This is a genomic window from Williamsia soli (assembly GCF_017377795.1).
Taxonomy (GTDB): domain Bacteria; phylum Actinomycetota; class Actinomycetes; order Mycobacteriales; family Mycobacteriaceae; genus Williamsia; species Williamsia soli.
The window spans coordinates 1-57,160 of record NZ_JAFRDR010000017.1; the positions used below are offsets into that span (position 1 = coordinate 1).

Consider the following 57,160-nt stretch of genomic DNA (forward strand, 5'->3'; position numbering starts at 1 on the left):
GATGATCCGGATCGGTGCCGATCCGCGGTGGGATGGGCCCAAGGTGTGGGCGCCGGATGATCCGCGTGGTGTCGATGAATGGGGTTCGAGTGTTCCTGAGGCGTGGATGGGAAAGCGAACCGCAGTGGCCACTCCTTCGACCTTGGTGAGCAAAGCATGAACACACAGAACGCAGTGACCGACCGGATCGACGTACACAGCCACTACATGGGTGAGGTCGGATACCGATTTCTCCGTGAAGCTCGCCTGATCCCGGAGAACTTCCCCGTGAAACTGTGGACTCCGGAGACATCCCTGGAGTTCATGGACGCGAATGGCATCGCGACCCAGATCCTGTCGTTGCCATTCAGTCTCCGAGGCAACTCCGCAGATCCAGACTTCCCTGCTCCTTCGGTCCGGCAACTCAACGAGGCTCTGGCCGAGGTGATCAAGGATCGTCCAGATCGATTCGGTGCCTTCGCAACTATCCCGTTCAACACCGTGGACGCGGCCTTGAACGAGATCGAGTACTCGCTGGATGTGTTGAAGCTGGACGGCGTAGCGGTCACCTCGAATGTCGACGGCACCTACTTCGGACAGCCATATCTGGAGCCTGTCCTGGAGGAGCTCGGGCGTCGACGGGTGCCGGTTTTCGTGCACCCCATGGACTGCGCACACGGAGCCGAACTCAACTTGGGCAGGGTGGGATCTTTCATCGAGTTCCCGATGGACACCACGCGCAACATTACCAATGCAATCTTGACCGGGGTATTCAAGCGGTATCCTGGCCTGAACCTGATACTTGCGCACTGCGGCGGAGTACTGCCGACATTGGCCAGGCGGATAATCGGGCACCTCGGACTAGGTCAAGGCCCCGGGGACGCCACCGACGTCGACGCCCAGCACGTCATCGACGTCCTCCGCAGTTTCTACTACGAGACGGCTCTGTCCGCCAGCCCGAACTCGCTTCTCCCGACATTGGAAGTCACCGACTACAGCCATGTCGTATTCGGAACGGACTTCGGCGCCGCTCCGGAATCGGTCATCAAGAGCAATATCGACGATCTCGCAGGATCCGCAGCACTGGACGACTCCCAGCGACGAGCCGTGGACCGCTTCAATGCCGAGACGCTCTTCCCGCGACTGAAGAGTTCGTAGAACCTCTGTCCCGATGCGCTCTGAGCCATCAGGACGCCACCCACCCTCTGGCGACTCGAATTCGACCACGCCAGAGGGCGGGTGAGTCTGTAAGTCAGTAATTAAGGAGTACAAAATGTCAGTATCCGGAACAAATCAGTCAGCCACCGGATCGTTCGCCTCCGCGGACAGAATCACCTGCGATGTTGCCGTTGTCGGTTACGGACCTGTAGGTATCACGTTTGCTGCACTGCTCGCGAAGGCCGGCCGCAGTGTTGTTGTCGTCGAGCGGTTTCCACAGCGGTACGACAAGCCTCGCGCTGGTCACTTCGACGGCGAGACCATGCGGACCTTCCAGCACCTCGGTATCGCCCGCGAAGTCGAGTTGCTTGTTCGGAAGATGAACTCCTATCAGGCTGTTTCGTCCACCAACGAGGTCCTCTCAGCACTGAAAGACGGCGACGCCGGCTCGGGCTGGCACAAGAGCTATCTCTTCCACCAGCCTGAAGTCGAAGACCGTATCGACGAACGGGGTCGTGCGCTCGGCGTGCAGGTTTTCATGAACACCACAGCTGTCAAGATCGAGCAATCGGAAGACGGCGCCAGGCTGCTCGTTCGCGACAGCGACGATGTCGACGGCCCGGTGCGGACCATCGAAGCTTCCTACATTGTCGGCGCCGATGGTTCGAACAGCTTCGTCCGGAAGACAATCGAGGTAGCTGCAAAGGATTTGGGCTTTCCGATTCTGGACGACCTTGCGATCGACTTCGAATACAACGATTCGGACATCGAGGTGCCACTCGGCGAGTCGGGACACATGATGGACGGCGACAACATCATCACGTTCGGACGCTGGACCGGCGGTCGTATCTCGCGCGTCGAGGTCTGCAAGCTAGGGGACGAAACACGGGAGTACTTGGAGAGGGAGGAAACCGCCTGGGAGTTCCTTGGAAAGTTCGGTCTGACGCCGGATATGGGTCGTATTGCCCGCAACTCGGTCTATACCTTCCGGTGTAGCGTGTCCGAGCAGTGGCGCAAGGGCCGAGTGTTCTTGATGGGCGATGCCGCTCACACCACGGTTCCGTTCATGGGACAGGGCGTCTGCGCTGGTATTCGCGACGCGTTCAACCTCTCGTGGAAGCTGGACGCCGTCCTGGCGGGCAAAGCGGATCCTTCGCTTCTCGACACCTATGAAAGCGAACGTTCCCCGCAGGCCACCGGGGTGATCGGCATGGCGATGGGAATGGGCGCCTTGGTGATGCCATCAGCGATTGATCCCGACAAGCTGGCGGTGACGGCGGTTCACGATGCCGGATCAGCATTTCCGCGGCTCGGCGAGGGCATTGTCCGCTCTGGTGGCGACACCAACTCGCTACCGGCGGAGGGCAGGCCGGCGCTGCAGGCCCGCGTTGGTTGGCAGGGACGGGTCGATCTGCTGGACGAGTTCCTCGAGCCGGGTTGGACGCTGATCACCCGGCATCCGCTGTCTCAGGCAGGGCTCAACGAGGAGCAGCAGGCCTTGATCGACGACTTGTCTGTGCAGGTGGCCCACGTGTCGCGAGCAGCTGGGACCGAGCATTTCATGGACATCGACGGAGATTACGACATCTGGTTCCAGGCTACGGGGCAGAGGGCCTTCCTGGTACGCCCGGACCACTATGTGTTCGGCGCTGCAGAATCGATGAAAGACATACCTGCTCTGCTGGATTCGCTGAAGCAGAAGCTGTCGAACCACGGTTGGGCCTTCGGTCGCGACCGCGAGATGAGCCGGTGAAGAGCAAGACGAGCTGAAGGAGACATCTATGAGTACCAACGCGAGCAGTGCCACGACTGGGTCCTGGGTAGCCACGTGGGCAGGCCCGATCGCACGACACCCTGAGCCGCGAGAGCCCATCGGAAATCAGACGGTCCGTCTGCGGGTCGAGGCCAGCGTAGGAGGCCGCGCAGTTCGCGTGGTCCTGACGAACGAGTACGGCACCAAAGTTCTGTACGTCGGCGCCGCATCGGTCACAACAGTCGACGAGCAGGGCGTCGAGGGAGAGCCGAAGACGCTGACGTTCGGCGGGCAGAAGGATATCGAAATCGCTGTCGGTGCAATCGCCCTCAGTGATCACGTCGAGGTGGATGTCGCACCCGGCCAGACGCTGTTCGTCAAGTTGTTCCTGCCTCGTGAGACGGTCCCCGAAAGCGCAGTCCTTCTCCAGGGGGGACTACCTGAGACGCATCCTCTGTACTTTGCTCAACCGGAATGGTCGCGAGTTGACGTTTCTGCCGAGGGAGACCACACCGGATCGTCGGGGCTGCCCGGCGCAGTTCCCCTCACCCACATGCCGTTCCTGTCCCGGGTTGATGTCCTGGCGCAGCCAAACGTGGGTGCGGTTGCGGTGTTGGGCACCACCTACACGGACGGGCTCGGCGTGTGGCCGGACTACCTTTCTCGTCGGTTGAACACAGAAAAGGGGAAAGAGTCGCACGCGATCATCAACCTGTCGGCACGAGGCGGCAGCCTCTCCAGAGGCCATGCCCCGTCAGGCAGGGAAGGGGTCGTGACCCTGTTCGATCGAGAGGTTCTGACTCTCCCCGGCCTGACCCATGTGATCGTGTCCGAAGCACGCCAGGACATCGCCACCTCCGGAACCCGATCACTCAACGCGGACGGCTCGGTCGCGGAAGCGGACGCGGATCCCACGGGTGCCTCTCCGGTGACCGCCGAGATCCTCAAAGCTGCTTATCGGCAACTGATTGCGCGGGGCCACGCGAACGGTGTCAAAGTGCTCGCGGCGACAATGCCCCCGTTCAGGGGGGTACCCGCGCCTGGCTACTACAACGAGGACAAGGAAGCGACGCGCGAAGAGTTGAACCGATGGATCCTCGATAGCGGCGAATTCGATGGTGTCATCGATATCGACGGTATCGTGCGCGACCCAGCGGATACCCATCAGTATCGCGAGGAGTTCAGAAGCCTCAACCTCTTCGGTCCGAGTCCGGCGGGCCACGCCGCCATCGCGGATTCCATCGACACCGCGATCTTCGGATAGCAAGTCTGAAGTAGATGGCCTTTCGTGGGTTGTGTTCGTCCGATCATGACTACGCTGAGGCGCATTGATCCGACCCGGGGTTCGGCGCCCACCGCGAGGGTGGGTGCCGAACTGTTTTGTGGCGACGGGTGTTGAAACCAGTGGGTGGAGTGTGACAACCCACACATTCGACATTATAGTAATATCAGCCTAGGCGCTGTGTTCTAGGGTGAGGCTTTGCACCAAGATCGAATTCAACTCAATGGCAGAGGTTTTGAAGGTATGACTGTTTCCCCGGTTCGCAACGGCTCGGGTTCGCCGGATCCTGTCTGGGTTCCGGATGCGGGTGATGTTGCGGAAACCCGGATTGCGGAGTTCGGCAGGTTTGTGAGTGAGCGTACGGGCCGGGAGATGGGTTCTTATGCGGATCTGTGGGAATTTTCGGTTGAGTGTGTTGATGAGTTCTGGTTGGCGGTGCGTGATTTCTTTGATGTGATCGCTGAGGGTGGTCGGGAGACGGTGCTCGCCGGTGAGGTGATGCCGGGGGCACGGTGGTTTCCTGGGGCGAGGGTGAATTACGCGGAGAATGCGTTGCGGCATCGGGGTCTGGGTGTCGCTGTGGTGTCGGTGGGCGAGGATGGTTCGGCGTCTGAGTTGAGTTGGGATGAGTTGCGGGCGCAGGTGGGGGCTGTGGCTGGGTGGTTGCGGGCGCAGGGTGTGGGTCGTGGTGATCGGGTGGTGGGTTATCTGCCGAACACGGTGCATGCGGTCGTGGCTTTCTTGGCGTCGGCGAGTGTGGGTGCTGTGTGGTCGGCGTGTGGTCAGGATTATGGCGCCGCGGGTGCGGCGGCGCGTTTTGCTCAGTTGGAGCCGGTGGTGGTGTTTGCTGCTGATGGTTATCGGTGGAACGGGCGGGTGCATGATCGCCGGGCTGAGGTGTCGGCGTTGGTTGATCTGTTGCCGTCGGTACGGGCGGTGGTGCATGTGCCGGTAGTGGGCGTCGGGCCGGGTGGGTCGGGTAGTCATCTGTGGGAGGAGGTGGTGGCCGGTTCCGCGGAGGTGGAGTTCGAGCGGGTGGGTTTCGATGATCCCTTGTGGGTCTTGTATTCGTCGGGGACCACAGGTGTGCCCAAGGGGATTGTTCATGGTCACGGTGGTGTTGTTGTCGATCATTACAAGTTGTTGGGGTTGCATCATGATCTGGGGGTCGGTGATCGGTTTTTCTGGTACACCACGACGAACTGGATGATGTGGAATCTGGTGGTTTCGGGGTTGTTGGTGGGCTCGACGATTGTGTTGTATGACGGTAGTCCGAGTTGCCCTGGGCCGCAACGGTTGTGGGAGATCGCTGCGGAGTATCGGGTGAAGGTTGTAGGGGTCAGTCCCGGGTATTTGCTGGGGTGTGCCAAGGCTGGTGTGGAGCCGGGGCGTGATCTGGATTTGTCGGCGTTGCGGTTGGTGGGGTCGACAGGGGCGCCGTTGCCGGAGCAGTCGTATCGGTGGGTGGCCGATCATGTGGGGCCGCGGGTGCAGGTGGGTTCGGTCAGTGGTGGCACGGATGTGGTCAGTGGTTTTGCTGGTAGTGCGCCCAATACTGCGGTGTGGGCGGGGGAGATCTCGGCACCGATGTTGGGGGTTGCGTTGCAGGCGTGGGATGGCAACGGTGAGTCGGTGGTCGGTGAGGTGGGTGAATTGGTCGTGACACGGCCGATGCCGTCGATGCCGATCTTCTTCTGGAATGATCCTGATGGTTCTCGGTATCGGGAGGCGTATTTCGACACCTATCCCGGGGTGTGGCGTCATGGTGATTGGGTGACGGTGACCGAGCGTGGGAGTGTGCTGATTTCGGGGCGTTCTGATGCGACGTTGAATCGTCAGGGTGTGCGTTTGGGTAGTGCTGACATCTACGAGGTCGTGGAGAACATGGCTGAGATCGATGAGGCGATGGTCATCGGTGTGGAGTTGGCCGATGGTGGGTACTGGATGCCGTTGTTCGTGGTGGTGGCTGCTGGTGCTGAACTCGATGATCAGTTGCGAGCGCGGATCGTTGAGGCTATTCGTACTCAGGCCTCGCCGCGTCATGTGCCGGATGAGATCATCGCGGTGCTTGCCATTCCGCACACCCGTACCGGTAAGAAGATGGAAGTGCCAGTCAAGCGAGTTCTGCAGGGCGCGCCGGTGGAGAAGATCATCGGCTCGGACACTGTCGATGATGTCGAGGCATTGCGCTATTTCACCAGGTACCAGCCGACACCGCCGACGCGGTAGTCGCACGCCGTTCACCACTCTGCCTGACGAAACTTCAAGGGAATCATGATGTTCAAGAAAGTTCTTGTTGCCAACCGTGGTGAGATCGCGATCCGGGCGTTTCGTGCGGCGTATGAGTTGGGTGCGGGCACGGTGGCGGTGTTTCCGTATGAGGATCGTAATTCTGTTCATCGGTTGAAAGCTGATGAGGCGTATCAGATCGGTGAGCCTGGTCATCCGGTGCGGGCGTATTTGTCGGTGCCGGAGATCATCGCGGCGGCGCAGCGTGCGGGTGCGGATGCGATCTATCCGGGGTACGGGTTTTTGTCGGAGAACCCGGATCTGGCGGCGGCGTGCGCGGAGGCGGGGATCACCTTCGTCGGTCCCAGCTCGGACATCTTGGAGTTGACGGGCAACAAGGCTAGGGCGATCGCCGCGGCCCGCGAGGCCGGTCTACCGGTACTCGCCTCCAGTGAAGCGTCGGCCGATGTGGATGCGTTGATGGCTGCGGCGGAGTCGATGACGTTCCCGGTGTTCGTCAAGGCGATCGCCGGTGGCGGTGGCCGCGGGATGCGGCGGGTGGAGACGATCGAGGGTCTGCGCGAGGCGATCGAGGCCGCCGCGCGGGAGGCCGATTCGGCGTTCGGTGATCCGTCGGTGTTCCTCGAACAAGCCGTCATCGAACCCCGTCACATCGAAGTGCAGATCCTGGCCGACCAACACGGCAACGTGATGCATCTGTTCGAACGCGACTGTTCGGTGCAGCGCCGCCATCAGAAGGTCATCGAGTTGGCGCCGGCGCCGAATCTGCCGCCGGGGTTGCGGGAGAAGATCTGCGCTGATGCGGTCGCGTTCGCGCGCAAGATCGGTTACACGTGTGCCGGGACGGTCGAGTTCCTCGTCGACCGTGAGGGCCGGCATGTGTTCATCGAGATGAACCCGCGGATTCAGGTGGAGCACACCGTGACCGAGGAGATCACCGATGTGGATTTGGTGCAGTCGCAGATGCGGATCGCCTCCGGAGAATCACTCTCGGATTTGGGTTTGTCGCAGGAGGCGGTGCAGATTCGGGGTGCGGCGTTGCAGTGCCGCATCACCACCGAAGACCCCACCAACGGGTTCCGCCCCGATACCGGGCGGATCACTGCCTACCGCACCCCGGGTGGTGCGGGGGTGCGCCTTGATGGTGGCGCCACGTTGGGTGCGGAGGTGTCGGCGCATTTCGATTCGATGCTCGTCAAACTCACCTGTCGTGGCCGCGATTTCGAGACGGCGGTCGCGCGGGCGAGGCGGGCGGTGGCCGAGTTCCGGATCCGTGGGGTCGCCACCAACATCCCGTTCCTGCAAGCAGTCCTGGATGATCCCGATTTCCGCGAAGGCCGGGTCACCACCTCGTTCATCGAAGAACGACCCCAACTACTCACCTCGCGGGTGTCGGCGGACCGCGGCACCCGGATCCTCAACTATTTGGCTGATGTGACGGTGAACAAACCGCACGGGGAACGCCCGGCCACGGTGTATCCACAGGAGAAGCTGCCGCCCACAGATCTGTCAGTGCCGCCGCCGGCAGGGTCACGCAACCGGTTACAAGACCTGGGGCCCGATGCCTTCGCCCGATCACTCCGGGAGCAATCAGCCCTCGCAGTTACCGACACCACCTTTCGCGACGCCCACCAATCTCTACTCGCCACCCGCGTCCGCACGTCTGGTCTGGTCTATGTCGCCCCACACGTAGCCCGCCTGACCCCGCAGTTGCTGTCGGTGGAGTGTTGGGGCGGCGCGACCTATGATGTGGCGCTGCGGTTCCTGAAGGAAGACCCGTGGGAGCGGCTCGCCGAACTGCGTGAGGCGATGCCGAACATCAACCTGCAGATGCTGCTCCGCGGCCGGAACACCGTCGGGTACACCCCGTATCCGGAATCGGTGACGACCGCGTTCGTCAAGGAAGCTGCCGCGACGGGCATCGATATCTTCCGGATCTTCGATGCGCTGAACAATGTCGATCAGATGCGGCCGGCGATCGATGCGGTCCGTGAGACCGGCACCACGATCGCCGAAGTGGCACTGAGTTATACGGGGGACCTGTCGAACCCGGCTGAGGACCTGTACACGCTGGATTACTACCTGCGGTTGGCTGAGCAGATCGTGGAGGCGGGGGCGCATATCCTGGCGATCAAAGACATGGCCGGGCTGTTGCGGCCGCAGGCGGCGTCGATTCTTGTGTCGGCGTTGCGCAGTCGGTTTGATCTGCCGGTGCATGTGCACACCCATGACACTCCCGGCGGGCAGCTCGCCACGTATTTGGCGGCGTGGCAGGCCGGTGCTGATGCGGTCGACGGCGCCTCGGCGGCGATGGCCGGCACCACCAGCCAGCCGGCGTTGTCGGCGATTGTGGCGGCGACCGCGCACACCGAGTTCGACACCGGTCTGGATTTGGCGGCGGTGTGCGATATCGAGCCGTACTGGGAGGCGTTGCGGAAGGTGTACGCGCCGTTCGAGTCCGGCCTCCCGGCGCCGACGGGTCGGGTGTACACCCACGAGATCCCCGGTGGGCAGCTGTCGAATCTGCGGCAGCAGGCCATCGGGTTGGGGTTGGGGGACCGGTTCGAGGACGTCGAAGGCGCCTACGCCGATGCCGACCATATGCTGGGCCGGTTGATCAAGGTCACCCCGTCCTCCAAGGTGGTCGGCGATTTGGCGCTCACGCTGGTTGGGCGAGGGATCTCGGCGGACGAGTTCGCCACCGACCCCACCGCCTATGACATTCCTGATTCGGTGATCGGGTTCCTGCGCGGGGAGCTCGGCGATCCGGCAGGTGGCTGGCCCGAACCCCTGCGCACCCGGGCCCTGGAAGGCCGCGCCGAGCCCAAACCGGTGGTGGCGCTGTCGGATGAGGACACCGAACAGTTGGAGTCGCCTGAGGAGAGGGTGCGGCGGGCGGCGTTGAACCGGTTGTTGTTCCCCGGACCCACCCGTGAGTACGAGGAGCACCAGAAGGCGTACGGCGATACCTCGAGGTTGTCGGCGAACCAGTTCTTCTACGGTCTGCGGTACGGCGATGAGCATCGCGTGGAACTCGAACCCGGTGTGGAGTTGTTGATCGGGTTGGAGGCGATCAGTGAACCCGACAAGCGGGGGATGCGGACGGTCATGTGCATCCTCAACGGACAACTGCGCCCGGTGCAGGTCCGGGACCGTTCGCTCGATGCCGTCGAGGCGGTGGCCGAGAAGGCCGAGGCGGGTAATCCCAAGCACATCGCTGCACCGTTTGGGGGCGTGGTGACCATCGTTGTCGAACCCGGGGAACAACTTGCCGCCGGCGCTGCGATCGGGTCCATCGAAGCGATGAAGATGGAAGCCGCGATCACCGCCCCGGCCGGTGGCACCGTCAAACGTGTTGCCATCTCCTCGGTCTCGAGCGTTGAGGGCGGCGACCTCCTCATCGAACTCGAGTAGCCCAAGTAACGCATGTGACTCTCACGCTTCACAGGATTGGATCGGACAATGATGGGCCAAACAGTTGGGGCCGTCGACATTCTCGACGTTGCGCGTGAGCAGGTGGCCGAACGCGGTGAGGGTTTGAGCCAGGAGCAGACGCTGCAGATTCTGCAGTTGTCCGATGATCGGCTGACGGACCTGCTGCAGCTTGCTCACGATGTGCGGATGAAGCACTGCGGACCTGAGGTCGAGGTGGAAGGCATCATCTCCCTCAAGACCGGTGGTTGTCCCGAGGATTGCCATTTCTGTTCGCAGTCGGGTCTGTTTGCCTCTCCGGTGCGTAGTGCGTGGATCGACATTCCTGCGCTGGTGGAGGCGGCCAAGCAGACTGCCAAGTCGGGTGCGACGGAGTTCTGCATCGTCGCTGCGGTGCGTGGCCCGGACAAGCGTCTGATGGCGCAGGTCGCTGCGGGTATCGAGGCCATTCGCGCCGAGGTCGACATCCAGATCGCGTGCAGCCTGGGAATGTTGACCCAGGAGCAGGTCGATGAGCTCAAAGCGATGGGGGTGCACCGGTACAACCACAATCTGGAGACCGCGCGCTCGCATTTCCCGAACGTGGTCACCACGCACAGCTGGGAAGAGCGTTTCGGGACGCTGAAGATGATTCGCGAGGCCGGCATGGAGGTTTGCTGCGGCGGCATCCTGGGTATGGGTGAGACGCTCGAGCAGCGCGCCGAGTTCGCCGCCGATCTCGCTGCACTTGATCCCGACGAGGTTCCGCTGAACTTTCTGAACCCGCGTCCGGGTACCCCGTTCGGGGACCTCGACGTGCTGCCGGCCGCCGAGGCGCTCAAGGCTGTGGCGGCGTTCCGGTTGGCGTTGCCGCGCACCATCTTGCGGTTCGCCGGTGGCCGCGAGATCACCCTGGGTGATCTCGGTGCCAAGCAGGGCATCCTCGGTGGCATCAATGCGGTGATCGTGGGTAATTACCTGACGACCCTGGGCCGTCCGGCCGAGACTGATCTGGATCTGCTCGAAGAGTTGCAGATGCCGATCAAGGCACTCAACGACTCGATCTGAGCCCGGTCGTTCGACGATGGCCAAGAACAAGACTATCGACGCGGCCGTATCGCGTTACAGGACGCAGACGCCGAACTTGCCGGCACCTTTGATCTCGCAGTGGGATTGGCAACGGAGCGCCAGTTGCCGCGCGGTGGATGTAGCTGTCTTCTACCCTCCGAACAGCTCCCGAGGCGACGATCGCGAAACACGAGAAGCTCGCGCTAAAAAGATATGCAATGCGTGCCCTGTGCAACAGGAGTGCAGAACCTATGCCCTTGCCGCCCGTGAACCGTACGGCATCTGGGGCGGAACGACCGCGAAAGAACGAGCGTTGCTGACGATTCAATCTTGATCTTTTTCATGTGGTACTGAAGCAACATCGACGAGAAATATCCGCATTATTGATCGGCTGAGGCGATCAATGGTCGACGGGTCGCGCCTGCGGGCCCGACGGCGTGGTCTTCATACCCGGCGGCGATGAATAATGGTCGGGTCAACCGCAGGGTGTTGGTGGTGGGCCGGCCACGCGGTGAGCGCTCGGCGGCATTGGCTACTCTTTCATCTCGCGGTGCAACGCAGGAGGTGACCAAGTTTCACCAATCCGCGTCTGGTTACGAAATACCCTGCGAAGCCCAAGGTTACGACGGAGTTCGTAGGTCCAGAATGGCCCATAGAGTAATGCGGGCCTACCGGTCTGGGTCGTATCGGACCGTGAAAGGCCGTTCGTGCGCGCGAGCCGGCGCCTAGGCGGCGTCGTTCAGCCAGGCCGCCTGCTGCGCCTTGAGGTCGCGCACCAGATCGGGGCGGTCGATCCCGGGCAACTCGGGGTCCACCGTGACGCCCGACTGCTCAAGCATGTATGCCAGCCAGCGATAGGGTCGGTCGATAAGTGGCCCGAGGCTGTCGGTCGACGGGGCCGTGTGGTTCGGAAAGACGGGAATCAGGATCTCGGACATGTAAACCGGTTCGTACGCGACCACGTGCCACGCCGAGGAGGTCTTTGAGCGCTCGACGCGGGCGTAAATGCGGTTGTGCGAGACGATGTCGACATCAAGGCCTCCGAATCGACCGCGCGCGATGATCGTCATGGGCGCCTCGGCCAGACCGCGGTTGCCGTTGATCGTCACCGCGATGTTGCCGATCTCATGAAAGTTGGTCGGCTCGCCGGCACCACGGCGCCTCTTGGATGCCTCGACGAACTCGTCCCCGGTGCCCTCGAACCAGCTGGCCGTGATCCGGGAGTCGGGTCCAAAGCACTCGGCCATCTCGTCCCAGAGGCCCAAGTCGCGAGCGGCACGCTCCTTGTTGAGCAGGGACCTGATCCTGTCGGAATCTGTTGCGTCAGTCATGAAATGGGACTTTTTCATAGGAACCGCTAACCGTCAAGCGTTCAATCGGGACATTGCCTGACAACGTCGCCGTCTTGGATCGGATTGTCAGCACTATTCAAGATAATCGAGTACGAGGGACGACGCATATTTGAAGTCTCGTATCGGCTGACCGGACCGGGTCCCTTCTCGGCGGCTTGGCGTGAAATCAGCTCTGCGGGTGAGACCTTCGCTCATACGGTCAACCTACGCCTCGACGTGGCAGTGATCACTGGACTGGACGGGCTCGCCAGATCAGACGGTGATCAACGTCTGGCGCTACTCAGTTGGCATATCGGGCATTGTCCACAGGAAGATAGGGGTGAAAACTTTGGAAGGGGTGGGCGAGGGGGTGAAAGCGGTTTCGTATCGGTCTGACCTGAGGAGGCGGGCGTAACCTCAATTGATTCCTTCTGGTGCTTGGGCCGTTTCAACTCGCACTCACGCGCAGACGTCGTTCAGGATCTGAGGTGGGCGAGCACGGCAAGGACCCGCCGATGGCCGGTGTCAGACGTGGCCAGCCCGAGCTTGGCGAAGATGTTGCCGATGTGCTTGCTCACGGCTGTGTCGCTGACCACCAGTTTGCGAGCGATGTCGGCGTTGCCGAGTCCTTCGGCCATCAGCCGTAACACCTCCGATTCGCGTGGAGTCAACGACCGGATGGGATCGTCGGCTCGGCGTCGGCTCATCAACTGCGACACCACTTCCGGGTCCATCACGGTACCGCCCGCCACCACTCGTTCGAGTGCATCGACGAACTCTTCGACCTTGCCCACTCTCTCCTTGAGGAGGTACCCGACGCCAGCGGCACTGCCTGCCAAGAGTTCTCCGGCGTATCGGTCCTCCACATAGGCCGACAGGACCAGTACCGGGAAGTTCGGGATGCGCCGGCGCGCCTCGATGGCCGCTTTGAGTCCTTCGTTGGTGTAGGTCGGTGGCATGCGTACGTCGAGAACCGCACCGTCGGGCGGGTCGGCATCGAACGACGTCAGGAATTGCTCGGCGTCGGCGACCGCGCCCGTCACCTCGATGCCGACGCTGCGCAGCAGCAGCGCCAGGCCCTCACGCAGCAGGGCGTCGTCCTCGGCGATCAGAATCCGCACGGTAGCTCCACTTCGAGTGTCGTCGGCCCGCCAAGTGGGCTTTCCAGGGTCATCGTCCCCTCGAATGCTGCCACCCGCCGGCGGATACCCCTCACGCCACTGCCCGCCGATTCGTCGGCTCCTCCGCGGCCATCGTCGACGACCTCGATGATCATCGTGCTGCCCGTCTGCCCGCTGCGCGTGCTGATGGTCAGGTGCACGGTGTCCGCACCACTGTGTTTGACCACATTCGTCAAGGCCTCGGCCACCACGAAATACGCGGCGGCCTCGACTGCGGCGGGCGCCCGATGCAGGTTGCGCACGTCGAGGATGCAGGTCACGGTGGAGCGTCCGGCCAGGGCGGCGACTGCGCCTTCGAGACCGAGTTCATCGAGGATCGGCGGATAGATGTCGTGCACCAGGGTGCGCAACTCCGACAAGGCATCGGATGCGGCATCCTGGGCCCGAAGGAGCTGGGGCAGCGCCTGATCCGGATCCACCCGCAGGGATCTCTCGGCCAGTCCCAACATCATCACCACGGCCACCAATCGGTTCTGGGCACCGTCATGCAGATCGCGCTCGATTCGCCGTAACTCCGCCGAGTGGGCATCGAGCGCGGCTGCCCGGCTCGCCGTCAGCGCCGAAACCCGCTGCGACAACTCCGTTTCACGTGTCGGAGCCAACAGTGTGGTCGCCAGGGCCGCGATGGCGCGGGCCATCGCGGGGATCAACCACCACGCGATGCCCGCGTACGCCGCAGCGATCAGCGGCATCGTCGCGGCCAGCGGCCATGACGTGACGAGGTAGATGTTGCCGACCGGCTCGTCCTCCGGCATGGCCCACCAATATGCCGGGATCACCAACGAATTGACCGCGGCCAGCGGAAGGACCACCGCCACGAACCCCGCAATGAGGGCCGCGAAGCCGTGAACAGTGACCCAGGCGAAGTCGCGGCGGACCGACCGCGACGCCAGCAACGTCCGCACATCGGCGAAACCCGGCTGGTCGGCCAACGGCGGATAGCGGTCAGCGATCACCGCACGCGTATAGGTCCCGGTGCGTCGGCGTGCCTCGCCGGCCCAGAACCGCAGCATTCGCACATAGGGCGGGACCAGCAACCATCCGACGACCAGGATGAGCAGTGCAGCAATGATCAGCCCGGCGAAGACGAAAGCCAACGACACGAACGCGGCTGCACCTTCGACCATCAAGAAACGGCACGCCCGCCACCATGTCGCGACCCGCGCGCTGCGTTTCATCACACCAGGATGCCGCAACGTTGCCGCGTTGACGGTATAGCTGGCTACACCTTTGGTCCGGTGGTCAGCGGGATGGTCCGCACGTCCGGCAATTCATAGCGTTGCTCTCATGACTTCCTTCGCTCCAGTGCATCCTCCTCAAGCCCCGGTCTCGCGACCGGCGCTCCGTCTCGACAACGTCACGAAGTCCTATGGGTCGGGGAGTGCTCGGGTCACCGCGCTCGACGCCGTCAGTCTCGCCCTTCCGGCGCAGGGCTTCACCGCGATCATGGGTCCCTCCGGCTCAGGAAAAAGCACCTTCCTGCACTGTGCTGCCGGGCTCGACCAACCCACGAGCGGTTCGGTGTGGATGGGCGACACGGAGATCAGCGCACTCAAGCCGAAGGCGCGGACGATGTTTCGGCGCGACCACGTGGGGTTTGTCTTCCAGGCCTACAACCTGATGTCGTCACTGACGGTCGAGCAGAACGTGACGCTGCCCCTGCTGCTGGCCGGGCGCACAGCCGATCGCGGTCACGTCGGGCAGATCCTCGAGTCGGTGGGCCTGTCACGCATGAACCGGCGCCGGCCCGCGGAACTCTCTGGCGGACAGCAACAACGCGTTGCCATCGCTCGAGCACTGGTCACCCGCCCCGGTGTCATCTTCGCCGACGAACCGACCGGTGCGCTCGACAGCCGGACCGGCCAGCAGATCCTCCTTCTCCTGCGCGACGCCTCGAGGGAGCTCGGACAGACCGTCGTGATGGTGACGCACGATCCGACGGCTGCCGCCCGGGCCGACCGCGTCTTGTTCCTGGCCGGCGGACGCTTTGCCGGTCACCTGGACGCTCCCACCACCGGGGCCATCGAGAAGTCGCTGACCGACCTCGGGCAGTGGTGACCACAATGAAATCTGCCATGGGCGGCATCGCTGTCGCAAACCTCCGCAGCCATCGCAACGGCTTCACAGCAGTGTTCGTCACCGTGTTCTCCGCCGCGGTGCTCGTCTGCGCGCTCGGAGTGCTCTTCGAATCAGGCATCCGCGGCGGTGCCGCACCCCATCGTCTCGCCGGCGCCGACGTCGTGGTCGGCGGGCCGCAGTCGCTCGCAGTACCCGAAGATCTGGACCAGCCGTACGGCGAACGAGTGCGTCTGCCCGCGTCCACGGTCGGGGAGTTGGCTGCACTCCCGGACGTGGAGTCGGCCGTCGGCGACATCAACGTCCCGCTCAGCGACGACAGCGGACGCGTGTTCGATGCTCACGGCTGGTCGTCGGCCTCACTTGCGCCCTACCGCATCGTCGGGGGCAACGCACCCACACGGGCGGATGAGGTGGTGACGACCGACCCTCGGATGCTCGGCGAGCAGGTGATGCTTCGGCACGGAGGCGTGGGGAACTCGTACACCGTGGTCGGTCTGGCCGCCACCTCGACGGCAGAGCCCAGCGGGCGTCCCACCACCATTTTCATGACCGACGAACGCGCGCAGGAACTCTGGCCGCATTCGGACACCGTGGCAGCCGTCGGCCTCATCGCCCGCGAAGACGTGGACCCTGCGGCGCTGGCCTCGCAGGTCGGGACTCAGCTGCGCGGCCTCGACGTCGACACCTACACGGGCGCCGCTCGCGCCGACGCCGAGTACGTGGACATCGGGGCCGCCCGCGGCGAACTGGCTGCGCTGTCTGCCGCGGTCGCCGGCGTCGCCCTGATGATCGCTGTATTCGTGGTGTCGAGCACACTGTCGTCGTCCATCCAGCAGCGACGCCGCGATTTTGCGCTCCTGCGATCCATGGGCGCGACACCGAGGCAGGTTCATCGGCTGATCGGCGCCGAAGTGTGGGTGGTCTCGGGCGTGGCTGCTCTGCTGGGGGTCGCGCCCGGCTATGCCCTGGCGGCCGTCCTGCGCCACCAATTCGCCGAAGCCGGGATACTGCCCCCGGACTTCTCCCTCGCCATGGGGCCTGTTCCCGCCCTCGTCGCTGTCGTCGCGGCAGTCGTGACGGCCAGGATGGCCGCTGCCATCTCCGCCCGCCGACCGGCGCGCCTTGATCCGGTCGATGCGCTGCGTGAAGCCGCAGTCGAGGCGGCGGCACTCGGCCGAACACGCATCGTGGCGGGTGTGCTCACCGGTGTCGGTGGGTTGATCGCCTCCCTGTTGCCGGCTTTCGTCCCCGGACCGGCCGCCATCGCGGGGGCCGGCAGTTCGGCCATCCTGTTGATCATCGCGGCAGCGCTTCTCGGACCCGTCCTGGTGTCCGGTGCGATGCGCGCGTTCTCCGGACGTATGGCCCGCAGTGGTTCCGCGAGTGCGGTGCTCGCGGCAGCCAACCTCAGCGCCCACCGCCGCCGCCTGGCATCGGCGATCATGCCGCTGGCGTTGGCGATCGCCTTCGGATCGGTGCAATTGTTCAGTCAGAGCACCCTGCTCGCCGCGGCCGAAGACCAAACGGAGCGCGGAACTCTCGCTGATCTCGTGGTGACCGGACCTGCCGGTGTCGACCCGCAACTGGCCGCAACCATCGCGGCGATGGATTCGGTGAGCGCAGCTAATCCGATCACCCGCGGCCAGGCCTTGTACACCCGGGACGTGGCCGACGCGCCCACTACCGAGGTCTATTCGGTACAGGGCATCGACCCCGGGGCCGCTGCATCCACCCTGGACCTCGATGTGCGCGAGGGCGATCTGGGTGAGCTCTCCGTCGGGTCGGTGGCGCTGAGCCGCGACGCTGCGACAGCGATGAGCGCCGACCTGGGCGGCACCATCAGCGTGCGGCTGGGCGACGGTGCCGTGGTGTCGGCGACTGTGATCGCCACCTACAACCGCGGATTCGGGTTCGGGGACATCACGCTGCCCGGCACCCAGGTACGCGAGCACACCACCAGCGGACTCGTGGACCACGTACTGGTGTCGGCGGCATCGGGACGTATGGATGACGTCCGGCGCGCCATCGAAGCAACAGGTGGCGTAACAGCCCTGAGCAGCAACGAATTTGCGTCTGCCGTCGATCAAGAGCAGCGAGAGCAGGATTCGGTCACCCTCGTCGTGCTGGCGGTGTTACTCGGGTTCCTTGGTATCGCGGTGGTCAACACCATGGTGCTGATGACCACCGACCGTCGTCGCGAGTTCGCCTTGTTGCAGCTCGTCGGAGCGAGCACCCGGCAGGTGCGCGCGATGATGCGCAAAGAGTCGTTGGCAGCGGTGGCCTTGGCGGCGACGATCGGCACCCTGATCGCCTACCCGCCCTTGGCTGGAATCGCGATCGCCGTGTCGGGTGCGCCTTTCCCAACTGTCTCGGTCTGGACGTACGCCGTGCTCGTCGGCGCCGCCACTCTGGTGGGATTTGTGGCGATCACCGGCACGGCGCGACGGGTCGCCCACCGCGATCGCGATGCCCTCGGCATGGGTGCCTGATAAACGGGAGACGAGTCAGCGCCAGAGGCGCAAACGAGGAGACCCCGATCCGGTTGCCCGGATCGGGGTCTCACTGCTTGTGTCTCAACCAACACAGTCGGGGTGGCGGGATTCGAACCCACGACCTCTTCGTCCCGAACGAAGCACGCTACCAAGCTGCGCCACACCCCGTGATCTATCAGCCTGGAGAAGCTTACCGCAGTCCGCGAAAGGGATTAAATCGCCTGGTCAGAGACCTCAATTGGCCTCGGCATTGACCGGTGGCAGCGAGTCTTCGTGGTCGTACTCGGCGTCGCCGTTCTTCACCGGGGTCAAGGTCAGCAGAGTCGCCTCGGGCCGGCAGCAGAAGCGGGCAGGCGCGTACGGCGAGGTACCGAGTCCGGCGCTCACATGAAGCTTCATGGACGCACCCCATGCGGATGGCCCCTTGACCCGCGAGCGGTCGAGCTGGCAGTTCGTCACCAGGGCCCCGAAGAACGGCAGGCACAGCTGGCCTCCGTGGGTATGGCCGGCCATCACGAGGTCGTATCCGTCGTCGGCGAACTTGTCGAGAACACGGGGCTCGGGGGAGTGCGTCAGGCCCAGACGCAGATGGGCAAGCGGATTGGGGCGGCCCTCGATGGTCTCGTAGCGGTCTCTGCCGATGTGCGGATCGTCGACGCCCGCAGCGGCCACCCGGACCCCGGCGACCTCGAGTTCACGCACCGAATGCGTCGCGTCGAGCCAGCCTCGTTCGGTGAAGGCCGCCCGCAGGTCCTGCCAGGGAAGTGTCTCACCGTGGGTGCGCTGGTGATTCTTCTTGAAGTACTTGAACGGGTTCTTCGGTTTCGGTCCGAAGTAGTCGTTGGAGCCGAACACGAACAATCCGGGCACGGCCAACAGACCGCCGAGCGCCTGGACCACCGCGGGTACGGCCTGCGGATGAGCGAGGTTGTCACCGGTGTTGATGACCAGGTCGGGTTGCAGGCCGGCCAGCTCCTGCACCCAGGCCTGCTTGAGTCGCTGGCCGGGCATCATGTGCAGGTCGCTGATGTGCAGGACACGCAGCGGGGTGGCGCCGGGTTCGAGAATTGACAGGGTCTGATGCCGCAGCGCAAAGGCGTTGCGTTCCACCAGCGTTGCGTACGCGATGCCGGCCACACCAGCTGCCGCGACACCGGCTAGTGCATGCGATGGGGTCGGCGCCGCGATCTGCGTCGCGGCCCGAGGAGCGCTTTTCCGTGCCTGAGCCATTGCAACAGAATACGCTCGCGCCCAATAAACCGGTGCAGAGTAGGCGGCGCACCGGCGTAACTTGAGCTACATGCCAACAATCAAGGAGCAGATCCGCGCCGATCTGACGACGTCCATGAAAGCCCGGGACACCGCCGTCACCGGGACCCTGCGGATGATCCTGGCGGCCATCCAGGCCGAAGAGGTCTCCGGCAAAGAAGCGAAAGAGCTGACTGACAGCGACGTGCTGAAAGTACTTGCCCGCGAGAGCAAGAAGCGCGCCGAGGCTGCAACGGTCTTCGCCGAGAACGATCGCGAGGAACTGGCGGTCAAAGAGCGCGCCGAAGGCGAGATCATCGCGCGTTATCTGCCCAGCCAGCTGAGCGATGACGAGCTCGACGCGCTCGTCGACAAGGCCTACAAGGCGGTTGCGGAGCACAACGGCGAGGCGCCGACCATGAAACAGATGGGCCAGATCATGAATCAGGCCACTGCGCTGGCAGCCGGCGGTGCCGACGGCAAGCGACTCTCGTCAGCAGTCCGCGCCAAGCTCCAGGCGTAGCCCGGTATTGGTGGGTTGTGGCGAACCCCACCTGGGGAAATGCTCGCCAGAACCCACCAACATCGGATCAGGGGACGGGGATGACGATCGGCCCGACCCCGGGCACGGTGATCGTCGTCGGGGGTGACGGCGCTCTGGTGCGGGTCGGCAGCTGGGTCTGACCGGTACTGACATAGATGGTGACCGTGCTGCCGGGGATCGCGGTGTCCTCGGGCGCGGTGAAGACCACCGTGCCTGCGGACTGGCCGCTGTCGGTGTCGAGCCTGCTGACCTTGAATCCTTCGCCTTCGAGCCGTCGCGTCGCCTCGTCGGCGCTCATGCCTGCGACGCTCGGAACGGCCTTGCCACCGACGCCATTGACGTAGGTCGGATCATTCGGTGGTAGTGCTGTCGGCCCGAAGTTGTTGGCGATGGGCAGTATTGCGTTGAACCAGGTCCGGGCGGGTTCGTAACCGCCGTACAGGTTGCCGTACCCACACTGCGTCAACGGGCTCGAGCACAGTTCCGACGGGGTCGGTGAGTCGTTGTAGACGTAGGTGGCGGCGGCCAGGTTGTTCGTGAAGCCCAGGAACGCCGACGAGCGGTGCGCCTCGGTGGTGCCCGTCTTGCTGGCGAGCGGCAGGCTCCAGCCGGACGAGCTGGCCGCTCCGGCTGCGGTACCGGCGCCGCGGTCGTCCTGGCTCATCGCGTTGGCGAGGGTATCGGCCAAGCCGGGTTCGACGGCCTTCTCGCACTTCGGCCGCTCGAACGCGACTTCCTGCACAGCCGGCTTGCCGTCGGGTGCGAGCACCTGGTTGCCGTAACTGTCGCGCTTGGGCTGGGTGATCGACGCGATCGGGTTGGGCGGGCACCACACGCCGTGCGAGGCGAGTGTGGCCGACACATTCGAGAGTTCGAGCGCGTTGACCGCCGTGGGCCCGAGCGTGAACGACCCCAGGTTGTTCTGCTTGAAGTAGTCCGCGAGGCTCAGGTCGCCCTCACCGGACGTGCCCGGATTGGTGTACGAGCGGAGGCCGAGTCGAACCGCGATGTCCACGGCCGACGACACGCCGACGTCCTGCAGCAACTTCACGAACGCGGTGTTGGGTGACTGCGCCAGGGCGTTCGTCACCGACATCGTCGCCGGATACTTGCCGTCGTTCTTCACGCAGTAGGTGTTGGCGGGACAGCCGTTGACGCCACCACTGCTACCCATGCCTTGCGCCTGGAAGGTCGCGGGCACCTGCAAGGACGAACCCGCTCCGAGGCCCTTCTCCATCGCGGCGGCCACGGTGAAGATCTTGAAGATCGACCCGGCACCGTCACCGACCATGGAGAACGGTTGGGGTTGGACGGTCTGATTGGCGTTCTGGTCGAGGCCGTAGACGCGGCTGGACGCCATGGACATGATGTCGTGTGATTCGGTGCCCGGTTTGATCACGCTCATCACCGTCGCGACACCCTCGAGATTGGGATCGGTGATGTCCTGGACGCCGGTGACCGTCGAGCGCTGCACGGAAGGATCGAGGGTGGTGCGGATGGTGTACCCGCCGCGGGCGATGGTGTCGCGGCTCAGCCCGTTCTCGGCCAGGAACTGCAGCGCGTAGTCACAGAAGAACCCGGCGTCGTTGGCGGAGATGCAGCCGTTGGACAGCGAGCCGGGAGATGGGAGCACGCCGAGCGGGGTGTCCACCGCGGCCCGATACTCCGCGGCGCGATTGGGGAAGTTCGCGATCATGGTCTCGAGCACCAGGTTGCGGCGCTCGGTCACACCCTCGGGATTCGTGTACGGGTCGAGTGCCGAACTCGACTGCACCATGCCGGCGAGCATTGCCGACTCCGGGATGGTCAGTTCTTTGGCCGACTTGTTGAAGTAGGTCCGCGCCGCCGCCTCGATGCCGTACGCGCCGTTTCCGAACGGCACCACATTGAGGTAGCGGGTGACGATCTCCTTCTTCGCTTCTTGTTTGGCCTGCTCGTCGGAGAGGTTCTTGTCCCGCTTGGCCTGTTCGGTCAGGGTGTCCTCGAGCGTGAGCGCCATCCGGACTTCTTTGAGCTTGCGCGCGGGAGTGGTCTCGGTGGCGGCGCGGCGATCGGCGTCGGTGCGGGCCAGGACGAGCAGCTGGTAGTTCTTCACATACTGCTGGTCGATGGTCGAGGCGCCCTGCTGGACTTCACCGGATGACGAGTTCTTCAGGAAGGCGCGAATCGTGCCTTTCCAGTCGACGCCGTCGTGGTCGAGGAACCGTTTGTCCTCGATGGAGATGATCGCCCGGATCATCTCCGGAGAGATGTCGTTGTAGCCGACCTGCGTGCGCCGCTGGTCGTAGAGGAACGCGATGGGCTTCCCGTTGACGTCCGTCATGGTCGTCACCTCGGGGACGGTGCCCTCGAGCAGCTCGGAGGAGACGTTCTGCACGGTGTCGGCGGCGCGGTTGGAGACCAGCCCCAATCCTCCGGCGACCGGGAACAGCAATCCTGCGACCAGCACACCGGCGAGAATGCAGCAGCCGGCGAGCATGGACAGCGATTTCGACTTTGGCACGCCCGCAAGGATACGTGCCTGATGCAACTCCGCCGCGTATCGAGTTGCTCGCGTGATCAGTTTGATGTGGGGGTTTGCACGTAAGTGCCACTTTTTTCGTTTCAGGTCTTGACGATGGCTAACCGGGGTCCATAGATTGGGTTCTACTCGAATGTGACTCACGTAACATTCGGCCTCAAATGTGGCGGCAGACGTCAGTATTGTGCTTCAGACAGGGGATCGTAATGGCAAAAGCGGCAGCTGCGACCGTAGAAAACGAAGCAAGACTGGCATGGGTGGCCAGGGCCCGATGCCGGGAAGTAGATCCGGACCAGCTGTTCGTGCGGGGGGCAGCGCAGCGTAAGGCGGCAACGATCTGTCGGCATTGCCCTGTTCAGCTCGAATGCGGCGCGGATGCCCTCGACAATCGTGTCGAGTTCGGAGTCTGGGGAGGGATGACCGAACGCCAGCGTCGGGCGCTGCTGCGCCAGCATCCGGAGGTCACCTCGTGGAGTGACTTCTTCGAGACCCAGCGTCGTCGGCAGACCATCAGCGTCGGCTGAGACAACAGACGAAAGAACCGCCCTCCGATCTCTCGGGGGGCGGTTCTTTCGTGTTCTGGGGTGTCGGGGTTCAGCCCTTGCTGGTGATCTGTTCGGCCACTGCGCGCAGGGCCGTCATGTCAGCCACCTCGAACGGCAGGGACGGGACCCCGACGATCGGGACCGTCGGGTGCGACGAGGTGAAGCTCTGCAGCAGGTGCAGCTCACGCTTGCCGGTGGTTGCGCGCTCGGAATGGATCGTGAGCACGGCCTTCGTCAGCGGATCGTCGACCGCATTGGCGGCTGCTTCGGCGGCACTGCCGCTGATGGACGTCAGATTCGGATGCGTTCGGTTCAGGATCAGCCCCGCGAGCGGCATCTTCTCCTCCGAGAGCCGGTCGACGAAGAACGCCGCCTCACGCAGCGCGTCGGGTTCGGCCGCTGATACGACGGCGAACTGGGTGCCCGGCTGCTTCAGCAACAGATAGGTCTTGTTCGCTCGTTCGCGGAAGCTGCCGAACATCGAATCCAGAGACTGCACGAAGACGGATACGTCGCGCAGCGTCTCGCCGCCGATGATCGTCGAGATGCCCTTCATGGCCAGCCCGACGACGCCCGTGACGACCCGGCCCACGCCGCGGCCGCCTCCGACCAGCATCTTCATGAGCCGGCCCTCGAGGAACGACCCGAGTCGCTGGGGTGCGTCGAGGAAGTCGAGTGCATTGCGCGACGGTGGGGTGTCCACCACCACCAGATCCCAATCGTCCTGCGCCAGAAGCTGTCCCAGCTTCTCCATTGCCATGTACTCCTGTGTGCCGGAGAACGAGCTGGCGACCGTCTGATAGAAGGAGTTGTTCATGATGGCCTCGGCCCGATCGGGCGGGGAGTACTGCGTGACCATCTCGTCGAAGGTGCGTCGCATGTCGAGCATCATGGCGTCGAGGGTGCCGTCGCCGTCGATCTTCACCGGCTGCGGACTGTTCGTCAGTTCGCTCATCCCGAGTGACTGTGCGAGCCGTTTGGCGGGGTCGATGGTCAGCACGACGACCTTACGGCCCCGCTCCGCTGCATAGACTGCCATCGCGGCAGCCGTGGTGGTCTTACCGACTCCGCCAGCGCCACAACAGATCACAACCTTGGTGCCCTTGTCGGCAAGAATCTTGCCCATTTTGAGATCGATGGGCATCAGGCACCAGCCTTCTGGAGGGTCTCCGAGAGTTCATAGAGTCCGCCGAGATCGACGCCGTCGTCGAAGTTGGGCAGCACCAGCTTGTCCTTGTGCATCGAGTCCAGGTCGGCTCCCGCCTCGACCTGCGCCTGCACCCGGCTTGCATGCTCGATGGTCTCGGTGAGCAACCCCTCGAAATCGGCTTCGGTGATGGTCAGCCCCGAGGTGTCGAGGTGGCGTCGTAGCTCTGCGGCGTCGATGACCCCGTTGGCGATGTCGGCGATCGAATCGGCAGGCAGATGCTGCGGCGAGACGCGGTTGATGATGAGTGAGCCGATGGTCAGGTCCTTGCTCTCCAACTCCGCCACCGCCTCGATGGTCTCCTGGATCGGCATCGCCTCGAGCAGGGTCACCAGATGGACGACCGTGTCGGGTGAGTGGAGCAGCTTGACGACGCCATCACTCTGATTGCGCAGCGGACCGGTCTTGGTCAGATCCGCCATGGCCTTGGTGACATCGAGGAAGTTGCCGATCCGCCCGGTCGGTGGTGCGTCGACGACAACCGCGTCGTAGACCCGCTTGCCCTTCTTGTCGACGCGTACCACGGTCTCCTTGATCTTCCCCGTCACCAGAACGTCGCGAAGCCCCGGCGCGACGGTCGTGACGAAGTCGATCGCACCGATACGGCGCATGGCCCGGCCGGCGAATCCGAGGTTGTAGAACATGTCGAGGTACTCCAGCAGGGCGTGCTCGATATCGATGGCGAGCGCCGACACCTGACCGCCACCCTCGGCCGTGGCCACCTTGGTCTCTGTCGGGGCCAGCGGGGGGACGTCGAAGATCTGGGCGATGCCCTGGCGACCTTCGCACTCGACGAGAAGGACTTTCTTCCCGTCGGCGGCGAGCGCAAGCGCCAGCGCAGCAGCGACCGTGGTTTTCCCGGTCCCACCCTTGCCGGACACGAAATGCAAACGTGCTTTTTTGGCCGCGTCGGGCCAGGTATAGCCCGGAGGCTCGTCTTGGGTCACACCGCTCACCATATCCACCGGATTCGACCTGTAGACCTCAGACGGCATTGTTGCTTCGGTCACCTCTGGCGTGCGGATACGTAGCGGTTAGGCTACTGACATGAGTGAGACAACCGCTTGGGAGTACGTCACCGTTCCGCTGCTTACGCACGCCACCAAACAGATCCTCGATCAGTGGGGTGCCGACGGCTGGGAGCTGGTGAGTGTGCTTCCGGGCCCCACCGGCGAACAGCACGTCGCCTACCTCAAACGCGCAAAGGGCTGATCGAACCATGACGTGGTCGGAGCGACTGACCGAACTGAACATCGTGCTCCCCAAGGTGGTGGCACCGCTGGCGTCGTATGTGCCGGCTGTGCAGACCGGCAATCTGGTCTACACCTCGGGACAGCTGCCGATCCTCGGTGGCGAGCTGACCGTGCACGGCAAGGTGTCCGAGGGCGCTGAAGGTGTGGTCCGTCCTGACGAGGCCACCGAGGCGGCCCGGATCGCCGCCCTCAACGCGCTGGCCGCGATCGACGGACTGGTCGGGATCGACTCGGTCAAGCGCATCGTCAAGGTCGTCGGCTACGTGGCGTCGGCTCCGGGTTTCACCGGGCAGCCGCAGGTCATCAACGGTGCGTCGAACCTGCTGGGTGAGATCTTCGGTGAAGCAGGCAACCATGCCAGGGCTGCCGTCGGCGTCGCCGAACTGCCGCTGGGTGCACCGGTCGAGGTCGAATTGATCGTCGAGGTCTAGACCCGACGTTCCTCCCCCACCCGTTTTCGCGCGACCCACCGGAAATTGCCGGTGGGGGACGCAAAAACGGGTGGGTGGTCAGCGGGTGAGGAGCCCGCTGAGCCAGCGGTACCACTGGTCGAGTCCCTCACCGGTCTTGGCGCTGACCGGGATCACCCGCGCCGCCGGGTTGGTCTGGGCGATGTTGTCGAGGAAATCCTGCATCTCCACGTCCAGGTGGGGGAGTAGGTCGATCTTGTTGAGCAGCACCACATGCACCCGGCCGAACATCAGCGGGTACTTCAGCGGTTTGTCCTCGCCCTCGGTCACCGAGTAAACCATCACCCGGGCGTGTTCTCCCACATCGAACTCCGCTGGACACACCAGGTTTCCGACGTTCTCGATGATCACCAGGTCGAGCTCGGACAGCTCGAGATCCTGCAGGGCCCGGTTGACCATCGGCGCATCGAGGTGGCACTCGCCGCCGAAACCCTGATCGGTGTTGATCAGAGAGACCTGAGCGCCCTTGTCGGCCAATCGAACCGCATCGAGGTCGGTGGCGATGTCGCCTTCGATGACCCCGACGCGTACCGAATCCCGCAACGCGTCGAGGGTCTTCGAGAGGATCGCCGTCTTCCCGGACCCGGGCGAACTCATCAGATTCACCGCCTGCACCCCCGCACCCGCGAATGCGGTGCGGTTGAGGTCGGCGCGGACATCGTTCTCGGTGAAGATGGCTTCGAGTACATCGGCCCGCTCGGCGCCGGTGTCGTAACCGCTGTGGTCACCGTGATCGTGGGTGTGACCGTGTGTGGACCCATCGGCGTGGGTGTGCGGCTCGTCGTGACGATGGAATCGGCCCATACCGAATGGTAAGCACTGTGTGCCTATGGTGGACCGGGATGAACATTCGAGGAGGAGCCGTGTGCCGACCGGCCCTGCGGGCGATGCGATGACTGAGCCGGCGAGGCGATGGGCCGAGAGCGGCTTGGCCCACCTGACGGGGGAACCCGACGGCCCGCCTGACTTCTCGCGTTCGCGGATCCTGGAGCGTGCCGACCGGGCTGCCGCACCGTTCGGGGTCGACGCGGCACTGCTCCTCGCAGGTCGGGCGGGATTGACCGGCACTTCGCGCGCAGGCCGGACATCGGTCGGCGGCAGCACCCGCCTGATGCGGTGCCGAGACACCTGGTGCGTGTTCACGCTCGCGCGGCCGAGCGATCTCGAGGTCATCGGCGCGTTGCTCGAGACGGGTGAACCGATCGACGACCCGTGGCAGGTGCTCGCCCACGCGGCCGCGGACCACGACGCCGCCGAACTCGTCGAACGCGGACGCCTGCTGGGGATGCCGTGCGCCGTCTTGGACTCGCACGCCGGAGAACCTGTTGTCTCGCAGCGGCTCTGGTCCACGCGTGCACCCCAGCCAATTGATTCCGGGCTCCTGGTGGTCGACCTGTCCGCGATGTGGGCAGGACCGCTGTGCGGGCAGTTGCTGCGCGGCCTCGGCGCCACCGTCATCAAGGTGGAGAGCCCCGATCGCCCCGATGGCGCGCGGTTCGGGAACGCAGACTTCTTCGAGTGGATGAACGGCGGCAAGCTGCAGTTCTCTGCGCCGGTGTCGAGCGAATCCCCGGTGCTCGCGGCGTTGCTCGATGTCGCGGATGTGGTGATCGAGGCATCGCGACCCCGCGCGCTCGAGCAGGCGGGTCTGGCCGCTGTCACCCGCGCGCCACGGCCCGGCCGGGTCTGGGTGCGGATCACGGGCTATGGCGCTGGGCACAGCGTGCGCGACCGCGTCGCTTTCGGGGACGACGCCGCAGCGGCGGGCGGTTTGGTGGGGGCCGGTGCGCATGGCCCGATCTTCTGCGGCGACGCCATCGCCGATCCGTTGACCGGACTCGAGGCAGCTCACGCCGTCGTCGAGTCGCTGGGTCGAGGCGGCGGTGAGGTGCTCGACGTCGCGATGGCAGGCGTGGCCGCGCGTTACGCAGCGATCCCACTCGCGCCGGTGGGGTCGGACACCGCGGTCAGTGCGCCGCCGGATCCGGCAATCGTTCGACTGCCGGTGGAAAAGGTTGATGCGGAACGGGTTCGGCAAATGATCGATGAGCGGTCCGGCTCGTGCTGATCAAGAACGCCAGGGCGATCACCGGCGAGACCGTCGCGATTCGTACCGAGCGCGATGCGATCAGGGACGTCGGCGCCCATCTGGAAGCCCGCAGCGGGGAGGATGTCATCGACCTTGCGGGCGGCACCGTGATCCCCGGATTACATGATCACCATGTGCACCTGCGGGCGGTGGCCGCTGCCGCCGCGTCGGTGTCGGTCGGCCCGCCCTCCGTCGCCGACGCGGATGCGTTGCGACGCGTGCTGCGGGCCGCCCAGCCCCGGCGCGACGGCTGGATCAGGGCGGTCGGCTACCACGACAGTGTTGCCGGTGACCTCGACAGGCATTACCTGGATGACGTGATTTCCATTGTGCCACTGCGTGTTCAGCACCGTAGTGGGGCGATGTGGATAGTGAACTCGGCCGGACTCGTCGAGCTCGGTCGGCCGGACCATCCGACGGGCCGACTCTTCCGCGAAGATGCGGAGATGGCTGCTTCGACGGTGCCCGAACCGATCGATTTCGCGTCCGTCAGTGCCCGGCTGAGCGCCTACGGGGTGGTCGGGGTGACCGAAGCGACGCCCGATCTCACTGCAACGGAGCTTGATTCGTTCGACGCGGCGGTGCGCAGCGGCCGACTGCGACAACAGGTGCTCGTGCTGTCGCAGGACACGGGTCACGAGGCGTTGGAGTTCGGCCCCATCAAACGCATCCTGGACGACGACACCCTCGACCTCGACGCCATCACCGCGTGGATCGAACGCTGCCACGGCAGCGGGGTCGCGGTGGCGATGCACTGCGTGACGGTGGTCCAACTGGTGGTGGCGGTGGCGGCCCTGCGCGCTGCAGGATCCGTGGTGGGGGATCGGATCGAGCACGCTGCAATGGTTCCCGACGAGATGATCGACGATCTGGTGGACCTCGGGGTCACGGTGGTCACCCAACCCAACTTCGTCGCTGAACGCGGCGAGCAGTACCTGCAGGACATCCCGGCCGCCGACCTCCCGCAACTGTGGCGGCTGGCGAGTCTTCAGCGTGCGGGGGTTGCGGTGGCCGGAGGCACCGACGCCCCCTTCGGCGATCTCGACCCCTGGGCCTGCATGCGGGCGGCCCGCGATCGTCTCTGCGCCTCCGGAGCTGGATTGTCGCTGCCGGAACGGGTTTCGTCTCGAACTGCGCTGGGCCTGTTCCTCGGTGAACCCCTCACCCCCGCCCGCCCTCGGGTCCTGGCACCCGGTGCGCGTGCCGACCTCACCCTGCTGTCCGAGCCACCGGCCGTCGTTCTCGGTGAACTGACCGCAGAAGTGGTCGCAGGCACCGTGATCGGCGGCATCTTGTTCCCGAACGACTGATCGCGCCGCTCAGTCTTCGATCGAATCGACCAGACCCCAATCGAGCGCAGTGTTCGCGTCGACCCGCCGACCGCTCAGCACCAGGAAAGCCGTGCGCCAACGACCGATTCGGCGCGGGATGCTGACGGTGCCGCCCGCGCCGGGGAGCAAACCCAACTGGAGTTCGGGTAGTCCGAAGATGGTGTCGGGATGCGCGCTCACGTGAGGGCAGAAGGACGCCATCTCCAGCCCACTCCCGAGCACTGCTCCGTGCACTCGGGCCCGGAAGTTCGGTCCGAGTCGTTCCGCTACGGCGTCGAGGAGCAACCCCGGGCTGTATCGGGTCCGTGCGAGATGCGAGTTCGCGGGATCGGTGAACGTTCCGAACTCGGTGAGATCGCCACCGCTGCAGAAGGATCGACCCTGCCCGCTCAGCGTCACCGTGTCGAGGGTTGGGTCGGCGAGTGCCACAGTCAGCGCGTCGATCAGCCCTGCGCGCAACGCATTGCTGAACGCGTTGTGCCTCGCAGGCCGGTTGAAGCTGATCGTGAGCGACGATCCGCCTCGATCGAGCAGTACGGGATCATCTTGGATGTGTGTCTCACGGGGACCCTGCCCGGCGAGCCATTGTGCGAATTCCGGTCCGGCCTGCAACGTCGAATAGGCCAGCGATTCGGTGATCAGGCCGCTCAGGGTCCCGGCGCGGGCGGAGGCGGCACGCAGCACGTCATCGCAGACCGCCGCCGCCACCGGTCGGCTGCCGACGTTCGCGGTGATGGCTGCGACGGCCGAATCGATCGAGTCGACCAGGACCACCCGCGGGTCCGCGGTGGGCTCTTCGCTCAGCGTGAAGGTCGCGTGGTCGAGCCACGGCGCCGCCGAGTCCGGTGGCTTACCGCGGCTGAGAGCAACGACCACCCCGGGGAGCACATCCTGGGGAGGCGCTTGGAGCGCGGGGTCTGCGAGGTCGACGAACACAGGTGTCGCCGGAGAGCCTGACATGCTGCTCACGCTAGCCTGAGGGGCATGAATGCACCGCAGCATCCTGCCTATGGCGTGGTTCGGCCAGTCACCGATTTTGCATCTGTGTTGCTCTGCCACAACCCGGGGATGATGACCCTCGACGGCACCAACACCTGGATTCTGCGGGCTCCGGGACAGGACGATTGCGTCGTCGTCGACCCTGGGCCCAAGGGTAAGAAGAAGCACGTCAAAGCGGTTGCAGCGCAAGGAAACGTGGTCCTCGGGCTGATCACCCACCGCCACTACGACCACACGGGCGCGATCAAGTACTTCCGAGAGCAGACCGGTGCCCCGGTCCGGGCGCGGGCCGAGAAGTACACCAAAGGTGCCGCGACGCTGAAAGACCGCGAGGTCATCGAAGCTGCCGGACTGCGGATCACCGTGCTCCACACCCCCGGTCACACGGGCGATTCGGTGAGCTTTCTCGTCGAACACGAGGGCCGGAAGGTGATGCTGACGGGGGACACGATCCTCGGCGGCGGGACCACAGTGCTCGATCCGAAGGACGGCACACTCCGTGACTACATGAACTCGCTCAACCGCCTCATCGTCGAAGGCGAAGGTGCCGCGCTGCTACCGGGTCATGGTCCCGACCACCCGGATCTGATCCCGCTGGCACGGTTCTACAAGAAGCACCGCGAAGATCGCATCGACCAGGTGCGCGCGGCACTCGAGGAACTCGGGGAGTCACCGGCGACGGTCAAACCGCGAAAAGTGGTCAAGAAGGTCTACGCGGACGTCGACAAAAAGCTGTGGCCCGCGGCCAAGATGTCGGTGAAGACCCAGTTGGCCTACCTGTCGGACGAATAGCCGCAAAACACAAAACCACCCGTTCCGGTCAAACCAGGTGTCTGCAACAGGTGGCTTTGACCGGAACGGGTGGTTTTGTGAAATCTAGCGAGCTCGGCGAGCCAGACGCTCGGAGTCCGCGATCAGCACGCTCTTGCCTTCGAGTCGCAACCAGCCACGCTGGGCGAAATCGGCCAGGGCTTTGTTGACGGTTTCACGTGAAGCACCGACAAGCTGAGCGATCTCTTCCTGCGTGAGGTCGTGGGTGACGCGAAGCGCGCCGGCCTCCTGCGTTCCGAAGCGCTGAGCCAGCTGCAGGAGCTGCTTGGCCACACGTCCTGGAACGTCGGTGAAGATCAGGTCGGCGAGGTTGTTGTTGGTGCGGCGGAGGCGACGGGCCAGCACGCGCAGCAGCTGCTCGGCGATCTCGGGGCGGTCGGCGATCCAGGACCGGAGAGCTTCACGATCCATCGACACCGCGCGAACTTCGGTGACCGTTGTCGCCGACGAGGTGCGGGGACCGGGATCGAAGATGGACAGCTCACCGAACATGTCGGACGGGCCCATGATGGTCAGCAGATTCTCACGACCGTCAACCGACTTGCGGCCGACCTTCACCTTGCCCGACAGAATGATGTAGAGCCGATCTCCGGGCTCGCCCTCGTTGAAGATGACGTGTCCGCGTGGAAAATCAACCGGCTGAAGCTGATTGGTCAGTGCCGCGACGGCGGTGGGCTCAACTCCCTGGAATATGCCCGCCCGCGCCAGTACTTCTTCCACTTACGCCCCTTTCTAAGGGTCCAGCCAGACCGCGTTCACTCGCGGGTGTACGAACGATCAAAGTGTTGTGTTTGTCACCCGCGGCCAAGTCTACGGGTATTCATTCCGAAAGATTGTGTTTACCCCCATCGGCGCGTGGAGACGGAGCGGAGCGGAGCTCGACCGGCGTGTGGAGACGGAGCGGAGCGGAGCTCGACCCGGGTGTGGAGACGGAGCTCGACCCCGGCGAAACTGATCAGCTTGCGCGGATGGATTCGCCGGGTTCGATGTTGGTGGGCATCCGGCGGTCGCGGAATTCGTCGAGCGCGGCGGGAAAGCCCTGCCTGGCCAGAGTGTCCATCTGCTCCGGCTCGGCGGACTCGAGGAACTCTTCGACGTGGTCGACCCGCACGTTGAGGCGTTCGAGCTGGTTCTCCACACGCTCCATCGCCAGGGCGAAGAGCATGAGAACCGCGGGGAACAGAAGTACGGCGAGTCCGTGCATGGGGAGTAGTAAACACAACCCAGGTCTCAGAAGAGACACGATCGTCTGGCCGACTACGTCACGCCCTGCCGATATCGACGCGGCAGCCGGCCGACATGCGGAGTGGATGACAGCCGATATGTCTACCGGTGGCGGCTCGCCGTACTCTGAATTGGTGAGTTCGAAGGCAGGTGCCAAGCGCGCCAGGACTGCGGCGCAGCGCGGTGTCGAGACCCGCACCGGCCTTGTCCGCCGGGCACGGCGGATGGACCGCACGTTGCAGACGGCATTTCCGCACGTCTACTGCGAACTCGACTTCACCAATCCGCTGGAGTTGTCGGTGGCCACGATCCTGTCGGCCCAGTGCACAGACGTTCGCGTGAACCAGACGACCCCGGCCCTGTTCCGGCGCTATCGCAGCGCCGAGGACTACGCGGGCGCTGATCGCACCGAGCTCGAGGAGATGATCCGGTCGACCGGTTTCTACCGGAACAAGGCCAATTCGATCATGGGTCTGGGGCAGGCGTTGGTCGAACGATTCGACGGCGAGGTACCGAACAATCTGCGCGATCTCGTCTCGCTACCGGGCTTCGGCCGGAAGACCGCCAACGTCGTACTCGGTAACGCCTTCGGTGTGCCCGGAATCACTGTCGACACGCACTTCGGTCGGCTGGTGCAGCGCTGGAAGTGGACGGACGAGACCGATCCGGTGAAGATCGAGCACGCCGTAGGCGAGTTGATCGAACGCAAGAATTGGACGGACCTCTCGCACCGAGTGATCTTCCATGGGCGTCGGGTGTGCCATTCGCGGAAGCCGGCCTGCGGAGTCTGCGTGCTGGCGACCGACTGCCCGTCCTACGGGTTGGGGCCGGTTGAGAAATCGGAGGCCGCGAAGCTGGTGAAGGGTCCCGAGACCGACCATCTGCTGGCATTGGCGGGTTTGTAGGCCGTGCCCGATCTGGAAGAGATGAACAGACCTGCGCCGAACCCGCCTGGACGCTCACGGTTTCACCTGTCGGTGTCTGCACGGTGGACCATTGCTGTCCTCGTCGTCGTGATCGCTCTGATCGTCGCCATCTGGCCGCGGCAGACGAACACCCCGGCGCCGGCGCCGAACGGCATCTCGCAGAGCGGCAGCACTGCTGTGCCAGGCCTGCAGGCGAACGTCTCGGACGAGGACATGGCCAATGCCCGACTGCAGGCAGCCCTGGAGCCGTGCCCGGTGCCGGTCGGGCCGACGCCGGCGGGGTCGAAGCTGGCAGGGGTGACGGTGCCCTGTCTGGCCGACGGATCGCCTGTGGACCTCGGAGCAGCGACGGCGGGGACGCCGATGCTGGTGAACATCTGGGCGCACTGGTGTGGGCCGTGCCGTGCGGAACTGCCGGTGATCGACGAGTACGCCAAGCAGGTCGGCGATCGGGTGCGGGTGCTGACGGTGCAGGGCAAGGAGGGGTCGGAGAACCCGTTCCTGTCCCTGAACCTGCTCTCCGAGATCGGGGTCCGGTTGCCCACCGTCGTCGATACCGACTCGAAGATCGCGGCCGCGCTGGGTGTGCCGCGCGTCTACCCGGCCACGGTTCTGGTCCGCGCCGACGGCACGGTTGCGGCCGTGCTCCCCACCGTCTTCGACTCCACCGACGAGGTGGCCGAGGCAGTGGACAAGTACCTGGGCGTCGCCGCATGACCCAGGTCCTGGTGCCGACGACGTCGGTACCGCCATGGATGCGAGGGCTCGTCGCCAATCTTGACGGGGTGACCCGCTCGGTCGAAGACCGCGGCGGCGTCACCGAGCGACTGATGCGGGCGATGATGCGCAGTCCCCGGCCTGCTGCGGTGCTCGTGCTGTTCAGCGGCGACTGGAACGGGGACGCCACCCACCACGGCGGGCTTCCGGCGGACGCCGAGGTGTTGTTGACGCAGCGCGCCGCGACCCTGCGCAACCACAGCGGGCAGGTCGCATTCCCCGGAGGTGCCCGGGACCCGGGCGACGATTTTCCGGTGGGCACCGCGATCCGAGAGGCGGTCGAGGAGACCGGACTCGATCCGGCAGGTGTCAGCGAGCTGGCCGTTCTCGACATGTTTCCCGTCCCCCCGTCGGGCTTCGAGGTCTCGCCCGTGCTCGCGTACTGGCCGCAGCCGTCCGAGGTCGGCGTCGTCGATGTGGGGGAGACCGCGCGGGTGACCCGGGTGTCCGTGCGGGATCTGGTGAACCCCCACAACAGGTTCCAGGTCCAACGCACCATCGGCGGCGGCCGGGTCTATCAGGGACCCGCGTTTGCGGTGGAGAACATGCTGGTCTGGGGTTTCACGGGGGGAATGCTCGCGGCGATCATCGAGGCCGCCGGCTGGGAGATCCCATGGGACAAATCCGACAGCCGCGACCTGGCCGGTGAACTCGAGAAGGTGGGCCAGGAGTGAGCGGAGCCGCCTGGGTCGACATCCTGGTGATCGGGATCGCGGTGCTCGCGGCCGCGTCCGGATATCGGCAGGGCGCGGTCTCGTCTGCGATGGCCTTCATCGGGGTCCTGCTCGGCGCCGCCGCCGGAGTGTTGCTGGCACCGCATCTGATCCGCAACATCGAGGATCAGCGCTGGCGGCTGGTCGCCGGGGTGTTGCTGCTTGTCGCGTTGGTGATCGTCGGTGAGATATCCGGCATGGTCCTCGGCCGGGCAGCTCGCAGCGGTATCCGGACGTTGTCGGTGCGCCGCGCCGACTCGGTGGTCGGTTCGCTGCTGCAGGCCGTGGCGGTGTTGCTCGCGGCGTGGGTGCTCGCCACCCCGATCAGCACGTCGGCGCAGCCCGAGATCGCGAGCGCGGTCCGGGAGTCGCGGGTCATCGAGGAGATCAATTCGATCGCCCCGGAATGGATGCAGCGGCTTCCGCGCGAGTTCTGGGACATGTTCGACAGCTCCGGCCTCAAAGAGGCCATCGGGCCGTTCGGGCGAACGCCGATCACCAGCGTCGAGCCCCCGAATCAGGACCTGCTCGACCAGCCGATCGTCGATCAGGTGCGCCCCAGCGTCGTCAAGATTGAGGGCATCGCGCCCAGCTGCAACCAGGCCCTCGAAGGCAGCGGTTTCGTCGTCTCGCCCGAACGGGTCATGACCAACGCCCACGTGGTGGCCGGGACGACCACGCTGCACGTGGTCGCCTCCGACGATCAATTCGACGCCACCGTGGTCTATTTCGACCCGGCGACCGACATCGCCGTGCTCGACGTCCCCGGGTTGCAGGCACCCGCGATGCGGTTCGCCGACAAGTTGGCCAAGACCGGTGAGGACGCGATCGCTCTCGGCTACCCCGAGGCCGGACCGTTCAACGCCAGTGCCGAGAGGGTTCGTGAGGTGATCCAGCTCAGGGGCCCGGGCATCTATCCGAACACCTCCGTCACCCGCGAGGTGTACACCGTGCGCGGATCGATCCGGCAGGGCAACTCGGGCGGACCACTGATCAATTCACGCGGCGAAGTGCTCGGTGTCGTGTTCGGCGCGGCCGAGGACCCGGCCAGCGAGACCGGGTTCGTGCTGACCGCGGATCAGGTCAAGCCTGGGTTGGCGGAGTCCGAACGCCTCAGCACCGCCGTCGACACCCAGACCTGCGTCCATTCCTGACCGGTCAGCGGCCTGCGAACTCGATCAACCGGCGGTTGACCTCATCGGGCGACTCCTGATGGGCGTAGTGGCCGCTGTCTGCGATCTCGGTGAGGTCGAGGTGGGCTGCCCATTTGGCGCTGGCCGCGAGGGTCGGACGACGGATGTAGGTGTCGAGTTCGCCCCGGACCGCCAGCACCGGGATCTGTAGGCGCTTGTCCATCAGTTCCAGGAAGCGGCTGCCGTCCGGACGGAACTGTGATCGGAAGGCCCAGCGCCGGTACTCCAGGCTGCTGTGTGCGACGCCGGCGATCTGAATCGCCGACCGGTTACGGGCTGCGGTGTCGGCGAAATCGTCGGTCGTCGGCCAACGCAGTCCGGCATTCTTGCGCATCATCTCTTCGATCATGGCGCCGTCGTCGCGGATCAGGTCGCGTTCGGCTGTCCGCGGGATCTGGGCCCGGAGAAATCCGGCCAGGAACGCCTTGCGTTGAGCGGGATCGCGCAGGCTGGCGTCCTTGAGTGCCTGCGGATGGGGCGAGGCGATGACGACCATGGAGCGCACCGACCGCGGATGCAGGGTTGCAGTCGCCCAGCCGACGAGCCCGCCGTCGGCGTGACCGACGATCGTGGCGTCGGCGTGGCCCAGCGCACGGATCAGCCCGTCGGTGTCACCGGCCAGGGTCCAGCCGTCATAGCCGCGCGGCGGTTTGTCGCTGTCGCCGTAGCCCCGCAGGTCCACCGCGACCGCCCGGTAACCGGCAGCGGTCAGGGCCGGGAGCTGGTGACGCCAACTCCACCAGAACTCCCCGAATCCATGCATGAGCAGGACCAGGGGACGATCGGTACGGGGCTGATCGGCACATTCGACCGCGTGCAGCCGAACCCCGTTCGCCCGCACGTCATGGTGCCGCCACGGGCCCGCGAAACGAACGGTCGACGGGTCCGGGGATACCAACCGCTCAGCCCTTGAACGCCTTGGCGGCGCTCGGCTTGCTCAGGTCGGCCGCAGGACGAACTGGATCGTCGTGTCCGGACGGCAGGACGTCGGGGAGGTGTTGCACGGACGCGATGGTCTTCTTCGGTCCGGTCATCTTCTTGAAGACTATGTATCCGACGAGACCGGTGATGATGGCCGCGACGAGAAGTATCAGGAAGACGATGCCGAAAGCTGCCCAGCGTGGCAGCCACTCGGACAGCAACTCGCCCAGGAACCAGAAGAAGAACAGGCTGGCGTAGAGCGCCACCGTGAGCGCCACGATGATCAGCCCGGAGCCGATCGCAGCCTTCTTCGCCTCGCCTGCGAGCTCCGCCTTGGCAAGCGCCAATTCGGCACGGAACAGGGTCGACAGATGCTTGGTTGCTTCTTTGACCAGGGCCCCGACACTCGGATCGCCGCCGGGGCGCACGTTCGGGTCGGACAACGGGATCGACGAGACGTTCGGCGGAACATCTCCCGATGGGCGGTCGTCCAGCGTCACTACTACTCCTCCATCCTCGGACACGACATCCGAGACCACCCGGACGTTCGACTTTCGCAGCGCCGGGGTTTGTAGGCCTTATGTTGCCATGCCAGGATTGATTGCAGGCTCATCGGACCTTTTACGCGGGTAGGCGGCCTTTCCGACCAGGCGGCTGCCGGCGTGAGAGTACATGTCACACGAAAGGCGACAATGCCCACGTACCCGCTCGAACCCTTCGATCTGGACTTTTTCGACACGGCGCCCATCACCCACAAGTTCTCGGTGAACCTGCCCGTGTCACCTGAGCGTGCTTGGGGCGAACTGAGCAGGCAGAACACGTTGGACTGGTGTCGCCTGATCAAGGCGATCAACTTCACCTCGCCTGCTCCCTACGGGGTCGGGACCACGCGTTCGGCCGAGCTGGCGCCCGGATATGCGCGGCTGTCGGAGCGGTTCTTCGTGTGGGACGAAGACCCCGACACAGGGCGGTACCGCCACGCCTTCTACGTCGAACAGGCGAATGTTCCGAGCCTGCGGAAGTTCGGCGAACTCAGTGAGATCGAGCCGGCGGGCAGTGGCTGCAGGTTCACGTGGTCATTCGCCATCGAGCTCGCCGGTCCCATGGGGAAGGCGTCCAAGTTTGCCCTTCCGGTGACCAAGAAGGCCTTTTCGACCCTCGAAACCGACACGGTCAAGTACTTCGCGACCTTGAGCTGACATCCCATGGTGTGATTCATCATCAACTTTCTGACTCGAATCGGTCCAGCGATGGAGAACAGCGGCTGGCAGATGTCAGTCAGGTCATACTTCGGTTGGAGGCGCGGTGCGCTTTTCGCCCTGAGATCGTCCCCATATGCGGGGTCCGAGGGAATAATGCCATCGGACAACGCATCTGGGGACGATCTCAGGGGAATTCGTCCGTACCTGCGCTGCTGTCGATCAGCCCTTGCGCTGCTGGCGGATCGCGTCGAACACCGAGGGGTCGACCAGGGTCGAGGTGTCACCGAGCTCGCGACCCTCGGCGACGTCCTTCAGCAGGCGTCGCATGATCTTGCCCGACCGGGTCTTGGGCAGCTCGGGAACGATGTAGATCTCCCGCGGCTTGGCGATCGGGGAGATGTCCTTCGACACATGATCTTTCAGCTCCTTGATGAGCTGATCGCCGGTGTCCTCGCGGCCCTGGCGCAGGATCACGAAGGCAACGATGCCCTGGCCCGTGGTGGCGTCGGCTGCACCGATCACCGCCGACTCGGCAACGCTGGGGTGTCCGACGAGCGCGGATTCGACCTCGGACGTGGAGATCCGGTGACCCGAGACGTTCATGACGTCGTCGATGCGGCCGAGGACCCACAGCGCGTGGTCGTCGTCGTAGCGGGCGCCATCACCTGCGAAATACCAGCCCTGCTCGGCGAACCGCGACCAGTACGTGTCCTTGAACCGCTCCTCGTCGCCCCAGATGCCGCGCAACATCGACGGCCACGGCTTGTCCAGCACGAGGAACCCTTGCTCGCCGGCGCCGACGGACTCGCCTTTCTCGTTGACGATGTTGGCGCTGATGCCGGGCAGGGTCGCCATCGCCGAACCGGGCTTGGTGGCGGTGATACCGGGCAGCGGGGAGATCATGATCGCGCCGGTCTCGGTCTGCCACCAGGTGTCGACGATCGGGCAGTTCTCGCCGCCGATGACCTCGTGGTACCAACGCCAGGCCTCGGGGTTGATCGGTTCGCCGACGCTGCCGAGCAGCCGCAGCGAGCTCAGGTCGTGGGCATCCGGGATCTCGCGTCCCCACTTCATGAAGGTTCGGATCAGGGTCGGCGCGATGTAGTAGATGCTGACCTTGTACTTCTCGATGACCTCGAAGTGGCGATGTTCGTTGGGGGAGTTGGGCGTTCCCTCGTAGACCACCTCGGTCGCGCCGTTCGACAGCGGTCCGTACACGAGGTAGCTGTGCCCGGTGACCCAGCCGATGTCGGCGCCGCACCAGAAGACGTCCTTGCCCGGCTTGTGGTCGAAGACGTTGTGGAAGGTGTAACTGACCTGGGTCAGGTAACCACCGGAGCTGTGGACGATGCCCTTGGGTTTGCCTGTGGTCCCCGAGGTGTAGAGCAGGAACAGTGGGTGCTCGGCGTCGAAGGCCTCCGGCTGGTGCTTGGTGTCGGCCTTGGCGACGGTCTCGTGCCACCAGAGGTCGCGACCTTCGACCCAGTCGATGTCGGAGTCGGTGCGGTTGACGACCAGGACGTGTTCGATCGACTTGGCGGCGTCGTCGCCGGTGCCCAGGGCCTCGTCGACGCCCGCCTTGAGTGGGGCGGGCTTGCCGCGCCGGTACTGGCCGTCGGTGGTGACCACGAGTTTCGCTTCGGCGTCGTCGACCCGCGATCGCAGCGCGGCGGCCGAGAAGCCGGCGAACACCACCGAGTGGGTCAGGCCCAGGCGCGCGCAGGCGAGCATCGTGACGATCGCCTCGGGGACCATCGGCATGTAGATGGCGACGCGATCGCCGGAGACCAAGCCGATCTCGGTGAAGTAGTTGGCTGCCTGAGAAACCTCGGCAAGCAGGTCGTTGTAGGTGACGTCGCGGCTGTCCCCGGGTTCGCCGACCCAGTGGATCGCGACGCGGTCGCCGTTGCCCTCTTCGACATGGCGGTCGACGCAGTTGTACGCCACGTTGAGCTTGCCGCCGACGAACCACTTCGCGAACGGGGCATTCGACCAGTCGAGGACGTCGCCGAAATCGGTGTCCCAGTGCAGGCGGCGGGCCTGTTCGGCCCAGAACGCCAGCCGGTCGGCCTCGGCGGCCTGTTCGAGTTCGGGTCCGGCGTTCGCCTGCTCCACGAATGCGGTCGGCGGGGCGTACGTCACGGGTGCGGTGCCATCACTCATCGGTTCCCTTTCAGCTTCTCGGCCGCCCGGAATCGGAGTCGAGCGGCGGCCTGTGGCCCGTATCGAGGGTCACTGTGTTGTGCACCACATGATGTCTGCGGCATCATCTACTGCAATAGCCCCGAAAGTGGATAGTGCTGATGAGTGTCGACAACATCGTGCTCCGCCCCAGCGATCGCGAACTGGTGCGGGCCACGAGTGCGCGCTTGAGACGGGTCACGGGTATCCCGGTCGTCTTCGGAGGTCTGCGCGACCAGGGCGCCATTGCGGTGACCGAATCGGTGGGGCACCAGACGGCAGCACTACGCACGATCACGGTGACCCCGCAGCGTGGCCTCGGGGGTCTGATCTGGCTGAACAAACGCACCACGCTCATCCGCGACTACGGTTCGGCCAGCGAGATCACCCACGACTTCGACGACCAGATCCTCGGAGAAGGCATCACAGACCTCGCTGCGGCGCCGATCGTCGTCGACGGATCGGTGCGCGGCCTGATCTACGCGGGCTGGCGCGGGGGCGGTCATCTCGCGGACGACGCGGTGGCGGCGCTGTCCGTGGAAGCGGGCCGGGTCGCCGCCGAACTGCGCACCCGAGATGAGGTCGATCGACGCCTCGGAGCGATGGCTGCGGTGCAGCAATCGCAGATCCAGGCTGTCGAGTGGCTGGACGAGATCCGCGACATCGCGGCGGTCTCCGGAGACGACGAGACCCGGCGCCGGCTGCTCGACCTCGTTGATCAGATCGGTGGCGCGCGTCCGTCCGGTGAACCCGCGGTGCCTCTCACACCCCGTCAGCTCGAGGTGTTGTCGCTGGTCGCGATGGGTTTCGGTAATCGGGTGGTGGCGGATCGGCTCGGGTTGACCGTCGACACCGTGAAGACCTATCTCCGTGCGGCAATGGTCCGGCTCGGAGCGCACAACCGCCATGAGGCCGTGGTCAAGGCCCGTGCCGCGGGGCACGTTCTCGATCTGCTCTGACTACGGAGGGTCGACGTGTGCGAAGTACTCTGACTTCTCGTGACTGATCCTTTGGGGCCGCTGCTCGAGATGCCCGGCGTGCTCGAGGCGGCGGACCGGGCGCGCGACGCACTCGCGGCCGCCCACCGGCACCCCGCAAATCTCCGGGGCTGGGACAAGACGGCGACCGAAGCATCGTGGCGAGCGGGTCGGTCGTCGGCGGCCATCGACGGCGGCAGCATCGAGCTGGTTCGGGACGGCGATTTCGACGAGCCCGTCCTGTCCGGGGCGATGCGGGTGGCGCAGGCGCTCGATGGGGAGTCGTTGCCACAGATGCTGGCCGTGTGGACCCGGGCGCCGCTGCAGGCGCTGGCCAGGCTGCACGTGCTCGCCGCCAATGAACTGACGGACGATCCCGAGCTGCTGGGACGACCCCGCGCCGATCGTGAGCTCGACCAGAGGCTGGCCTTGCTCGCGCAGCTGGTCACCGGAGCGACCAAGGCACCGGCGCCGGTGCTCGCCGCGGTGGTGCACGCGGAACTGCTCGCGCTGGAACCCTTCGTCTTCGCGAACGGGGTGGTGGCGCGGGCTGCCTCGCGGCTGGTGTGTGCGAGTACCGGACTCGATCCGCACAACCTCGGGGTGCCGGAGGTGACCTGGTTCAAGCGGCTACAGCAGTACCGCACGCTGTCGGCGGCCTTCGGAGCGGGGGACCCGGAAGGTATCCGCGGTTGGCTGGTGCTGAGCAGTGAGGCCTTGGAGGCCGGAGCGGCCGAGGCGAGATCCATCGCCGATGCCGCGCGCGCTCAGTAGCTGCGTTCGGTCGATACTCGTTGTGACAGAGAAGAAATCAAGTGCGGGCAACGCACTGCGGGCGGCCTCCGGGTCGCTCATGCGATTCCCGTCGGCCGCCCGCTAGCACGGATCCGAGTTACCAAGCGTGCTGTGGTGGTTGTGTGGGATGACCTAGGCAGAGTTGTCCGCCGCCGCCTCACATGCGTTCCCACCCAAAGGAACTCATCTGAATACGACGCCGAATCTCGCAGGCCCACAACCTGGTGCCTCCCGCGGCGTGCTGCGCGTGGGTGCTCGATATCCGTGCTGGGAGTGCGTGGTCAGGAGTCCGTGCCTTCTCTTCCGGTCCGAACTTGGCTTCCCGCGCTTTCCGTAACTACTTTCTACACCGTGACCACGGTCACATCAAGGGGTCAGTCGTCTCGAATTTGCAACACGCCTTTTCCCTTGGGCTAAAACGCTTTTCACCACCGGCGCCCGCGTGGCGAACGCAGGTGGTCAGCGCCGCCGGCGGTGCAGTGCCGTGTAGGTGAGGGCGCCCGCAATCATTGCGCCCAAACCCACTGCAGCCGAGGCCGTCACGGTGACCGGGGTGGCCGCGGGCAGTCGGCTGCGCAGTGATATCGGTTTCGTGAACGAGAGCATCGGCCACCCCTGGGCGGAGGCCTCCTTGCGCAGGGCGCGATCGGGGTTGATGACAGTCGGGTGGCCGACTGCGCGCAGCATGGGTAGGTCGGTGATCGAGTCGGAGTATGCGAAGCACTTCGACAGGTCGTACCCGACCGATGCCGCGATCTCGTTCATCGCGACGACCTTCTCGTCGCCGTAGCAGTAGAACTCCACCTCGCCCGCGTATTTGCCGTCGATGACCTTCATCCGGCTGGCCATCGAGTAGTCGGCACCGAGCATCTCGCCGATCGGTTCGACGATCTCGGTACCCGACGCCGAGACGATGACCACGTCGTGTCCGCGCGCCTTGTGGCCGGCGATCAGGTCCGCCGCTTCTGCGAAGACCAGCGGGTCGACGATGTCGTGGAGGGTCTCGTGGACGATCGACGACACCTGCTCGACATCCCAGCCCGTACACATCGCGGTCACGTGCTTGCGCATGCGCTCGACCTGATCGTGGTCGGCCGCCGACAGCAGGAACATGAACTGCGCGTAGGACGATTTCAGGACGGATCGGCGATTGATCAGACCCTGATCGAAGAACGGGCGGGAGAAGGCGAGGGAGCTCGACTTGGCGATGATCGTCTTGTCGAGGTCGAAGAACGCGGCGATCCGCGTCGTACCGGGGGACCTCGGTCCACCGTCTGCCGGCTTGAAAGCGGTCACCCGTCGAGGGTACGTGGGGCTACCGTATGAGGCATTGCTTCGGAGCGCAGTGAACCGGATAACTTTACTTACGATCACTTCGTTTCAGCGAAGGGAATCAAATGGTTGAAGTTGCAATCAATCCCAGAAACTTGTGTATAGTCATAGTTACCCGGACTTGATCCGGGGCTTTCAGCCCGACCCCCCGGGGCTGAACGCGACGACCCTGGCCTCCTCCCCCCCTGGCCAGGGTCGTCCCCATTTCCGGACCTTTTCGGTCCGCTGAACCACACGGTCACTGTTTCCTCCCTTACCCTGTCTCAACTGCATGTTTTCCGGAACTCTCGGTGCGTACGGGCTTGCGGGACGCTGCTTTCAGCAGGGAACTGTCCACAGATGACAGACACTCCACAGCTTCGGGTCCGACGGGCCGTCAGTCGCCGTCGAAGATGAGCCGACACGCCACGATGGCTTCCATGACCGAATCCTCGACTGTGCTCGTGATGGTGTCCCCGGACCTCGCGGACGACGTCGCGCGTGTCGCCGCTGCCGCCGGATATCAAATCGTTCGTGCGCTTCCCGAACGATGTCGCAGAGAGTGGGCCGAGTGCACCGCGGTGCTCGTCGACGCCAGCACCGTCGAGGCAACACTGGCTTCCGGATTGCCCCGACGCGGCGGACTGCTCGTCGTCGGACTCGCAGGCGACGGACCGCAGATGTGGCGCACCGCGCTCACCCTCGGGGCCGGGGACGGCTTCGTGCTCCCGGACGACGAGCACGCGGTGGTGCAGGCGCTCTCCCGGATCGCGAAACCGATCGGACCCTCCGGTGTTGCCATCGCCCTGATACCGGGTCACGGAGGTGCCGGGGCCTCGACATTGGCCGCCGGAGTGGGGTTGGTGGCCTGTGAAAGGGGTCTGAGCGGACTCATCATCGATCTCGACCACCTCGGTGGTGGGCAGGACCTCCTACTCGGGGTCGAGGACCAGCCCGGGCTGCGCTGGCAAGAACTCACGCTCGAGAGCGGCCAGGTCGTGGCCGCCTCCCTGCACACCGCTCTCCCGCATGCCCGCGGAGGGCTGGCGATTCTCACCGGGCGGCGCGGCGGCGGTACACCGGTCCGGCCAGAGGCCGCGCTCGCCGCCATCGACGCCGCCCGGGGCAGCGGCGACGTCGTGGTGGCCGACCTGCCCCGGCGCGAGGGTGAGCTGGTGGACGCCGTGGTGGAAGCCGCAGACCTGGTGGTGCTCGTGACCGCCGCGACGATCCGGGCCTGCGCGGCCGGACGTGAGATGGCTGCGCGCGTGCGGGCCCGCACCGGGCGGGTCGAGGTCGTCGTCCGCGGTCCGGCTCCGGGTGGGTTGCGGGCGGTCGAGGTGGCCGACGTCATCGGTGTGCCCCTGCTGACCGCGACCCGGCCCGATGTGCGGCTCGAGCGGCAACTCGAATCCGGTGGGCTCGCCCTCACCCGTCGTTCCCCGTTGCGCCGGTCCGCGACCACGGTGCTCGACCGCGCGGTCGAGCTGCGTCGGGTGCTGCGGTGAGCACCGGTGGTGATGGAGTGCATCCCGGGCGTGCGCAACTGCTGACCCGGGTCCGCGAGAAGCTCGCGGCCACCGCGCAGGATCCGACCCCCGAGGTGATGGCAGCCGTCGTCCGCGCGGAGGCAGGTGGAGTGCTGGGCGACACCGATCTGCTTGATGCCCTTCGGTTTCTGCAGACCGAACTGGTCGGTGCCGGACGCTTGGAGGTCTTGCTGGCCGGCCCGGCGGTCAACGACATCCTGGTGGTGGGACCGAAACAGGTCTGGACTGATCAGGGTCGTGGTCTCGAGCGGTCGGACGTCGAGTTCGAGGACGACGAGGCGGTGCGACGACTGGCGATGCGGTTGGCCCTGGCCGCAGGCAAGCGGCTCGACGACGCGCAACCGTGGGTCGACGGCCAGCTGGCCGGGCTCGGTCGACGCGGTTACAACGTGCGTCTGCATGCCGTCATCCCACCGATCGCGGTGGACGGGACGTGCCTGTCGTTGCGGGTGTTACGTCCGGCAACGCAGAACCTCGACGCCCTGGCGCGCTCGGGCGCAATTGATCCGGAGGCCCTCGCGCTGCTGGAGGCCATCGTCGACGCGAGGCTGGCCTTCCTGGTGGTGGGCGGCACGGGAGCGGGCAAGACGACCATGTTGTCGGCACTTCTCGGGCGGGTTGATCCGGCGGAGAGGATTGTGTGCGTCGAAGACGCGGTGGAGCTGGCGCCGCCGCACCCCCACGTGGTGCGGCTGGTCGCCAGGACACCGAATGTCGAAGGCGCGGGGGAGGTCCCGGTGCGAGCGCTGGTCCGGCAGGCGCTTCGGATGCGGCCGGACCGGATCGTCGTAGGGGAGGTCCGGGGCGCCGAGGTCGTCGACCTGCTGACGGCGATGAACACCGGACACGACGGCGGCGCCGGCACCCTGCACGCGAATTCGACGGCGGAGGTGCCCGCGCGGATGGAGGCACTCGCCGCCCTCGGCGGCATGGACCGGCCTGCGCTGCACAGCCAGCTCGCAGCAGCCATTTCGGTGGTGATCGGGGTGTTCCGGGATTCGTCGGGCAGCAGGGGTGTCGCGGAGATCGGGATGCTCCGCCGTGGCAACGACGGACTGGTCTGCGTAGAAACTGTCTGGACTCGAGCGGGCGGCTTCACCACCGCCGCAGCAGCGCTGGCCGCGGTACTGGACGCGAGGTTGGGGCGATGACCGCAGTGCTGGCCGCCATCGGCCTGTCCATACTGTTGTGGGCCCGACCACGTGCACAGACTCGCGCACAGGCCCTGATCCCTGCGGAACCATTGCGACGCACACTGTTTGGCGATCCCGTTGGTCTGGGACTGCTGCTCGGTCCGGTGCTGGCGCTTGTTCTCGTCGGTGCCAGTGCGGCGCTGGCCGCCGCCATGGCCGCTGCGATGGCGCAGGTTCTGTTGGTCTCGCGGCGACGCGAGCGGGCAGGGGCCGCAGAGATGGGGCGGTTACTCGCGGCGCTGGAGGTCATGGTCTCCGAGTTGAGGGTGGGGGCGCATCCCGCACACGCGTGCAGGCAGGCGGCGCAGGACTGCGGCGGTCCTTCGGACGCGGGAACGGCTGAGATGCTGCAGATGATGGCGGGTCGTGCCGCCCTCGGCGGTGATGTTGCCGCAGGAATCGAGCAGGCGGACGGGCACTACGGCGAGTCTTCTTCGGGGTCGGGGGCCGCCGGGTTTCAGGCGTGGCAGCGGATCGCCGTCGCGTGGCGAACTGCTGAACAGTACGGCCTCCCGATGGCCGAACTGCTGACCTCGGTGCGTGCAGATCTGTTGGCCCGTCATCGCTTCACAGCACGCACGGCAGCTGCACTCGCGGGCGCGAAGGCGACCGCGCTGGTTCTCGCGCTGCTACCGATACTCGGGATCCTGCTCGGACAGGCGATGGGCGCGGCGCCGGTGGCGGTGTTGCTCGGTGGCGGGCTCGGCGGAGTCCTGCTCGTGGTCGGGGTGGGCCTGGTCTGCGCCGGACTGCTGTGGTCGCGGCGCATCGTCGGCAAGGTGACCGACCGGTGACCGCGGTTGTACTCGCAGCTCTGGCCGGGGCTGTCGGCCTGCTGCTCGTCCCGGGCCCGGTGTGGTCGACGTACCGGATTGCTCCGCCGGTGGCCGGCGCCCGCCGTCGGGAACCGCGGTGGCTGGGAAAGAAGAAGGCGGTCGACGACCCGTTCGCGGCGGCAGCGAGCTACGACCTGTTCGCGGTGTGTCTGCGTTCCGGGTTGCCGGTCGCCGCATCGGCCAAGGTGGTGTCGCAGTCGGCTCCGCCGGCGCTGGCGCAAATTCTCGCACACGCTTCCGATCTGTTGTCTCTGGGCGCAGATCCGTTGCAGGCGTGGGCCGTACCCGGCGACGCGGATCAGTCCGCCGCGATGCTGGCAGCGGTGACGCGGCGTTCGGCGCGAGCGGGGTCCTCGCCGGTGAGCGGGTTGGAGGAGTTGGCGGACAACCAGCGCAGCGAGGCCCAGGATCGGGCGGCCGCCGCCGCCGAACGCGCAGGGGTTGCGATCAGCGGACCACTCGGACTGTGTTTCTTGCCGGCCTTCGTCTGCCTGGGCATCGTGCCCGTGGTGATGGGCCTGGCGGGAAAAGTGTTCGGTGGCGGTCTGCTCTGAGATCTGCCGTGGACTGGCCACGGCGTGGATAGGGGGAAATCGATGATAGGCAACATGATTCGGAACGTGCAGGCACGAGCTGCGGTGCTCATGATGGACGAGGACGGCATGTCGACCGCCGAGTACGCGATCGGCACGATTGCTGCGGCGGCGTTCGGTGCGATTCTCTACACCGTTGTCACCGGTGATTCGATCGTCTCGGCGTTGACGGGGATCATCGACAAGGCGTTGCAGACCACGGTCGGATGATGATGCGGCGCGTTCGTCGCCGTCTGCTGACCGATGATCGGGGCATGGTGACGGTGGAGGCGGCGTTCGCGCTCGCCGCGATTGTCGCGATGGTGGTGATCGGGGTGGTGGCGGTGGCCGCGGTGGCTGCTCACGTCCGCTGTATCGACGCGGCGCGGGAGGCGGCGAGGATTGCGGCGCAGGGTGATTCGGTTCGTGCCGAGCAGGTGGCGCGTCAGGTTGGTCCTGATGGGGCGTCGGTGCGGATCCGTACCGAGGGGGAGTTGATCGTCGCGCAGGTGCGGGTCGATGTGCCGTTGCTGCCAGGGGTGGAGGTGGGTGCGCGGGCGGTGGCGGCGGTCGAACCGGGCGGCGACGAGTGAGGATCGCGGGCGATGAGCGTGGCTCGGCGACGGTTGTCGGGGCGTGCGCGATCGCGGCGTTGGCGGGGTTGGTGGTGCTGGTCCTGTATGTCGGTGCTGCGGTGTCTGGGCGCCATCACGCTCAGTCGGCCGCCGATCTCGCCGCGCTCGCGGCTGCGTCTGCTCTGGTGCTCGGTGAGGCCGATCCGTGCGCGCAGGCCGGGCTCATCGCGAGCCGGATGGAGGTTGCCCTCGCGTCCTGCAGTCCGGATGGCGAGGACGTGGTGGTGTCGGTCGAGGTGCACGTCGAGCTGGGCCTACTGGGTCACCGACCTGCCCGAGCCACCGCTCGGGCAGGCCCGGTGCCCTGAAGCCGACAGTTGTGGTGCGTCAGCAATAAGCGGTGGCGTAACGACCCTCGGCGTACTCGAAAGAGGTCTGCACGCCGTTCACAAACGTGGAGCAACGCACGTAGTTGTTGCCGCTGCCGTCGTTCTCGTAATCGGCCGAAATGTAGCCGCCGACAAGCTGGTACGTCGATCGGGAGGTGAACGTACGGCTGGTTGACCAGTAGGTATGCCCATCGGTGCCGACGAAGGTGTTGTTGAATCGAACCCGCTGGGACGGATCTTCGGGGAACGACTGACCGTCGCCATAGGCGTCGTACCAATAGATCGAGTCGTTGATCGGCTTATTCGACACGAACACGTACTTGATCACGTCCCCCGATGTCGGGAATTCCACGTCGGCTGAGGCCGGAGAGACTCCCGAGAACAGGCCCAAGGCCACCACAGTCGACGCCAAAGTAACCAGAACGCGCTTCAACACTTTTCGATTCTCCTTAAGACACTCCCGCCCAGATCGCGGGAGAAGTGGGAGAACCATAACACGACCTACACTGTGGACTCTAGCGGAAGATGTTGGAAGGCAGCAGGTTTCGTCATCCGTTCGAACTACACCACTTGGTTCGGCGGCCGTTCGGGATCCTGGCTGCGACGCACGGCGGACCCTGGTGGGTGACGCTGTCGGCTCCGGTGAGGTAGACAAGGAGGGGCCGCCGACATAGCAGAGAGTGGCTTGGTTCACAATGGTGCGAAATCGGTACTGCATCCTCCGGATGTAGGATCCTGTACGAGTGCATTAACTGAAGTGAATGGTGGGGAACTTCTTGACGAAACGTCTGTTGGCGGTCATGACCGGGATCATCGCGGTGATCGGCTTGTCTGGGATGGTCGCCGCTTCGGCGAACGCGGCGCCCCGGATCGGGCTGGGCGGTGGTGCGGGCATCATCATCAACAACAGTTCGGTGTGCACGCTGACCGCGATCGGCCACGACTCCGCGGGCCGCCTGGTCGGGCTGACCGCGGCCCACTGCGCCGAGACCGGCGATGCCGTCCGAGCCGAGAAGGCCGCCGGGTCCGGCGTGATCGGCCAGGTCACGTCGTCCAACAAGTACTGGGACTACGCGGTGATCCGCTTCGACCCGGCCAAGGTCGAACCGCAGCGGAACTACCGGGGGTTGACCCTCGGCGGTTTCGGTCCGCAGCCGGCCTTCGGTCAGAACGCCTGCAAGGCGGGCCGCACCACCGGCACCAACTGCGGCGTCGTCTGGGGCACCGACCCCGAGAGCCCGACCTTCACCCTCAATCAGAGCTGCTCCAACCACGGCGACTCCGGCGCGCCTGTCGTCGTCGACAACAAGCTCGTCGGCCTGCTCAACGGTGGCCGCATCTTCAAGAACATCGGCGGCACCGGACTGAACTTCGACATCGAATGCAACGACCCGGGCAACCCGGTTCACGTGCCGACGCTCAGTACCGGGATCAACTACATCCTCAAAGACCTGAACGGGCACAACATCGTCGGCAGCGGCTTCCGCCTGATCTGATCGGTCCGGTTGCGCCCGGTCAGTTGCTCTATTTGCGCTTGATGATCCCGGCTACTCCGGCGATCACCAGGCCGATCCCGCCGACAAGGGTCAGCCACAGCCCGATGCCGACGTCGATGGTGATATCGAAGACCTCGGCGGTCTCCTTGGCGTCCAGGATGTCGGTGATGTCGACGATCGCGATGAGTGCCACCAGGATCCCCGTCACCACCGCGACGATGCCGGCCGTCAGGTGCAGGCCGGACCGCTTGGCGATGAGAACGCTGATCACGCCGAAAATTCCGGCGATGACGGCGAGGACCAAGGTCAGGACGCCATCATTGGCATCGGTGTCGGAATCTCCACCGCCGAGCCCGCTCTCGCTGAACGTTCCCGAGACCCACGGCAGGAACGCCGAGATCGCGATCACCACCGCGATGACCGCGATGACCAGTCCGATGACCTTGACTGCCTGCGAGACCGGCGGGGCCGCCTGCGCTGAGCCGTACGCGCTGCCGTAGGGCTGCTGCTGACCCTGATCGTGTTGCGGCGCAGAGTAAGGATTCTGACCTGCCTGGTAGGGCTGCTGTCCGCCCTGCTGATACGGCGCCTGCTGGCCGTACTGCGGCTGGCCCTGCGGCGCACCGTATTGCGGCTGACTCTGAGAGGCACCGTACTGCGGCTGGTTCGATCCGTATTGCTGTGGCGCCTGCTGACCGCCGTACTGACCCGGCTGTCCTGACCCCTGCTGACCTTGCCAGTACTGGCCTTGCCCGTACTGCCCCTGGCCGTACTGGCCCGGCTCGTACTGTCCCGGTTGGGGCTCGCCGTGCTGCGGTGGACGCGGAGGCTCCGCGCCCGCACTCGAATGGTCGGTCCCCGCGGGCTTGAAGACGTCCGGCGCTGGGCCGCCCGGTTGCGGATTCACCGGAGGTGGGTTGGTGGACGTCATGCGGGTCTGGTCATACGGGTCGGATTGCCCGGGTGTCTGCGTCATGGTTTGTGCCTCTTCGCTGATCGGATTTCTCACGGTAAACCCGATGGCACCGACAAGGATCACTTTTAAGGGCGCCTGAACCAAACGACCCGTGCAATTCATGCAGCTGATCGACAGTGTCCAATTGTTCGCTTCGTCGTGGGTCTCAGTGAGCGGTGTTTGATTGTTCGCTACGGGCCGGGCCCTATTGCGCACTCTTCCCTCGTCTCTCAGTCGCTGCGCTCCCTCGTTCCTCACTGCATCCTGCGCGGCCCGTCCCTGCGCTCACGACTGCATCACGCGCGGCCCACCCCTGCGCTCACGGGCAGCTCGTGCAAGATCAAATTCAGGACTCGGATGGCGCCGTCCTTGTCTAGCGGTTCGTTGCCGTTGCCGCATTTCGGGGACTGCACACACGAGGGGCATCCGGTTTCACACCCGCACCCGGACACCGCATCTCGGGTGGCGCGGATCCAGATCTCGAAGGCCTCGTGTCCACGGTCGGCGAAACCGGCACCGCCGGGATAACCGTCGTAGACGAATACCGTGGGCAGGTCGGTGTCGGGATGCAGATTGGTCGACAAGCCGCCGATGTCCCAGCGATCGCAGGTCGCCACCAGCGGCAACAACCCGATCGCGGCGTGTTCGGCAGCATGCAACGCTCCCGGGAAACGAATCGAGTCGACCCCGACAGCCTCGAGGGCCTCGGGGGTGAGCGTGTACATCACGGCCCGCGTCGAGAGCGTTTGCGGCGGCATGTCGAGCTCTACCGAATCGAGGACCTCGCCGGAGATCAGCTTCCGCAGGTACCCGACCACCTGATGCGTGACGTCCACCCGCACCAACGCCACGGTCAGCGGCCCATGGGTTTCCGTCTCGATCACGTCGGTGATGTCGACGATGGTGGTCTCGCGGGCGCTGGTGGTCCAGTCGGGTTCCTCGGGATGCACCAGTGCCAGACCATCATCGAGGTCGAGTTCGTCGACGACATAGCTCTCGCCCCGATGGATGTGGACGGCGCCCTGGTGCACGGTGGACATCGCCCGTCCGGTGTCGACCGTGCCGAGCAACTGCGCGGTGGTCTCGTCGACGATCATCACCTGGCCGCCGATGCCGCCGCGAATGTCCACCGCGCCGTGGGGGTCCACCCCGGCCGCGACATACCACCCCGCCTTGCGGTGTCGGATGAGTCCCTGACGGGCCAGATCTTCCAGTAGTTCCCGCGCCCCGAAGGCGTCGACCTCGGCATCCTTGAGCGGCAGTTCGGCGGCCGCACAGAGTAATTGCGGACCGAGCACATAGGGATTGGTGGGGTCGGTGACGGTGGCCTCGACAGGTTTGTTCAGCAGCGCCTCGGGATGGTTCACCAGGTAGGTATCGAGGGGGTCGTCGCGGGCGATCAGCACCACCAGTGACCCCTCGCCGCGCCTGCCCGCTCGCCCGGCCTGTTGCCAGAACGACGCGACGGTCCCCGGAAACCCGGCCACCACAATGGCATCGAGTCCGCTGATGTCGACACCGAGTTCCAGTGCGTTGGTGGTGGCGACCCCCAGCAGCTTTCCGTCGGCGATGTCGCGTTCGAGGGTGCGGCGGTCGTCGGCGAGATAACCCGCGCGGTACGCGGCCACCCGGGGCGCCAACGCCGGGTCGACCTCCTCGAGTATTCGTTTGGCCGAGAGTGCCGTCAGTTCGACACCGCGGCGACTTCGGACGAAGCACAGCGTCCGCGCGCCCTCGAGCACGAGATCGGCAAGGACGCGCGCGGCCTCGGCCCCGGCCTGTTTGCGCACGGGAGCGCCGTGCTCCCCGGTGATCTCGGGGACGAAACCCGGCTCCCACAACGCGACCGTGCGCGCGCCGTGAGGTGATCCGTCTTCGGTGATCTCCACGCAGTCGGCGCCGATCATCCGACTCATGGCCGCGCCCGGACTTCCTGCGGTGGCGCTGGCACCGATCACGACCGGATTCGCGCCCGCCGCCCGCGCGATACGAAGCAGACGGCGCAATACCAGCGCGGTGTGCGAGCCGAATACGCCTCGATAGTGGTGGCATTCATCCACGACGATGAATTGCAGCCCACGCATGAACTGTCGCCAGCGGCCATGGGACCCGAGAATGCCGATGTGCAACATGTCCGGATTGGTGAATATCCACCGGGAGTGTTCGCGAGCCCATTGACGCACGGCGGGTTCGGTGTCGCCGTCGTATGCGCAGGGCTGTAAATGCATGAACTCCTTGCGCCCGGCCAGCAGCGAGGACACCGACCGCAGCTGATCGGAACCGAGCGCCTTGGTGGGCGCGAGATACAACGCGGTTGCCCGCGGATCGTCGAGAAGCCGGGACAGGATGGGAACCTGGTAGGCAAGTGACTTTCCGGACGCCGTTCCCGTCGAGAGCACCACATGTTGTCCGGCCCAGGCGTGTTCGGCCGCAATGACCTGGTGGGTCCACGGCGCCCTCACGCCGGATTCCACCAGGGCGTCGCGAACCGGACCGGCGACCCAATTTGGCCAACTGGCGAAAGAAGCTGTCCTGGAGGGAATTACTGACTTGTGTGTCAGAGGTGAGTCATCAGGATCGATACCAGCAAGCGTCCGGGCGAGCAGTTCGGTGCCGAAGTCGCCGTTACTCATCGTTCCAGTTCATCACCTCGTAATACTAGGCCCGCCGGATACAACAACGCGGAGGTCATCCGGCATCCACGACGCACAGTGGGCTTCTGGCGACGTTTGAAATCAAGTTGAACTCTCCACTGTTGTGCACGCCGAGAACATGATTGACTCAATGTGGTCGTAGCTCTCGGGGGGTGGGTTCAAGCATTTGGCCTTCTCACTCGCAGATCGTGTTACGACCGTGGTACTGAAGGTCAGTGTGCGGGCGTGCTCGCAAGCGGCGCCAGAAGGTATGGCGGTCGGAACCGGCCCGGCGTGGGTAACTCTCCGCCGCTACCGGTGATAGAAAAGGAATACGGCATGGCTCAGGGGACTGTGAAGTGGTTCAACGCGGAAAAGGGGTTCGGTTTCATCGCGCCCGATGATGGCCCGGACGACGTGTTTGTCCACTACTCCGAGATCCAGGGAAACGGTTTCCGGACCCTCGAGGAGAACCAGCGGGTTGAGTTCGAGGTCGGTCAGGGCACGAAAGGTCCGCAGGCCACTGGTGTTCGCGGTCTGTAGGACGCGTCCTTCGCACCACTCGAAAAATCTGGGTTCACCCCCGACGCCGAAACCACGGCGCCGGGGGTGAGTCTTTTTCGGCCGCGCATACCGTACGGTTTCATCGTGGGTCAGCTGTCCATGTTCTCCGCGGAGACCGACGAGCCGTCCTTGGACGACCTCGCCGGGATCTTGGCGTCCGCTGGGCAGGTGGCCATCGGACCCCGAGGTGCGCGGCTGTCGGTCGTGGTGGCCGAGGACTGGCGTGCCCAGGCACTCGCTGACGAGATCGAGCGATCCGGGGTGACCGCCGAGATATCACTGTCGTCGGAGGGCTCGCCTCTCGTCGGGACAGCGGCGACGCCGGTCCTCGAAGGCCTGTACCGCCAATGGACCAAAGGTGCGGTGAAGACGATGCCCGCCACCTGGGTGCCCTCTCCGAGAGCGTTGCGCCTATGGGTCATGGCGGCCGGACAGCGCGACGCCGACCGCTACCTTCTCGGTCTCGACTCCCACGCCCCGGACTCGCACGGTTCGCTCGCGACCGCGGTCATGCGGGCGGGTATCGCGCCCACACTGGTGGGCACCCGGAGCTCCAGCCCGGCCCTGCGCATCGCGGGCAAGCGGCGCCTGACGCGGCTGATCGAATCGGTCGGAGAGGCCCCGGACATACCCGGGGCAGCTCTGCAGTGGCCTTTTATTTGACAGCGTGATCGATAACGTGTCTGAACTGTACTGACAGCCTGTCCAAACGACCGGTTCGCACCCTGGTTCGACGGTGTTCACGGGTGGCAGGTCAGGTGCAGGGATGTCATAAGCGCTATACATAAGGTACAAACGGGCCAGAAGGACCATGAAAGGTGCAGGCAAAGACGGTGGCGGATTCAGGTACTACAGCCGGCAAGACAGGTGGTGTCGTGCGCCGGCTCGTGATCGTCGAGTCCCCGACCAAGGCCCGCAAGATCTCGACATATCTCGGTCCCAACTACGTGGTGGAGTCGTCGCGCGGTCATATTCGTGACCTGCCGCGTGGTGCCGCCGACGTGCCTGCCAAATACAAGGGTCAGGCGTGGGCGAGGCTCGGCGTCAACGTCGACGAGAACTTCGAACCGCTCTACGTGGTGTCACCGGACAAGAAGTCCACGGTGACCGAACTCAAGGCGCTGCTCAAAGACGTCGACGAGCTCTATCTCGCGACAGACGGTGACCGCGAGGGCGAAGCCATCGCGTGGCACCTGCTCGACACCCTCAAACCCAAGATCCCGGTCAAGCGGATGGTCTTCCACGAGATCACCGAATCGGCCATCCGCGCGGCCGCCGAAGATCCCCGTGACCTCGACGAAGACCTCGTCGACGCCCAGGAGACGCGTCGCATCCTCGACCGTCTCTACGGCTACGAGGTGTCGCCGGTCCTGTGGAAGAAGGTCATGCCGAAGTTGTCGGCGGGCCGCGTGCAGTCGGTGGCCACCCGCATCATCGTCGAGCGGGAGCGCGAGCGGATGGCGTTCCGGTCGGCCAGTTACTGGGACATCGCCGCGACGCTCGACGCCGGCGCCGATGCGACGCCGCGTAGTTTCGGTGCCCGTCTGGTCAGCGTCGACGGCGATCGTGTGGCCAGTGGACGCGACTTCGACTCGGTCGGCGGTCTGAAGAAGGCCGACGGCGTCGTCGTCCTCGACGAGAACCGCGCGGTCGCGCTGGCCGGAGCCCTGCAGGGCGCCTCGCTGTCGGTGTCCTCGGTCGAGGAAAAGCCGTACACCCGCAAGCCGTATGCGCCGTTCATGACGTCGACGCTGCAGCAGGAGGCGGGCCGCAAGCTGCGGTTCACCTCCGATCGCACGATGCGGGTCGCGCAACGGCTGTACGAAAACGGCTACATCACCTATATGCGTACCGACTCGACCACGCTGTCCGAGTCGGCGATCACGGCGGCCCGTAACCAGGCCCGTGATCTCTATGGGGCGAACTTCGTCCACCCGACGCCGCGGCAGTACACCCGCAAGGTGAAGAACGCTCAGGAGGCCCATGAGGCCATCCGGCCGGCCGGTGAGTCCTTCCGGACCCCCGGTGAGGTCGCCTCCGCGCTGCAGACCGACGAGTTCCGGCTCTATGAACTCATCTGGCAGCGGACCGTCGCCTCGCAGATGGCCGATGCCCGCGGCACCACGATGAGTCTGCGGATCACCGGATCCGCGCGAACCGGGGAGACCTGCACGTTCGCCGCCTCGGGCCGCACCATCACGTTCCCGGGTTTCTTGTCTGCCTACGTCGAGACCGTCGACGAGCAGGCAGGCGGCACCGCCGACGACGCCGAGAGTCGCCTCCCGAACCTCGTTCAAGGACAAGCGCTCACGGCCACCGAACTGCGGCCGGACGGGCACACCACCAATCCGCCCGCGCGCTACACCGAGGCGTCGCTGGTGAAGACGTTGGAGGAGTTGGGGATCGGCCGCCCGTCGACGTACGCGTCGATCATCGGCACCATCCAGGATCGCGGCTACGTGCACAAGAAGGGCTCGGCTCTCGTCCCGTCCTGGATTGCGTTCGCCGTCGTCGGGCTGCTCGAGGCCTACTTCAAACGGCTTGTCGACTACGACTTCACCGCCTCGCTGGAAGACGATCTCGACCAGATCGCCAGTGGCGCAGAGAACCGCACCAACTGGCTGACGCAGTTCTACTTCGGGCAAGAAGGCGCCGAAGGTCAGGCCGCGACGGGTCTGAAAAAACTGGTCGGCATCAACCTCGAAGAGATCGACGCCCGGACCGTCAACTCGATCCGCTTGTTCGACGACGATCAGGGCAGGCCCGTCTACGTGCGCGTCGGCCGGTTCGGTCCGTATCTCGAGCGCACCGTCACGCCTGAGGGTGGCGGCGAGCCGGAGTCGCAGCGCGCCAACCTGCCCGACGACATCACTCCTGACGAGCTGACCCTCGAACTCGCGGAGAAGCTCTTCAGCACCCCGCAGGAGGGTCGCACCCTGGGCGTCGACCCACTCTCGGGTAACGAGATCGTGGCCAAGGAGGGGCGTTTCGGCCCGTACGTGACCGAGATTCTCCCCGATCCGGAAGATGACGGAGACGACGACGCGTCGGCGCCTGCCCTCACCCCGCCGTCCGCGCCGACCCCGCTCGACGACGGTGCGACCCCACTGGACGCTCCGACCGGTGGAGGCGGCACCGCGACCGCGACCAAGAAG

At 65.2% G+C, this 57,160-nt stretch carries 52 protein-coding genes and 1 tRNA gene (1 of these 53 cut by a window edge); 34 read left to right on the top strand and 19 right to left on the bottom strand.

The genetic code is table 11. The annotated features are described in order from the left end of the window. The first annotated feature begins 156 nt into the window (after positions 1-156). From J3S28_RS27465 to J3S28_RS27495, 7 genes are all read left to right on the top strand, one after another. The gene (locus J3S28_RS27465) at positions 157-1,137 is read left to right on the top strand and encodes an amidohydrolase family protein (RefSeq protein ID WP_207844384.1); all 981 of its coding nucleotides are present in this window, start codon (positions 157-159) and stop codon (positions 1,135-1,137) included. Between the two features lie 115 nt (positions 1,138-1,252). Continuing rightward, a complete protein-coding gene (locus tag J3S28_RS27470; protein ID WP_207844386.1) occupies positions 1,253-2,890 on the top strand; it encodes a bifunctional 3-(3-hydroxy-phenyl)propionate/3-hydroxycinnamic acid hydroxylase in 1,638 nt (545 codons plus the stop codon). A 28-nt stretch (positions 2,891-2,918) separates the two neighbouring features. Further along, on the top strand, positions 2,919-4,154 hold the full coding sequence (locus J3S28_RS27475; protein WP_207844388.1) for a GDSL-type esterase/lipase family protein: 1,236 nt from the start codon (positions 2,919-2,921) through the stop codon (positions 4,152-4,154). Positions 4,155-4,415: 261 nt separating this feature from the next. Continuing rightward, positions 4,416-6,401 (top strand): acetoacetate--CoA ligase, encoded by a 1,986-nt coding sequence (locus J3S28_RS27480; RefSeq protein ID WP_207844390.1) that lies wholly within the window; start codon positions 4,416-4,418, stop codon positions 6,399-6,401. 48 nt (positions 6,402-6,449) lie between these two features. Then, the gene (locus tag J3S28_RS27485; protein WP_207844392.1) at positions 6,450-9,836 is read left to right on the top strand and encodes a pyruvate carboxylase; all 3,387 of its coding nucleotides are present in this window, start codon (positions 6,450-6,452) and stop codon (positions 9,834-9,836) included. A gap of 51 nt (positions 9,837-9,887) precedes the next feature. Continuing rightward, positions 9,888-10,901, top strand: a complete 1,014-nt coding sequence (bioB, locus tag J3S28_RS27490) for a biotin synthase BioB (protein WP_207844393.1) — start codon at positions 9,888-9,890, stop codon at positions 10,899-10,901. Positions 10,902-10,917: 16 nt separating this feature from the next. Then, positions 10,918-11,235: a WhiB family transcriptional regulator gene (locus tag J3S28_RS27495; protein WP_207844396.1), complete on the top strand. Its 318-nt coding sequence runs from the start codon at positions 10,918-10,920 to the stop codon at positions 11,233-11,235. A 391-nt stretch (positions 11,236-11,626) separates the two neighbouring features. Here J3S28_RS27495 and J3S28_RS27500 read toward each other — a convergent pair whose 3' ends face one another. The 3 genes from J3S28_RS27500 to J3S28_RS27510 form a co-directional block, all read right to left on the bottom strand. Next, positions 11,627-12,232: a nuclear transport factor 2 family protein gene (locus J3S28_RS27500; RefSeq protein ID WP_207844398.1), complete on the bottom strand. Its 606-nt coding sequence runs from the start codon at positions 12,230-12,232 to the stop codon at positions 11,627-11,629. A gap of 476 nt (positions 12,233-12,708) precedes the next feature. Next, on the bottom strand, positions 12,709-13,353 hold the full coding sequence (locus tag J3S28_RS27505) for a response regulator transcription factor (RefSeq protein WP_207844400.1): 645 nt from the start codon (positions 13,351-13,353) through the stop codon (positions 12,709-12,711). Continuing rightward, positions 13,341-14,591, bottom strand: a complete 1,251-nt coding sequence (locus tag J3S28_RS27510) for a sensor histidine kinase (RefSeq protein WP_207844402.1) — start codon at positions 14,589-14,591, stop codon at positions 13,341-13,343. Before J3S28_RS27510 ends, J3S28_RS27505 begins: the two co-directional genes overlap by 13 nt. Positions 14,592-14,700: 109 nt before the next feature. On the opposite strand from J3S28_RS27510, the gene J3S28_RS27515 reads away from it, so the two are divergent. Both J3S28_RS27515 and J3S28_RS27520 read left to right on the top strand, forming a co-directional pair. Then, a complete protein-coding gene (locus tag J3S28_RS27515) occupies positions 14,701-15,471 on the top strand; it encodes an ABC transporter ATP-binding protein (protein WP_207844404.1) in 771 nt (256 codons plus the stop codon). A 5-nt stretch (positions 15,472-15,476) separates the two neighbouring features. Continuing rightward, positions 15,477-17,981: an ABC transporter permease gene (locus tag J3S28_RS27520; protein WP_237342213.1), complete on the top strand. Its 2,505-nt coding sequence runs from the start codon at positions 15,477-15,479 to the stop codon at positions 17,979-17,981. Between the two features lie 97 nt (positions 17,982-18,078). Here J3S28_RS27520 and J3S28_RS27525 read toward each other — a convergent pair. Then, a tRNA-Pro gene (locus J3S28_RS27525) sits at positions 18,079-18,152 on the bottom strand. Positions 18,153-18,218: 66 nt separating this feature from the next. After that, a complete protein-coding gene (locus tag J3S28_RS27530; protein WP_207844406.1) occupies positions 18,219-19,214 on the bottom strand; it encodes a metallophosphoesterase in 996 nt (331 codons plus the stop codon). A gap of 70 nt (positions 19,215-19,284) precedes the next feature. Here J3S28_RS27530 and J3S28_RS27535 point away from each other — a divergent pair, with 70 nt between their 5' ends. Next, positions 19,285-19,755, top strand: a complete 471-nt coding sequence (locus J3S28_RS27535) for a GatB/YqeY domain-containing protein (protein ID WP_207844408.1) — start codon at positions 19,285-19,287, stop codon at positions 19,753-19,755. Between the two features lie 67 nt (positions 19,756-19,822). Here J3S28_RS27535 and J3S28_RS27540 read toward each other — a convergent pair whose 3' ends face one another. After that, a complete protein-coding gene (locus J3S28_RS27540; RefSeq protein ID WP_207844474.1) occupies positions 19,823-22,255 on the bottom strand; it encodes a penicillin-binding protein in 2,433 nt (810 codons plus the stop codon). Positions 22,256-22,503: 248 nt separating this feature from the next. Between J3S28_RS27540 and J3S28_RS27545 the strand changes: the two genes are divergently transcribed. Beyond that, entirely contained in the window at positions 22,504-22,821 is a 318-nt protein-coding gene (locus J3S28_RS27545; RefSeq protein ID WP_084839115.1) for a WhiB family transcriptional regulator, read from the top strand. Between the two features lie 70 nt (positions 22,822-22,891). On the opposite strand, the gene bagB is transcribed toward J3S28_RS27545, so the two are convergent. Both bagB and bagA read right to left on the bottom strand, forming a co-directional pair. Further along, positions 22,892-23,986 (bottom strand): ArsA family ATPase, encoded by a 1,095-nt coding sequence (gene bagB, locus J3S28_RS27550; RefSeq protein ID WP_084839116.1) that lies wholly within the window; start codon positions 23,984-23,986, stop codon positions 22,892-22,894. After that, positions 23,986-25,008, bottom strand: coding sequence for an ATPase BagA (gene bagA, locus J3S28_RS27555; protein ID WP_372436084.1), 1,023 nt, complete (start codon positions 25,006-25,008; stop codon positions 23,986-23,988). Before bagA ends, bagB begins: the two co-directional genes overlap by 1 nt. A gap of 88 nt (positions 25,009-25,096) precedes the next feature. Between bagA and sp36 the strand changes: the two genes are divergently transcribed. Next, the gene (gene sp36 / locus J3S28_RS27560; RefSeq protein ID WP_094647762.1) at positions 25,097-25,261 is read left to right on the top strand and encodes a Sp36 family protein; all 165 of its coding nucleotides are present in this window, start codon (positions 25,097-25,099) and stop codon (positions 25,259-25,261) included. A gap of 7 nt (positions 25,262-25,268) precedes the next feature. Then, on the top strand, positions 25,269-25,733 hold the full coding sequence (locus J3S28_RS27565; protein ID WP_084839118.1) for a RidA family protein: 465 nt from the start codon (positions 25,269-25,271) through the stop codon (positions 25,731-25,733). A gap of 78 nt (positions 25,734-25,811) precedes the next feature. On the opposite strand, the gene hypB is transcribed toward J3S28_RS27565, so the two are convergent. After that, complete coding sequence (gene hypB, locus J3S28_RS27570; protein WP_207844412.1) at positions 25,812-26,576, bottom strand: hydrogenase nickel incorporation protein HypB; 765 nt, start codon at positions 26,574-26,576, stop codon at positions 25,812-25,814. Positions 26,577-26,637: 61 nt separating this feature from the next. On the opposite strand from hypB, the gene J3S28_RS28525 reads away from it, so the two are divergent. Both J3S28_RS28525 and J3S28_RS27580 read left to right on the top strand, forming a co-directional pair. Beyond that, complete coding sequence (locus J3S28_RS28525; RefSeq protein ID WP_207844414.1) at positions 26,638-27,840, top strand: CoA transferase; 1,203 nt, start codon at positions 26,638-26,640, stop codon at positions 27,838-27,840. After that, entirely contained in the window at positions 27,834-29,171 is a 1,338-nt protein-coding gene (locus J3S28_RS27580) for an amidohydrolase family protein (RefSeq protein WP_207844416.1), read from the top strand. The genes J3S28_RS28525 and J3S28_RS27580 overlap by 7 nt, the downstream gene beginning before the upstream one ends. 9 nt (positions 29,172-29,180) lie before the next feature. Here J3S28_RS27580 and J3S28_RS27585 read toward each other — a convergent pair whose 3' ends face one another. After that, complete coding sequence (locus tag J3S28_RS27585; RefSeq protein WP_207844418.1) at positions 29,181-30,152, bottom strand: enoyl-CoA hydratase/isomerase family protein; 972 nt, start codon at positions 30,150-30,152, stop codon at positions 29,181-29,183. 24 nt (positions 30,153-30,176) lie between these two features. On the opposite strand from J3S28_RS27585, the gene J3S28_RS27590 reads away from it, so the two are divergent. Next, positions 30,177-30,983, top strand: a complete 807-nt coding sequence (locus J3S28_RS27590; RefSeq protein WP_207844420.1) for an MBL fold metallo-hydrolase — start codon at positions 30,177-30,179, stop codon at positions 30,981-30,983. A gap of 84 nt (positions 30,984-31,067) precedes the next feature. Here the strand turns inward: J3S28_RS27590 and J3S28_RS27595 are convergent, their stop codons facing one another. Beyond that, positions 31,068-31,742, bottom strand: a complete 675-nt coding sequence (locus J3S28_RS27595) for a Crp/Fnr family transcriptional regulator (protein WP_084839124.1) — start codon at positions 31,740-31,742, stop codon at positions 31,068-31,070. 235 nt (positions 31,743-31,977) lie between these two features. Continuing rightward, positions 31,978-32,226: a hypothetical protein gene (locus tag J3S28_RS27600; protein ID WP_084839125.1), complete on the bottom strand. Its 249-nt coding sequence runs from the start codon at positions 32,224-32,226 to the stop codon at positions 31,978-31,980. A 244-nt stretch (positions 32,227-32,470) separates the two neighbouring features. On the opposite strand from J3S28_RS27600, the gene nth reads away from it, so the two are divergent. The 4 genes from nth (at position 32,471) to J3S28_RS27620 (ending at position 35,816) form a co-directional block, all read left to right on the top strand. Further along, positions 32,471-33,151 carry an endonuclease III gene (nth, locus tag J3S28_RS27605; protein ID WP_237342220.1) on the top strand — a complete coding sequence of 227 codons (681 nt, stop codon included), beginning with the start codon at positions 32,471-32,473 and terminating at the stop codon, positions 33,149-33,151. A 72-nt stretch (positions 33,152-33,223) separates the two neighbouring features. Further along, entirely contained in the window at positions 33,224-33,889 is a 666-nt protein-coding gene (locus J3S28_RS27610; protein ID WP_307797480.1) for a TlpA family protein disulfide reductase, read from the top strand. Next, positions 33,886-34,623, top strand: a complete 738-nt coding sequence (locus J3S28_RS27615) for an NUDIX hydrolase (protein WP_207844423.1) — start codon at positions 33,886-33,888, stop codon at positions 34,621-34,623. Before J3S28_RS27610 ends, J3S28_RS27615 begins: the two co-directional genes overlap by 4 nt. Continuing rightward, positions 34,620-35,816, top strand: coding sequence for a MarP family serine protease (locus J3S28_RS27620; RefSeq protein WP_207844425.1), 1,197 nt, complete (start codon positions 34,620-34,622; stop codon positions 35,814-35,816). The genes J3S28_RS27615 and J3S28_RS27620 overlap by 4 nt, the downstream gene beginning before the upstream one ends. A 4-nt stretch (positions 35,817-35,820) precedes the next feature. On the opposite strand, the gene J3S28_RS27625 is transcribed toward J3S28_RS27620, so the two are convergent. Together J3S28_RS27625 and J3S28_RS27630 are read right to left on the bottom strand one after the other, a co-directional pair. Further along, positions 35,821-36,753: an alpha/beta fold hydrolase gene (locus J3S28_RS27625; protein WP_207844426.1), complete on the bottom strand. Its 933-nt coding sequence runs from the start codon at positions 36,751-36,753 to the stop codon at positions 35,821-35,823. 4 nt (positions 36,754-36,757) lie between these two features. Then, positions 36,758-37,276, bottom strand: coding sequence for a phage holin family protein (locus J3S28_RS27630; protein WP_207844428.1), 519 nt, complete (start codon positions 37,274-37,276; stop codon positions 36,758-36,760). Between the two features lie 192 nt (positions 37,277-37,468). Between J3S28_RS27630 and J3S28_RS27635 the strand changes: the two genes are divergently transcribed. Beyond that, positions 37,469-37,975: an SRPBCC family protein gene (locus J3S28_RS27635; RefSeq protein ID WP_207844429.1), complete on the top strand. Its 507-nt coding sequence runs from the start codon at positions 37,469-37,471 to the stop codon at positions 37,973-37,975. Positions 37,976-38,197: 222 nt separating this feature from the next. On the opposite strand, the gene acs is transcribed toward J3S28_RS27635, so the two are convergent. Beyond that, positions 38,198-40,141, bottom strand: coding sequence for an acetate--CoA ligase (gene acs / locus J3S28_RS27640; protein WP_207844430.1), 1,944 nt, complete (start codon positions 40,139-40,141; stop codon positions 38,198-38,200). Positions 40,142-40,281: 140 nt separating this feature from the next. Here acs and J3S28_RS27645 point away from each other — a divergent pair, with 140 nt between their 5' ends. Continuing rightward, complete coding sequence (locus J3S28_RS27645; protein ID WP_207844431.1) at positions 40,282-41,118, top strand: helix-turn-helix transcriptional regulator; 837 nt, start codon at positions 40,282-40,284, stop codon at positions 41,116-41,118. 69 nt (positions 41,119-41,187) lie between these two features. Beyond that, complete coding sequence (locus J3S28_RS27650) at positions 41,188-41,910, top strand: Fic family protein (RefSeq protein WP_207844478.1); 723 nt, start codon at positions 41,188-41,190, stop codon at positions 41,908-41,910. Between the two features lie 480 nt (positions 41,911-42,390). On the opposite strand, the gene J3S28_RS27655 is transcribed toward J3S28_RS27650, so the two are convergent. Next, on the bottom strand, positions 42,391-43,227 hold the full coding sequence (locus J3S28_RS27655) for an HAD-IB family hydrolase (protein ID WP_207844433.1): 837 nt from the start codon (positions 43,225-43,227) through the stop codon (positions 42,391-42,393). 455 nt (positions 43,228-43,682) lie between these two features. Here J3S28_RS27655 and ssd point away from each other — a divergent pair, with 455 nt between their 5' ends. The 7 genes from ssd to J3S28_RS27690 are packed head-to-tail and all read left to right on the top strand — an operon-like array spanning position 43,683 to position 48,336. Next, positions 43,683-44,750, top strand: coding sequence for a septum site-determining protein Ssd (gene ssd / locus J3S28_RS27660; protein ID WP_207844434.1), 1,068 nt, complete (start codon positions 43,683-43,685; stop codon positions 44,748-44,750). Further along, positions 44,747-45,943 carry a TadA family conjugal transfer-associated ATPase gene (locus J3S28_RS27665; protein WP_307797481.1) on the top strand — a complete coding sequence of 399 codons (1,197 nt, stop codon included), beginning with the start codon at positions 44,747-44,749 and terminating at the stop codon, positions 45,941-45,943. The genes ssd and J3S28_RS27665 overlap by 4 nt, the downstream gene beginning before the upstream one ends. Next, positions 45,940-46,779, top strand: coding sequence for a type II secretion system protein F (locus J3S28_RS27670; RefSeq protein WP_207844435.1), 840 nt, complete (start codon positions 45,940-45,942; stop codon positions 46,777-46,779). The genes J3S28_RS27665 and J3S28_RS27670 overlap by 4 nt, the downstream gene beginning before the upstream one ends. Then, entirely contained in the window at positions 46,776-47,375 is a 600-nt protein-coding gene (locus J3S28_RS27675) for a type II secretion system F family protein (protein WP_207844436.1), read from the top strand. The genes J3S28_RS27670 and J3S28_RS27675 overlap by 4 nt, the downstream gene beginning before the upstream one ends. A 42-nt stretch (positions 47,376-47,417) precedes the next feature. Next, positions 47,418-47,624: a DUF4244 domain-containing protein gene (locus tag J3S28_RS27680; protein ID WP_207844437.1), complete on the top strand. Its 207-nt coding sequence runs from the start codon at positions 47,418-47,420 to the stop codon at positions 47,622-47,624. Continuing rightward, positions 47,624-47,986, top strand: coding sequence for a TadE family type IV pilus minor pilin (locus tag J3S28_RS27685; RefSeq protein ID WP_237342214.1), 363 nt, complete (start codon positions 47,624-47,626; stop codon positions 47,984-47,986). The genes J3S28_RS27680 and J3S28_RS27685 overlap by 1 nt, the downstream gene beginning before the upstream one ends. Next, positions 47,983-48,336, top strand: a complete 354-nt coding sequence (locus J3S28_RS27690; protein ID WP_207844438.1) for an Rv3654c family TadE-like protein — start codon at positions 47,983-47,985, stop codon at positions 48,334-48,336. Before J3S28_RS27685 ends, J3S28_RS27690 begins: the two co-directional genes overlap by 4 nt. A 19-nt stretch (positions 48,337-48,355) precedes the next feature. Here J3S28_RS27690 and J3S28_RS27695 read toward each other — a convergent pair whose 3' ends face one another. Beyond that, complete coding sequence (locus J3S28_RS27695) at positions 48,356-48,793, bottom strand: hypothetical protein (RefSeq protein ID WP_207844439.1); 438 nt, start codon at positions 48,791-48,793, stop codon at positions 48,356-48,358. 340 nt (positions 48,794-49,133) lie between these two features. Here J3S28_RS27695 and J3S28_RS27700 point away from each other — a divergent pair, with 340 nt between their 5' ends. Continuing rightward, entirely contained in the window at positions 49,134-49,853 is a 720-nt protein-coding gene (locus tag J3S28_RS27700; RefSeq protein ID WP_207844441.1) for a S1 family peptidase, read from the top strand. Between the two features lie 28 nt (positions 49,854-49,881). On the opposite strand, the gene J3S28_RS27705 is transcribed toward J3S28_RS27700, so the two are convergent. Then, complete coding sequence (locus J3S28_RS27705) at positions 49,882-50,829, bottom strand: DUF4064 domain-containing protein (RefSeq protein WP_207844442.1); 948 nt, start codon at positions 50,827-50,829, stop codon at positions 49,882-49,884. Positions 50,830-51,104: 275 nt separating this feature from the next. Beyond that, positions 51,105-53,441: a DEAD/DEAH box helicase gene (gene sftH, locus J3S28_RS27710; protein ID WP_207844445.1), complete on the bottom strand. Its 2,337-nt coding sequence runs from the start codon at positions 53,439-53,441 to the stop codon at positions 51,105-51,107. Between the two features lie 339 nt (positions 53,442-53,780). On the opposite strand from sftH, the gene J3S28_RS27715 reads away from it, so the two are divergent. From J3S28_RS27715 to topA, 3 genes are all read left to right on the top strand, one after another. Continuing rightward, positions 53,781-53,984 (top strand): cold-shock protein, encoded by a 204-nt coding sequence (locus J3S28_RS27715; protein WP_084839153.1) that lies wholly within the window; start codon positions 53,781-53,783, stop codon positions 53,982-53,984. 105 nt (positions 53,985-54,089) lie between these two features. Further along, positions 54,090-54,668: a hypothetical protein gene (locus J3S28_RS27720; RefSeq protein WP_207844447.1), complete on the top strand. Its 579-nt coding sequence runs from the start codon at positions 54,090-54,092 to the stop codon at positions 54,666-54,668. Positions 54,669-54,838: 170 nt separating this feature from the next. Continuing rightward, positions 54,839-57,160: the 5' portion of a type I DNA topoisomerase gene (topA, locus tag J3S28_RS27725; protein ID WP_207844484.1), read on the top strand. 684 nt of this gene lie beyond the right edge of the window; the window shows 2,322 of its 3,006 coding nt (coding positions 1-2,322); it begins with the start codon at positions 54,839-54,841; its stop codon lies beyond the right edge, outside the window.

What these genes read in the sequence shown, in the direction of transcription:
- J3S28_RS27650 (WP_207844478.1), top strand. Translation starts at nt 41,188, where the DNA reads ATGCCCGGCGTGCTCGAGGCGGCGGACCGGGCGCGCGACGCACTCGCG.
- hypB (WP_207844412.1), bottom strand. Translation starts at nt 26,576, where the DNA reads ATGGGCCGATTCCATCGTCACGACGAGCCGCACACCCACGCCGATGGG.
- J3S28_RS27645 (WP_207844431.1), top strand. Translation starts at nt 40,282, where the DNA reads ATGAGTGTCGACAACATCGTGCTCCGCCCCAGCGATCGCGAACTGGTG.
- J3S28_RS27485 (WP_207844392.1), top strand. Translation starts at nt 6,450, where the DNA reads ATGTTCAAGAAAGTTCTTGTTGCCAACCGTGGTGAGATCGCGATCCGG.
- J3S28_RS27465 (WP_207844384.1), top strand. Translation starts at nt 157, where the DNA reads ATGAACACACAGAACGCAGTGACCGACCGGATCGACGTACACAGCCAC.
- nth (WP_237342220.1), top strand. Translation starts at nt 32,471, where the DNA reads ATGGACCGCACGTTGCAGACGGCATTTCCGCACGTCTACTGCGAACTC.
- J3S28_RS27615 (WP_207844423.1), top strand. Translation starts at nt 33,886, where the DNA reads ATGACCCAGGTCCTGGTGCCGACGACGTCGGTACCGCCATGGATGCGA.
- J3S28_RS27480 (WP_207844390.1), top strand. Translation starts at nt 4,416, where the DNA reads ATGACTGTTTCCCCGGTTCGCAACGGCTCGGGTTCGCCGGATCCTGTC.
- J3S28_RS27470 (WP_207844386.1), top strand. Translation starts at nt 1,253, where the DNA reads ATGTCAGTATCCGGAACAAATCAGTCAGCCACCGGATCGTTCGCCTCC.
- J3S28_RS27680 (WP_207844437.1), top strand. Translation starts at nt 47,418, where the DNA reads ATGATAGGCAACATGATTCGGAACGTGCAGGCACGAGCTGCGGTGCTC.
- J3S28_RS27565 (WP_084839118.1), top strand. Translation starts at nt 25,269, where the DNA reads ATGACGTGGTCGGAGCGACTGACCGAACTGAACATCGTGCTCCCCAAG.
- J3S28_RS27685 (WP_237342214.1), top strand. Translation starts at nt 47,624, where the DNA reads ATGATGCGGCGCGTTCGTCGCCGTCTGCTGACCGATGATCGGGGCATG.
- J3S28_RS27715 (WP_084839153.1), top strand. Translation starts at nt 53,781, where the DNA reads ATGGCTCAGGGGACTGTGAAGTGGTTCAACGCGGAAAAGGGGTTCGGT.
- J3S28_RS27635 (WP_207844429.1), top strand. Translation starts at nt 37,469, where the DNA reads ATGCCCACGTACCCGCTCGAACCCTTCGATCTGGACTTTTTCGACACG.
- bagB (WP_084839116.1), bottom strand. Translation starts at nt 23,986, where the DNA reads ATGCCCATCGATCTCAAAATGGGCAAGATTCTTGCCGACAAGGGCACC.
- bioB (WP_207844393.1), top strand. Translation starts at nt 9,888, where the DNA reads ATGGGCCAAACAGTTGGGGCCGTCGACATTCTCGACGTTGCGCGTGAG.
- J3S28_RS27530 (WP_207844406.1), bottom strand. Translation starts at nt 19,214, where the DNA reads ATGGCTCAGGCACGGAAAAGCGCTCCTCGGGCCGCGACGCAGATCGCG.
- J3S28_RS27600 (WP_084839125.1), bottom strand. Translation starts at nt 32,226, where the DNA reads ATGCACGGACTCGCCGTACTTCTGTTCCCCGCGGTTCTCATGCTCTTC.
- bagA (WP_372436084.1), bottom strand. Translation starts at nt 25,008, where the DNA reads ATGGTGAGCGGTGTGACCCAAGACGAGCCTCCGGGCTATACCTGGCCC.
- J3S28_RS27515 (WP_207844404.1), top strand. Translation starts at nt 14,701, where the DNA reads ATGACTTCCTTCGCTCCAGTGCATCCTCCTCAAGCCCCGGTCTCGCGA.
- J3S28_RS27540 (WP_207844474.1), bottom strand. Translation starts at nt 22,255, where the DNA reads ATGCTCGCCGGCTGCTGCATTCTCGCCGGTGTGCTGGTCGCAGGATTG.
- J3S28_RS27590 (WP_207844420.1), top strand. Translation starts at nt 30,177, where the DNA reads ATGAATGCACCGCAGCATCCTGCCTATGGCGTGGTTCGGCCAGTCACC.
- sp36 (WP_094647762.1), top strand. Translation starts at nt 25,097, where the DNA reads ATGAGTGAGACAACCGCTTGGGAGTACGTCACCGTTCCGCTGCTTACG.
- acs (WP_207844430.1), bottom strand. Translation starts at nt 40,141, where the DNA reads ATGAGTGATGGCACCGCACCCGTGACGTACGCCCCGCCGACCGCATTC.
- J3S28_RS27520 (WP_237342213.1), top strand. Translation starts at nt 15,477, where the DNA reads ATGAAATCTGCCATGGGCGGCATCGCTGTCGCAAACCTCCGCAGCCAT.
- J3S28_RS27670 (WP_207844435.1), top strand. Translation starts at nt 45,940, where the DNA reads ATGACCGCAGTGCTGGCCGCCATCGGCCTGTCCATACTGTTGTGGGCC.
- J3S28_RS27510 (WP_207844402.1), bottom strand. Translation starts at nt 14,591, where the DNA reads ATGAAACGCAGCGCGCGGGTCGCGACATGGTGGCGGGCGTGCCGTTTC.
- J3S28_RS27585 (WP_207844418.1), bottom strand. Translation starts at nt 30,152, where the DNA reads ATGTCAGGCTCTCCGGCGACACCTGTGTTCGTCGACCTCGCAGACCCC.
- J3S28_RS27545 (WP_084839115.1), top strand. Translation starts at nt 22,504, where the DNA reads ATGGCAAAAGCGGCAGCTGCGACCGTAGAAAACGAAGCAAGACTGGCA.
- ssd (WP_207844434.1), top strand. Translation starts at nt 43,683, where the DNA reads ATGACCGAATCCTCGACTGTGCTCGTGATGGTGTCCCCGGACCTCGCG.
- J3S28_RS27475 (WP_207844388.1), top strand. Translation starts at nt 2,919, where the DNA reads ATGAGTACCAACGCGAGCAGTGCCACGACTGGGTCCTGGGTAGCCACG.
- J3S28_RS27495 (WP_207844396.1), top strand. Translation starts at nt 10,918, where the DNA reads ATGGCCAAGAACAAGACTATCGACGCGGCCGTATCGCGTTACAGGACG.
- J3S28_RS27500 (WP_207844398.1), bottom strand. Translation starts at nt 12,232, where the DNA reads ATGACTGACGCAACAGATTCCGACAGGATCAGGTCCCTGCTCAACAAG.
- J3S28_RS27535 (WP_207844408.1), top strand. Translation starts at nt 19,285, where the DNA reads ATGCCAACAATCAAGGAGCAGATCCGCGCCGATCTGACGACGTCCATG.
- sftH (WP_207844445.1), bottom strand. Translation starts at nt 53,441, where the DNA reads ATGAGTAACGGCGACTTCGGCACCGAACTGCTCGCCCGGACGCTTGCT.
- J3S28_RS27705 (WP_207844442.1), bottom strand. Translation starts at nt 50,829, where the DNA reads ATGACGCAGACACCCGGGCAATCCGACCCGTATGACCAGACCCGCATG.